This is a genomic window from Streptomyces sp. 2323.1 (genome assembly GCF_900221035.1).
Classification (GTDB): domain Bacteria; phylum Actinomycetota; class Actinomycetes; order Streptomycetales; family Streptomycetaceae; genus Streptomyces; species Streptomyces sioyaensis.
In genome coordinates this window covers 6,633,162-6,688,401 of sequence record NZ_LT907981.1, presented here as the reverse complement: position 1 = coordinate 6,688,401, position 55,240 = coordinate 6,633,162, and the positions used below count along the sequence as shown (strand labels likewise).

50 protein-coding genes and 8 tRNA genes (2 of these 58 only partly in view) are annotated in these 55,240 nt (G+C 71.8%); 17 read left to right on the top strand and 41 right to left on the bottom strand.

The features are described from left to right. From pdxS to pgsA, 5 genes are all read right to left on the bottom strand, one after another. Positions 1-861 carry the 5' portion of a pyridoxal 5'-phosphate synthase lyase subunit PdxS gene (gene pdxS / locus CPH93_RS28885; RefSeq protein ID WP_006607492.1) on the bottom strand. The gene continues 51 nt to the left of window position 1, outside the view, so 861 of the gene's 912 nt are visible here — the first part of the coding sequence; the start codon lies at positions 859-861; the stop codon falls past the left edge of the window. 135 nt (positions 862-996) lie between these two features. Further along, entirely contained in the window at positions 997-1,542 is a 546-nt protein-coding gene (locus CPH93_RS28880) for a hypothetical protein (RefSeq protein ID WP_093482243.1), read from the bottom strand. 528 nt (positions 1,543-2,070) lie between these two features. Next, positions 2,071-3,237, bottom strand: coding sequence for a glycosyltransferase family 4 protein (locus tag CPH93_RS28875; protein ID WP_096214494.1), 1,167 nt, complete (start codon positions 3,235-3,237; stop codon positions 2,071-2,073). Continuing rightward, complete coding sequence (locus tag CPH93_RS28870; protein ID WP_096214493.1) at positions 3,234-4,208, bottom strand: phosphatidylinositol mannoside acyltransferase; 975 nt, start codon at positions 4,206-4,208, stop codon at positions 3,234-3,236. Before CPH93_RS28870 ends, CPH93_RS28875 begins: the two co-directional genes overlap by 4 nt. Continuing rightward, entirely contained in the window at positions 4,205-4,864 is a 660-nt protein-coding gene (gene pgsA, locus CPH93_RS28865; RefSeq protein WP_093482246.1) for a phosphatidylinositol phosphate synthase, read from the bottom strand. Before pgsA ends, CPH93_RS28870 begins: the two co-directional genes overlap by 4 nt. Positions 4,865-5,130: 266 nt before the next feature. Here pgsA and CPH93_RS28860 point away from each other — a divergent pair, with 266 nt between their 5' ends. Both CPH93_RS28860 and CPH93_RS28855 read left to right on the top strand, forming a co-directional pair. Continuing rightward, positions 5,131-7,329: an elongation factor G-like protein EF-G2 gene (locus CPH93_RS28860; protein ID WP_093482247.1), complete on the top strand. Its 2,199-nt coding sequence runs from the start codon at positions 5,131-5,133 to the stop codon at positions 7,327-7,329. Between the two features lie 186 nt (positions 7,330-7,515). Beyond that, the gene (locus CPH93_RS28855) at positions 7,516-9,195 is read left to right on the top strand and encodes a hypothetical protein (RefSeq protein ID WP_173909903.1); all 1,680 of its coding nucleotides are present in this window, start codon (positions 7,516-7,518) and stop codon (positions 9,193-9,195) included. Between the two features lie 81 nt (positions 9,196-9,276). Here CPH93_RS28855 and CPH93_RS28850 read toward each other — a convergent pair whose 3' ends face one another. The 3 genes from CPH93_RS28850 to CPH93_RS28840 all read right to left on the bottom strand — a co-directional run bounded on the left by CPH93_RS28850 (position 9,277) and on the right by CPH93_RS28840 (position 11,941). Next, complete coding sequence (locus CPH93_RS28850; RefSeq protein WP_096214492.1) at positions 9,277-10,485, bottom strand: YncE family protein; 1,209 nt, start codon at positions 10,483-10,485, stop codon at positions 9,277-9,279. Beyond that, positions 10,485-11,258: a polysaccharide deacetylase family protein gene (locus CPH93_RS28845; protein ID WP_096214491.1), complete on the bottom strand. Its 774-nt coding sequence runs from the start codon at positions 11,256-11,258 to the stop codon at positions 10,485-10,487. The genes CPH93_RS28850 and CPH93_RS28845 overlap by 1 nt, the downstream gene beginning before the upstream one ends. Positions 11,259-11,383: 125 nt before the next feature. Further along, entirely contained in the window at positions 11,384-11,941 is a 558-nt protein-coding gene (locus tag CPH93_RS28840; protein ID WP_093482250.1) for an HIT family protein, read from the bottom strand. A gap of 61 nt (positions 11,942-12,002) precedes the next feature. Here CPH93_RS28840 and CPH93_RS28835 point away from each other — a divergent pair, with 61 nt between their 5' ends. Beyond that, positions 12,003-12,650, top strand: coding sequence for a potassium channel family protein (locus tag CPH93_RS28835; protein ID WP_173909902.1), 648 nt, complete (start codon positions 12,003-12,005; stop codon positions 12,648-12,650). A gap of 52 nt (positions 12,651-12,702) precedes the next feature. On the opposite strand, the gene thrS is transcribed toward CPH93_RS28835, so the two are convergent. The 3 genes from thrS to CPH93_RS28820 all read right to left on the bottom strand — a co-directional run bounded on the left by thrS (position 12,703) and on the right by CPH93_RS28820 (position 16,542). Then, positions 12,703-14,685: a threonine--tRNA ligase gene (thrS, locus tag CPH93_RS28830; RefSeq protein ID WP_096214490.1), complete on the bottom strand. Its 1,983-nt coding sequence runs from the start codon at positions 14,683-14,685 to the stop codon at positions 12,703-12,705. 112 nt (positions 14,686-14,797) lie between these two features. After that, the gene (locus tag CPH93_RS28825; protein ID WP_006607504.1) at positions 14,798-15,976 is read right to left on the bottom strand and encodes a hypothetical protein; all 1,179 of its coding nucleotides are present in this window, start codon (positions 15,974-15,976) and stop codon (positions 14,798-14,800) included. After that, positions 15,976-16,542, bottom strand: coding sequence for a DUF4365 domain-containing protein (locus CPH93_RS28820; RefSeq protein ID WP_093482253.1), 567 nt, complete (start codon positions 16,540-16,542; stop codon positions 15,976-15,978). The genes CPH93_RS28825 and CPH93_RS28820 overlap by 1 nt, the downstream gene beginning before the upstream one ends. Positions 16,543-16,742: 200 nt before the next feature. Between CPH93_RS28820 and CPH93_RS28815 the strand changes: the two genes are divergently transcribed. Next, positions 16,743-17,468, top strand: a complete 726-nt coding sequence (locus CPH93_RS28815) for an exonuclease domain-containing protein (protein WP_006607506.1) — start codon at positions 16,743-16,745, stop codon at positions 17,466-17,468. Positions 17,469-17,583: 115 nt separating this feature from the next. On the opposite strand, the gene CPH93_RS28810 is transcribed toward CPH93_RS28815, so the two are convergent. The 4 genes from CPH93_RS28810 to CPH93_RS28795 all read right to left on the bottom strand — a co-directional run bounded on the left by CPH93_RS28810 (position 17,584) and on the right by CPH93_RS28795 (position 18,874). Beyond that, positions 17,584-17,655, bottom strand: a tRNA-Val gene (locus tag CPH93_RS28810). A gap of 116 nt (positions 17,656-17,771) precedes the next feature. Further along, a complete protein-coding gene (locus tag CPH93_RS28805; RefSeq protein WP_093482254.1) occupies positions 17,772-18,233 on the bottom strand; it encodes an SRPBCC family protein in 462 nt (153 codons plus the stop codon). 86 nt (positions 18,234-18,319) lie between these two features. Next, a tRNA-Val gene (locus tag CPH93_RS28800) sits at positions 18,320-18,391 on the bottom strand. A gap of 54 nt (positions 18,392-18,445) precedes the next feature. Beyond that, complete coding sequence (locus CPH93_RS28795; protein WP_173909901.1) at positions 18,446-18,874, bottom strand: TIGR02611 family protein; 429 nt, start codon at positions 18,872-18,874, stop codon at positions 18,446-18,448. A 190-nt stretch (positions 18,875-19,064) separates the two neighbouring features. On the opposite strand from CPH93_RS28795, the gene CPH93_RS28790 reads away from it, so the two are divergent. Both CPH93_RS28790 and CPH93_RS28785 read left to right on the top strand, forming a co-directional pair. Then, a complete protein-coding gene (locus CPH93_RS28790; RefSeq protein ID WP_003959770.1) occupies positions 19,065-19,478 on the top strand; it encodes an SsgA family sporulation/cell division regulator in 414 nt (137 codons plus the stop codon). A gap of 227 nt (positions 19,479-19,705) precedes the next feature. After that, a complete protein-coding gene (locus CPH93_RS28785) occupies positions 19,706-20,272 on the top strand; it encodes a CGNR zinc finger domain-containing protein (RefSeq protein WP_093482256.1) in 567 nt (188 codons plus the stop codon). Between the two features lie 57 nt (positions 20,273-20,329). Here CPH93_RS28785 and CPH93_RS36295 read toward each other — a convergent pair whose 3' ends face one another. Beyond that, complete coding sequence (locus CPH93_RS36295) at positions 20,330-20,485, bottom strand: hypothetical protein (protein ID WP_006607510.1); 156 nt, start codon at positions 20,483-20,485, stop codon at positions 20,330-20,332. A 68-nt stretch (positions 20,486-20,553) separates the two neighbouring features. Further along, complete coding sequence (locus CPH93_RS28780; protein ID WP_093482257.1) at positions 20,554-21,015, bottom strand: hypothetical protein; 462 nt, start codon at positions 21,013-21,015, stop codon at positions 20,554-20,556. A 170-nt stretch (positions 21,016-21,185) separates the two neighbouring features. Between CPH93_RS28780 and CPH93_RS28775 the strand changes: the two genes are divergently transcribed. Then, entirely contained in the window at positions 21,186-21,716 is a 531-nt protein-coding gene (locus CPH93_RS28775) for a DsbA family protein (protein ID WP_096214489.1), read from the top strand. Between the two features lie 22 nt (positions 21,717-21,738). Here CPH93_RS28775 and CPH93_RS28770 read toward each other — a convergent pair whose 3' ends face one another. The 3 genes from CPH93_RS28770 to CPH93_RS28760 are packed head-to-tail and all read right to left on the bottom strand — an operon-like array spanning position 21,739 to position 24,475. Continuing rightward, the gene (locus CPH93_RS28770) at positions 21,739-22,569 is read right to left on the bottom strand and encodes a GNAT family N-acetyltransferase (RefSeq protein WP_096214488.1); all 831 of its coding nucleotides are present in this window, start codon (positions 22,567-22,569) and stop codon (positions 21,739-21,741) included. A gap of 35 nt (positions 22,570-22,604) precedes the next feature. Next, positions 22,605-23,429, bottom strand: a complete 825-nt coding sequence (locus CPH93_RS28765) for an aminotransferase class IV (RefSeq protein ID WP_093482260.1) — start codon at positions 23,427-23,429, stop codon at positions 22,605-22,607. Next, positions 23,426-24,475 carry a chorismate-binding protein gene (locus CPH93_RS28760; RefSeq protein WP_096214487.1) on the bottom strand — a complete coding sequence of 350 codons (1,050 nt, stop codon included), beginning with the start codon at positions 24,473-24,475 and terminating at the stop codon, positions 23,426-23,428. The genes CPH93_RS28765 and CPH93_RS28760 overlap by 4 nt, the downstream gene beginning before the upstream one ends. Positions 24,476-24,671: 196 nt before the next feature. Here CPH93_RS28760 and CPH93_RS28755 point away from each other — a divergent pair. From CPH93_RS28755 to CPH93_RS28735, 5 genes are all read left to right on the top strand, one after another. Next, positions 24,672-24,744 (top strand) — tRNA-Gly (locus tag CPH93_RS28755). A 35-nt stretch (positions 24,745-24,779) separates the two neighbouring features. Continuing rightward, a tRNA-Cys gene (locus CPH93_RS28750) sits at positions 24,780-24,853 on the top strand. A gap of 1 nt (position 24,854) precedes the next feature. Further along, positions 24,855-24,926 (top strand) — tRNA-Val (locus tag CPH93_RS28745). Positions 24,927-24,948: 22 nt separating this feature from the next. Then, a tRNA-Val gene (locus tag CPH93_RS28740) sits at positions 24,949-25,020 on the top strand. 34 nt (positions 25,021-25,054) lie between these two features. After that, positions 25,055-25,126, top strand: a tRNA-Val gene (locus CPH93_RS28735). Positions 25,127-25,205: 79 nt separating this feature from the next. Here the strand turns inward: CPH93_RS28735 and CPH93_RS28730 are convergent. The 3 genes from CPH93_RS28730 to CPH93_RS28720 form a co-directional block, all read right to left on the bottom strand. After that, on the bottom strand, positions 25,206-25,496 hold the full coding sequence (locus CPH93_RS28730; protein ID WP_006607516.1) for a TFIIB-type zinc ribbon-containing protein: 291 nt from the start codon (positions 25,494-25,496) through the stop codon (positions 25,206-25,208). Between the two features lie 74 nt (positions 25,497-25,570). Then, the gene (locus CPH93_RS28725; RefSeq protein WP_096214486.1) at positions 25,571-26,578 is read right to left on the bottom strand and encodes a phosphotransferase; all 1,008 of its coding nucleotides are present in this window, start codon (positions 26,576-26,578) and stop codon (positions 25,571-25,573) included. A 268-nt stretch (positions 26,579-26,846) separates the two neighbouring features. Then, entirely contained in the window at positions 26,847-27,056 is a 210-nt protein-coding gene (locus CPH93_RS28720; protein ID WP_093482263.1) for a hypothetical protein, read from the bottom strand. A 609-nt stretch (positions 27,057-27,665) separates the two neighbouring features. Here CPH93_RS28720 and CPH93_RS28715 point away from each other — a divergent pair. After that, positions 27,666-29,012, top strand: a complete 1,347-nt coding sequence (locus CPH93_RS28715) for a serine/threonine-protein kinase (RefSeq protein ID WP_096214485.1) — start codon at positions 27,666-27,668, stop codon at positions 29,010-29,012. Between the two features lie 200 nt (positions 29,013-29,212). On the opposite strand, the gene CPH93_RS28710 is transcribed toward CPH93_RS28715, so the two are convergent. From CPH93_RS28710 to CPH93_RS28670, 9 genes are all read right to left on the bottom strand, one after another. After that, positions 29,213-30,031, bottom strand: coding sequence for a TrmH family RNA methyltransferase (locus CPH93_RS28710; RefSeq protein ID WP_096214484.1), 819 nt, complete (start codon positions 30,029-30,031; stop codon positions 29,213-29,215). A 53-nt stretch (positions 30,032-30,084) separates the two neighbouring features. Next, positions 30,085-31,323, bottom strand: coding sequence for a uroporphyrinogen-III C-methyltransferase (cobA, locus tag CPH93_RS28705; protein WP_096214483.1), 1,239 nt, complete (start codon positions 31,321-31,323; stop codon positions 30,085-30,087). 170 nt (positions 31,324-31,493) lie between these two features. After that, entirely contained in the window at positions 31,494-35,669 is a 4,176-nt protein-coding gene (gene cobT / locus CPH93_RS28700) for a nicotinate-nucleotide--dimethylbenzimidazole phosphoribosyltransferase (RefSeq protein ID WP_096214482.1), read from the bottom strand. 236 nt (positions 35,670-35,905) lie between these two features. Continuing rightward, positions 35,906-37,126 carry a precorrin-6y C5,15-methyltransferase (decarboxylating) subunit CbiE gene (gene cbiE, locus CPH93_RS28695; protein ID WP_093482268.1) on the bottom strand — a complete coding sequence of 407 codons (1,221 nt, stop codon included), beginning with the start codon at positions 37,124-37,126 and terminating at the stop codon, positions 35,906-35,908. A 189-nt stretch (positions 37,127-37,315) separates the two neighbouring features. After that, positions 37,316-37,951, bottom strand: coding sequence for a GNAT family N-acetyltransferase (locus CPH93_RS28690; protein WP_093482269.1), 636 nt, complete (start codon positions 37,949-37,951; stop codon positions 37,316-37,318). A 475-nt stretch (positions 37,952-38,426) separates the two neighbouring features. Next, positions 38,427-39,308 carry a MetQ/NlpA family ABC transporter substrate-binding protein gene (locus tag CPH93_RS28685; protein ID WP_231976981.1) on the bottom strand — a complete coding sequence of 294 codons (882 nt, stop codon included), beginning with the start codon at positions 39,306-39,308 and terminating at the stop codon, positions 38,427-38,429. A gap of 72 nt (positions 39,309-39,380) precedes the next feature. Beyond that, entirely contained in the window at positions 39,381-40,115 is a 735-nt protein-coding gene (locus CPH93_RS28680) for a methionine ABC transporter permease (RefSeq protein WP_096214481.1), read from the bottom strand. Continuing rightward, positions 40,112-41,203, bottom strand: a complete 1,092-nt coding sequence (locus tag CPH93_RS28675) for a methionine ABC transporter ATP-binding protein (protein ID WP_093482271.1) — start codon at positions 41,201-41,203, stop codon at positions 40,112-40,114. The genes CPH93_RS28680 and CPH93_RS28675 overlap by 4 nt, the downstream gene beginning before the upstream one ends. A gap of 411 nt (positions 41,204-41,614) precedes the next feature. Continuing rightward, entirely contained in the window at positions 41,615-42,259 is a 645-nt protein-coding gene (locus CPH93_RS28670; protein ID WP_093482272.1) for an HAD family hydrolase, read from the bottom strand. A 117-nt stretch (positions 42,260-42,376) separates the two neighbouring features. Between CPH93_RS28670 and CPH93_RS28665 the strand changes: the two genes are divergently transcribed. Together CPH93_RS28665 and CPH93_RS28660 are read left to right on the top strand one after the other, a co-directional pair. Then, complete coding sequence (locus CPH93_RS28665) at positions 42,377-42,745, top strand: hypothetical protein (RefSeq protein ID WP_006607529.1); 369 nt, start codon at positions 42,377-42,379, stop codon at positions 42,743-42,745. Next, a complete protein-coding gene (locus CPH93_RS28660; RefSeq protein WP_093482274.1) occupies positions 42,738-43,208 on the top strand; it encodes a hypothetical protein in 471 nt (156 codons plus the stop codon). The genes CPH93_RS28665 and CPH93_RS28660 overlap by 8 nt, the downstream gene beginning before the upstream one ends. Before the next feature lie 47 nt (positions 43,209-43,255). On the opposite strand, the gene CPH93_RS28655 is transcribed toward CPH93_RS28660, so the two are convergent. Further along, complete coding sequence (locus tag CPH93_RS28655; protein WP_093482275.1) at positions 43,256-43,798, bottom strand: GNAT family N-acetyltransferase; 543 nt, start codon at positions 43,796-43,798, stop codon at positions 43,256-43,258. Positions 43,799-44,113: 315 nt separating this feature from the next. After that, the gene (locus tag CPH93_RS28650) at positions 44,114-45,250 is read right to left on the bottom strand and encodes a glycerophosphodiester phosphodiesterase (protein WP_006607532.1); all 1,137 of its coding nucleotides are present in this window, start codon (positions 45,248-45,250) and stop codon (positions 44,114-44,116) included. Positions 45,251-45,547: 297 nt separating this feature from the next. Here CPH93_RS28650 and CPH93_RS28645 point away from each other — a divergent pair, with 297 nt between their 5' ends. Next, positions 45,548-46,216 carry a lysophospholipid acyltransferase family protein gene (locus CPH93_RS28645; RefSeq protein WP_093482276.1) on the top strand — a complete coding sequence of 223 codons (669 nt, stop codon included), beginning with the start codon at positions 45,548-45,550 and terminating at the stop codon, positions 46,214-46,216. A 73-nt stretch (positions 46,217-46,289) separates the two neighbouring features. On the opposite strand, the gene CPH93_RS28640 is transcribed toward CPH93_RS28645, so the two are convergent. From CPH93_RS28640 to CPH93_RS36290, 6 genes are all read right to left on the bottom strand, one after another. Next, on the bottom strand, positions 46,290-48,260 hold the full coding sequence (locus CPH93_RS28640; protein WP_093482277.1) for a bifunctional metallophosphatase/5'-nucleotidase: 1,971 nt from the start codon (positions 48,258-48,260) through the stop codon (positions 46,290-46,292). A 232-nt stretch (positions 48,261-48,492) separates the two neighbouring features. After that, a complete protein-coding gene (locus CPH93_RS28635) occupies positions 48,493-50,130 on the bottom strand; it encodes an MFS transporter (RefSeq protein ID WP_096214480.1) in 1,638 nt (545 codons plus the stop codon). After that, positions 50,127-50,678: a TetR/AcrR family transcriptional regulator gene (locus CPH93_RS28630; RefSeq protein WP_096214479.1), complete on the bottom strand. Its 552-nt coding sequence runs from the start codon at positions 50,676-50,678 to the stop codon at positions 50,127-50,129. The genes CPH93_RS28635 and CPH93_RS28630 overlap by 4 nt, the downstream gene beginning before the upstream one ends. Before the next feature lie 115 nt (positions 50,679-50,793). Next, positions 50,794-52,236 carry an argininosuccinate lyase gene (argH, locus tag CPH93_RS28625; protein WP_093482280.1) on the bottom strand — a complete coding sequence of 481 codons (1,443 nt, stop codon included), beginning with the start codon at positions 52,234-52,236 and terminating at the stop codon, positions 50,794-50,796. 89 nt (positions 52,237-52,325) lie between these two features. Next, positions 52,326-53,519, bottom strand: a complete 1,194-nt coding sequence (locus CPH93_RS28620; protein ID WP_006607538.1) for an argininosuccinate synthase — start codon at positions 53,517-53,519, stop codon at positions 52,326-52,328. Positions 53,520-53,636: 117 nt separating this feature from the next. Then, a complete protein-coding gene (locus CPH93_RS36290) occupies positions 53,637-53,807 on the bottom strand; it encodes a hypothetical protein (protein WP_173909900.1) in 171 nt (56 codons plus the stop codon). Between the two features lie 151 nt (positions 53,808-53,958). Here CPH93_RS36290 and CPH93_RS28615 point away from each other — a divergent pair. After that, positions 53,959-54,032: transfer RNA gene (locus tag CPH93_RS28615), tRNA-Pro, on the top strand. Between the two features lie 190 nt (positions 54,033-54,222). Here the strand turns inward: CPH93_RS28615 and CPH93_RS28610 are convergent. Continuing rightward, positions 54,223-55,240: the 3' portion of a mechanosensitive ion channel family protein gene (locus CPH93_RS28610; protein ID WP_093482281.1), read on the bottom strand. It continues 77 nt past the right edge of the window; 1,018 of the gene's 1,095 nt are visible here — the last part of the coding sequence; the start codon falls outside the window, past its right edge; the stop codon is at positions 54,223-54,225.

The following is a 55,240-nucleotide window of genomic DNA, read 5'->3' as shown; positions in this document are numbered from 1 at the left end:
GATGCCGACCATGGCCTCGCCCAGGTTGCGGGAGGCGTCCGCGATGACCGCCGGGTCGTCGTAGAAGGTGGTGGCCTTCACGATCGCGGCGGCGCGCTTGGCGGGGTCGCCGGACTTGAAGATGCCGGAGCCGACGAACACGCCCTCGGCGCCGAGCTGGCGCATCAGCGCGGCGTCGGCCGGGGTGGCCACACCGCCGGCGGAGAACAGCACGACCGGCAGCTTGCCGAGCTCGGCGACCTCCTTGACCAGCTCGTACGGGGCGCGCAGCTCCTTGGCGGCGGCGAACAGCTCGTTGTTGTCGTAGCCGCGCAGCCGGGCGATCTCGCCCTTGATCTGACGCAGGTGGCGGACCGCCTCGACGACGTTGCCGGTGCCGGCCTCGCCCTTGGAACGGATCATCGCGGCGCCCTCGGCGATCCGGCGCAGCGCCTCACCCAGGTTGGTCGCACCACACACGAAGGGGGTGGTGAAGGCCCACTTGTCGGAGTGGTTGACCTCGTCGGCCGGGGTGAGGACCTCGGACTCGTCGATGTAGTCGACGCCGAGCGACTGCAGCACCTGGGCCTCGACGAAGTGGCCGATCCGGGACTTGGCCATGACCGGGATGGAGACGGCGTTGATGATGCCGTCGATCATGTCGGGGTCCGACATCCGGGCCACGCCGCCGTCCTTGCGGATGTCGGCGGGGACCCGCTCCAGGGCCATGACGGCGACGGCGCCCGCGTCCTCGGCGATCTTCGCCTCTTCCGGCGTGACGACGTCCATGATCACGCCGCCCTTGAGCTGCTCGGCCATGCCGCGCTTGACGCGCGCGGTTCCGGTCTCGGGGTTCTGGGGCGTGGTGGGCGTGCTGGACACGTGTGACCTCACTCAGTGCGGGTGAATGTACTGATGCGCACACACAACCGTTTGTGAGTGGCCCGGGAAAAGGGCCAATTAGAGGTCAGTGGCTCGTCACCGCCCGGCGTCGCGGCCTGCGACTCCTCCCCCGGCTCAGTTCCCGGCGGAGCGGTCGTCCAGTACGGCCGGTGGCTCGTCGTCCATTTCGAAGGCCAGCGGGAAGGGCGCATGGCCGGCGAGGCGGAGGTAGCGCACCAGCCGGTGGCGGCGGACGGCGCGGGCGGCACGGACCGCGTCGTTGTGGAAGCGGCGGGCCATCGGCACCCGGCGCACCGCGGCGGTGAGTTCGGTGACCGTCTGCTCGCCGCCGGGGGCTTCCCGTACGGCCTCCACCTGCGCCTCCTCGGCGAAGATCGCCCGCAGCGCCTGGCTCAGCTCGCTCTCGGCGACCTCGCGGTGATCCTCCTCGGCCTGCCGGGCCTGGTGCGCGGCCTGGTAGAGGACGATCGACGCGGCGGGGTCGAGGACACCCGCGGTACCCAGCTCCTGCGCGACGGACGCCCGCCGCAACAGCTGGGCGTCGAGAGCCGCCCGGGCCGCGTCGATACGGGCGTGCAGCCGGTCGAGCCGGCCCGCCGTCCAGCTCAGGTAGATGCCGATGAGGATGATCGCGGCGACGATCCAGATGAACGTGGTCACGACGGGTCACGTTACCGGTCCGCTGCGCTTGGGTTTCTTCCCACGTTGTCGGCTGGCCCGCCGTGGGTGTGCGGCGCGGCGCACGTTGTCGGCTGGCCCGCCGTGGGGCTTGCTCACCGTTGCGCCTGCGGCGGGCTGGGTGGGTGTCGGGTGCGGTGACGGACCTCCGGGGCCGGTGTGTGGGACTGCTTCGCTTTACGTCCCACACACCGACCCCTCCGGCCCGCCCCCTCCCGTTGGGGGAGAGAGTGACGGTGGGTGGGGGCGGGCCACTCGTAGCCAGTCCACTGCGACCGACAAAGGCGCACCGGACCACCTACAAACACCCCCACCGGCCTGATTCCTCCCCCACTCACGGGAGGGGCCGAGCCGCAGGACGAAGTCCGGAGGAGCGGCACCGCACCCAACAACCCACGCCCGCCGCAGGCGCAACGGCGAGACGACACCGCGGCGGGAAAGCCGACAACGTGCGCCGCGCCGCAAAGCGCAGCAACCCCCACGGCGGGACGGCAAAAAACGTGGGAGGCCTCAATCCTTCGCCAGGCGGCGACGCGCCCGCAGGCCCGCCCGTTCGTCCGTGGCCACCGAGGTGGCCCCCGCCCCGGTCATGACCGTCTCGTAGACGGCGAGGATGTCGGCGCCCACGGTGGACCAGTCGAATCGGCGAACATGGCGGCTGCCGCGCTCGCGGAGTTCCCCGAGGCGACCGGGGTCGCCGAGGAGCCGTACCGCGGACGCGGCAAGCGCGTCCGCGTCCTCGTTGGCGAACAACTCGCCGGCCTCGCCCTGGTCCAGGACCTGAGCGAAGGCGTCGAGGTCGCTGGCCAATACGGGGGCACCGGCCGACATCGCCTCGACGAGGATGATGCCGAAGGACTCGCCGCCCGTGTTGGGCGCGACGTAGACATCGACGCTGCGCAGCAGCCGGGCCTTGTCCTCGTCGCTGACCATGCCGAGGAATTCGACCCGGGAGCGCATCTCGGCGGGCAGTGCGGCGACGGCTTCCTCCTCGTCGCCGCGTCCGGCGACCAGCAGGCGGGCGTCGGGCACCTCGGCGAGGATCGCGGGCAGCGCCTTCATCAGGACCGGCAGGCCCTTGCGCGGTTCGTCGATCCGGCCGATGAAGCCGATCGTGCGGCCCTGCCACTCCGCCTTGGGCTCGGCCGTGGCGAAGAAGTCGACGTCGACGCCGTTGGGGATGACCACCGCATCGCCGCCGAGGTGTTCGACGAGGGTGCGGCGGGCGTACTCGCTGACCGCGATGCGGGCCCTGATCTTCTCCAGCGCGGGCTGCAGGATCGGGTAGGCCGCGATCATCGCCCGGGAGCGCGGGTTGGAGGTGTGGAAGGTCGCCACGATCGGGCCCTGGGCCGCCCAGCAGGTGAGCAGGCCCAGCGAGGGCGAGGCCGGCTCATGGATGTGGATGACGTCGAAGGCGCCGTGCTGGAGCCAGCGGCGCACCCGGGCCGCGGAGAGCAGACCGAAGTTGAGGCGGGCGACCGAGCCGTTGTACGGGACCGGCACGGCGCGGCCGGCCGAGACGACGTACGGCGGCAGCGGGGTGTCGTCGTCCGCCGGGGCGAGGACCGAGACCTCGTGGCCGAGCCGGATGAGGTGGTCGGCCAGGTCCCGGATGTGGAACTGGACGCCGCCGGGGACGTCCCAGGCGTACGGGCAGACGATGCCGATCTTCACGCCTGCTCCGTTCCGGGGGCACTGGCCCCGCCCGGTGTGCCGGGCCGCTCGCGCGGCTCCAGATCGGCGAGCCAGAGCCGCTGCAGCATGTGCCAGTCCTCGGGGTGGTCGGCGATGCCGGAGGCGAACGCATCGGCGAGCGTCTGGGTCATCTCGGCGGCCTTCTCGGTGCGGGTGCCGGTCTCCGGGACCTCGATCTCGGGGTGGACCCGGCCGCGCATGATCGGGGTCTCGTCGTACCAGAGGGTGACCGGCAGCAGCATGGCGCCGGTCTGTACGGCGAGCATCGCGGGGCCGACCGGCATCTTCGCCGCCTCGCCGAAGAACTTGACCTCCATCCCGGAGCTGGACAGATCGCGGTCGGCGACCAGGGCGACCAGCCCGCCGTTCCGCAGCCGGCGGGCGAGCGTGCCGAAGGCTTCGCCGCCGGTGTGCGGGAGGACCTCCATGCCCAGGCCCTCGCGGTAGGCGACGAAGCGGTCGTAGAGGGTCTCGGGCTTGAGGCGCTCGGCGACGGTGGTGAAGGGGGTGTTGAGCTTGGTGGTGACCCAGACACCCGCGAGGTCGTAGTTGCCCATGTGCGGCAGGGCGAGGATGACGCCGCGGCCGCTCTTGAGCCCGTCCTCCAGGAGGTGGATGTCCTCGGGCGTGAAACCGGCCTTTATCCGCTCCCTGCTCCAGGCAGGCAGCCGGAAGGACTCCATCCAGTAGCGCATGTACGAGCGCAGCCCGGCCCGGGAGAGCTCGGCGAGGCGCTGCGGTGAGGCGTCCGGGACCACCCGGGCGAGGTTCGCCTCCAGGCGCAGGACGCCCTTGCCCCGGCGCTTCCAGACCGTGTCGGCGATCCGCCGCCCGAGGCGTACGGCGACCCCTTCGGGAAGCTTCTTGACCGTGCTCCAGCCCAGGCCGTAGAGCGCGTCGGTGAGCTTGCCGGGGTCGAATCCCGGCAGCCCCTTCGTGCGTGGACTCATGCGCTGTTCCCCCCTTGTGCGACGGCGGCGTCGGCCTCGGCCGACTCCCGGCGTACCGTCACCACGCGCTGGCCCAGGGTGACGGCGCTGCCGATGCCGACGATCCACAGGGCGATCGGCAGCAGGACCTCGACTCCGGGTACCCCGAAGGCGTGCAGGCCCGACAGGCCGCAGGCGACCAGCGTGATGACCAGCCGCTCGGCGCGCTCCACCAGGCCGTTGACGGCCACCGGCAGCCCGATGGCCTCGCCCCGCGCCTTGGTGTACGAGACCACCTGGCCGCTGGCGAGGCAGAAGATCGCCATCGCGCAGAGCGCCAGGCTGTCGCCGCGCCCCGCGTACCACAGGGCGAGCCCGCCGAAGATCGCCGAGTCGGCGACCCGGTCGAGGGTGGAGTCGAGAAAGGCCCCCCAGCGGCTGGACCGGCCCAGCTGCCGCGCCATGTTGCCGTCGATCAGGTCGGAGAAGACGAACAGGGTGATGACGACCGTGCCCCAGAAGAACTCGCCCTGCGGGTAGAAGATCAGGGCGCCGGCCACCACGCCTCCGGTCCCGACGAGGGTGACCGCGTCCGGGCTGACGCCGATGCGGATGAGCAGGGCGGCGAACGGCGTGAGAACACGCGTGAAGAAAGCACGCGCGTACTTGTTCAGCATGGCCTTCCCGGAGGTCGATACGGGCCGCGAGGTCAAGGGGCCACCGGCTGGCCCATCGTAGCCAGGCGGCCACGGGGCACCGCGAACGCATCGCGGCGCGGGGTGCATACCAGGGCTCGGGGCCGGCGGCGCGCGCCGCCGGGCACGCCCTCGGGCCCCTGCCGGGGACCCTTGGGAGGGCTGGTTCCCTGCGCCATGTATGGACGCAGGATGACCTCGGTGGAAAGCTCGAATCACCGCAAAGTGTCGACCTGGAGGCGAGACACATGAGCGAGAAGACGAGTACACACCCGGGAGCCGCCCGCAGGGCATCAACGGCCGGCCAGCCCACGGACCTGCGGAATGTGGTGCTGGTCGGCCACTCCGGATCGGGAAAGACCACTCTGGTCGAGGCCCTCGCGCTGGCATCCGGCGCGGTCAATCGCGCGGGCCGCGTCGAGGACGGCGGCTGTCTTTCCGACTACGACGAGATCGAGCACCGCCAGCAACGCTCCGTACAGCTCTCACTGGTCCCGGTGGACTGGGGCGGAGTCAAGATCAATATCTTGGACACCCCCGGATACGCCGATTTCGTCGGGGAACTCAGGGCCGGTCTGCGCGCAGCGGACGCGGCCCTTTTCGTTGTCTCGGCGGCCGACGGGGTGGCCGGGGCGACCCGGATGGTCTGGGACGAGTGCGCGGCCGTCGGCATGCCGCGGGCGCTGGTCATCACGCACCTGGAGGCGTCCCGCGCCGACTTCGATGCGATGACCGAGCACTGCCGCGCCGCGTTCGGCGGCGACGACCCGGACGCCGTGCTCCCCCTCTACCTCCCGCTGTACGGGACACCGGGCGCCGACGGCCACGCCCCCGTACACGGCCTGATCGGGCTGCTCTCCCAGCGGGTCTACGACTACTCCTCCGGCGAGCGCACCGAACGCGCGCCGACGGCGGACGAGCTGCCCCGGATCGAGGCGGCCCGCGCCCGCCTGATCGAGGGCATCATCGCCGAGAGCGAGGACGAGTCCCTCATGGACCGCTATCTCGGCGGCGAGGAGATGGACATCAAGACCCTCACCCGGGATCTGGAGACCGCCGTCGCCCGCGGCACCTTCCACCCCGTGCTGGCCGCGGCCCCGGCCCCCGAGGGCGCCCGGCAGGGGCTGGGCACCATGGAGCTGCTGGAGCTGATCACCGGCGGCTTCCCGACCCCGGTAGAGCGCGAGGCACCCGCCGTGACCAGCCCGGACGGCGCCCCGCGGGAGGCGCTGAAGTGCGACCCCGACGGTCCGCTCGCGGCCGAGGTGGTCAAGACCTCCTCCGACCCGTACGTCGGCCGGATCTCGCTCGTACGGGTCTTCTCCGGCACCCTGCGCCCGGACGAGACGGTGCATGTCTCCGGTCACGGGCTGGAGGACCGGGGCCACGAGGACCACGACGTCGACGAGCGGGTCGGCGCGCTGTCCGCCCCGTTCGGCAAGCAGCAGCGCCCGATGTCGCAGGCCATCGCCGGCGATCTGGCGTGTGTGGCGAAGCTGACCCGGGCCGAGACCGGCGACACCCTGTCCGACAAGGACAGCCCGCTGCTGATGGAGCCCTGGACGATGCCCGACCCGCTGCTGCCGGTCGCCATCCAGGCCCACAGCAAGGCCGACGAGGACAAGCTCTCGCAGGGCCTGGCCCGGCTGGTCGCGGAGGATCCGACGATGCGCCTGGAGCACCATCAGGACACCCATCAGGTGGTCCTGTGGTGCCTGGGCGAGGCACATGTCGATGTGGCGCTGGAACGGCTGCGGACCCGCTACGGCGTGCAAGTGGACACCGTCCCCCACAAGGTGTCGCTGCGGGAGACCTTCGCCGCCCCCGCCGCGGGCCGCGGACGTCATGTGAAACAGTCCGGCGGGCACGGCCAGTTCGCGATCTGCGCGATCGAGGTGGAACCGCTGCCGGGCGGCTCCGGCATCGAGTTCGTGGACAAGGTCGTGGGCGGTGCGGTGCCCCGGCAGTTCATCCCGTCCGTGGAGAAGGGCGTACGCGCCCAGGCCGCGCGCGGGGTCGCCGCCGGGCATCCGCTCGTCGACATCCGCGTCACCCTGCTCGACGGCAAGGCGCACTCGGTCGACTCCTCGGACGCCGCCTTCCAGACGGCGGGCGCGCTCGCGCTGCGCGAGGCCGCCGGCGAGGTCCGGATCGATCTGCTCGAACCGGTGTCCGAGGTGAGCGTGATGGTTCCGGACGAATTCGTCGGCCAGGTGATGAGCGATCTGTCCGGGCGCCGCGGACGGGTCGTGGGGACCGAACAGTCGGGCGCGGGCCGCACGGTGGTCCGGGCCGAGGTGCCCGAGATCGAGATCGACCGGTACGCCATCGATCTGCGTTCCCTCTCGCACGGCACGGGGCGGTTCTCCCGCACCCACCTGCGGCATGAGCCGATGCCGCCGCAACTCGCCGACAAGTGGCGGGAACAGGCCGAGAACGGCGGATAGTCAACGGCCGGCCGGCCCTCACGGCAGCCGCCGTCCCGCTCAACTCCCTTGGGCCGGGCGGCGGCTGTACGCTGAGTTCCTGCCGTTGTACGCACCGTCCGACGGCGCAGGAAGAGGTCACGGGCTCGACGACAGGCTCTCAGCAGGTGTGCCGTCAGCGGAAGTCGGGAAGAGCCGCATCATCGGATGCGTGCGGTGTGGGGGGCGGTAGTGGCAGACGGCTTTGACTTCAGCCCGGGGGCGCAGGTCCCGCTCTCGGGGAGCGCCGGGCAGACGGCGGCGACCCAGGCGCTGGCCTCGGCCGCCTACCGGGACTGCCTGCTCACCAAGATCTCCGATGCGGACTCCGAATCCGGCAAGTCCGAGATCAAGAAGCCGAAACTGTCGCTGTTCGCGCCCAACCTCGGCGAGGCGTTCTCGCGGGCGGTGCAGGTGCGGATGCTGGGCGGCGACCGCAAGCCGCTCATCCAGTCCTTCGGGACCGAGCCGCAGACCATCGTCGAGCACTGTCTGTCCGCCACCCGCATCCGCAAGCAGCGCGACATGAAGCTGACGCTGCTGATGGTGCTGTTCGGGGTGGTGTTCCTGCCCGGTGTGCTGCTGTGGCTGGGCGCCTTCCAGCTGCGCAAGATGCTCTCCAAGGACGGCGCGGGCGCGGGCCTGTCCCTGATCGGCGGGCTGCTGCTGACGGTGCTGGCCGGCCTGGGCCTGTTCTTCATGATCAAGCTGCCGCTCAACGGCTTCTGGCCGATGTACGGCCGCGCCATGATCATCGCCCCGATGATCGGCTGGTGGTGGGCCAAGCAGATCTGCGAGAAGACCGCGGTGGCCATGCGGGAGGCCTGGAAGGGGCTGCTGGAGGGCGGCGGGGTGGCCGCGAAGATCCCCGAGGCGGTGCCGCAGGACCCGAACCAGATCGCCGCCGAGACCCTCCGCCAGAATCTCGCCAAAATCTCCGCCGAGCAGAAGAGCAATGTCGTCTTCTACGCCGGCCCCAAGGGGATACTCGGCATGGGAACGCGCTGGGGCAGCTGGCAGCTCGCCGAGGATCTGACGCCGGCGCCGGGAGCCGCCGAGATCCACCCGTTCCGCAGCTGGGACGTCATCCGGGCCATCCACGACCGGCTGCGGCTGCTGGAGCGCAGTCCGCTGCACACCGGCGGCTTCCCCGCGCCGTCCGTACGCCACTGGATCGTCTCCCCGGTCGGCGAGAAGGCCGCCGCCGTCAGCCGCCCCGAGGGCACGCACGTCGAGGCATTCCAGATCCGCGGGCACGAGATAGAGCGGATCTGCAACGAGCAGCAGTTCGGCAGCGGCAACCGCCACTACCTCGGCGTGCAGTTCGTCCTGTGGGACGGGCAGCTGGTGATCACCCTGATGATCACCGTCACCGTGCTCCACGAGACCCTGCGCATCGAGGTGACCGGCCATGCCCTCGGCCCGGTCAACGGTCTGTTCACGACCAAGCCGGAGCCCAAGACCAAGGACGTCGCCAAGGTCATCAAGTTCTGGGAGACCCGGACCCAGCACCTCCCGCTCATCGAGCCGCAGGAGGTGGTCCGGCTCACCGCCCGGGCCCCGCTGACGTGGTTCCCGCCGGTCCTGGACTTCCTCGGCGGCAAGCTGACCCTCCCCGAGCCGTTCGGCCTGCGCCATGTCTGGGCCGACAAGCCCTGGCGGCACCGCTTCATGGCCGATGACGCGCTGCGGGCCGCGACTCCGGTGCTGCGCACGGTCCATGCGGCCGCGATGAGCGTGCTGCAGGAGAACGGCGTGGACACCGAGCGCTTCACCAACCGCTCCCTGGTGCTCAGCGGCATGATCCAGGGCGTGGAGCCGTCGAAGGCGGACGAGTACAACGCCTAGTCGGAGACGGCCGGGCCCCGGGCGGGGTCCGGCCGTACGCACATGGGCCCGGCCGTACGCGCGGGGTCCGGCCGGGCGCCGCTAGCGGAAGATGCCGGTGTGTCCCAGGGAGTACCGTCCCGGCTGCGGATAGACGGCCAGACCGTGCGGGCCCTGGCCAACGGGGATCTTGGCGAGGGTCTTGCCGGTACGGGTGTCCAGCGCATAGACCTCGGAGTTGTAGCGGCCGGACAGCCACAGGACCTTGCCGTCGGTGGACAGACCGCCCATGTCGGGGCTGCCGCCGCCGCGGATGTGCCACTTGTCGACGAGTTCGCCGGTCTTGAAGTCCAGCAGGGAGATGGAGCCCTCGCCCCGGTTGGAGATGTACATGTACCGCGAGTCGCGGCTGACGTAGAGGCCGTGGGCGCCCTTGCCGGTCGGCATCAGCCGCGGCCGGTCGAACCTGTCGCCGTTCATGACCCAGATGCCGTCGGCCATCATGTCGGCGATATACCAGGTCCTGCCGTCCGGGGAGATCTTGACGTCCTGGGGCATCGCCCCCTCGAAGGGCAGCTTCTCCTGGCCGATGACCTTCATCTTCTCGGTGTCGACCTTGAGCAGTTCGCCGGAGAACTCACAGGAGACGATGAAGTACCGCCCGTCCGGCGAGAAGTCGGCGTGGTTGACGCCGCCGCAGGGCACCGGAAGCGCTTTGCGGACCTCCATGGTGTGCGGGTCGCGGAAGACCAGCTGACGGTCCATCGAGGCCATCACGATCGCGTACTTCCCGTTGGGCGTGAAGTAGAGGTTGTACGGATCGTGGACCCTGACGGGCTCGCCGGCCTTGCCGGTGGCGGGGTCGATCGGGATGAGGTCATGCCCCCGGTTGTTGTTGACCCAGAGGGTCTTCAGGTCCCAGGAGGGCACCACATGCTGCGGCTGGATGCCCACCGGAATGGTCTCGATGACCTTGTAGGTCTTCGGGTCGATGACGCTGACCGTGTCGGACCCGGTGTTGGGGACGTAGATCCGCGAGGGGAAGTCCTTGACCTGCGGGGACAACAGGCCCGGCCGGTCCGCCGCGTAGAGGTCGTGTGCGTCCAGCAGCGGCGGCATCCCCGGCAGGCCGTTCCTGGCGGCCTTGAGCGGCACCCGTTCGACCGGCCGCTGGCTGTGCGCGGAGGGGCCGGCCTTGTCACCGCCCCCGCAGCCCGCCGCCAGCAGCGCGGCGGCCACGGCGAGCAGGGCGGCGGCCCGGTGGCGCGCGCGCAGGATCCGGCGGTGGTGGGTACGGGTCCGGTCAGCCATCACGTCACTAGCTCCGTTGTCGTCACCGCGCGCAGACCGCGCCGGCGGAGGCCGTCGAGGATCGGGGGCAGCGCGGCCACCGTGCCGGCGTGCCCGAGGTGGAGGCTCACGACCGAGCCCGGTGCGACCGAGTCCAGGACCACGCGCTGGACGGCCGGGGCTCCGGGGTCGTCGGCATCGTGGGAGTCCACGTCGTAGGACAGGACATGCGGATAGCCGGCCTTGCGGGCCAGCCGGGTCACCAGATCCGTGGCCCGCTGGGCCTGTGAGGGGCGGAACCAGCTGCCGATGGTCCCGGTGAGCGCGCGCAGCCGGTCCGCGCACCGGCTGATCTCGGCGTACGCCTCGGCGGCCGGCAGGGCGCAGATGTTGCGGTGGTGCATGGTGTGATTGCCGAGCTCATGGCCGCCGTCGAGCACCCGGCGGGCCATCGCGGGCTGCTCGTCGAGCCAGTCCCCGACGGCGAGCACAGTGACCCGGGCACCGGCCCGCTCGGCCTCGCCCAGCAGCGCCCTGGCCAGCATGGGGTCGCCCCTGCCGTGGAAGGTCAGCGCGACCGCATGGCCGGTGCGCGGCCCGTGCGCGATCTCCACGGGCAGACCGGGCACCCGGGTCGGCGGCCGGGCGGCGTGCACCGGGGCGGGCACGGGGTGGCCCTCCCCGGACGGGCTCGCCCGGCGGGCGTGCCGGGCGCCGGGGTCCTCGTCCCGGACCGGGTCACAGCCCGCCACGAGCGCACCGGCGGCGGCCGCCGAGGCGGCCGCGCGCAGCACGGAGCGGCGATCTAGGGAAGTCACCACCCCATTAGAGGGGCAATTAATCGGAATTAGGGCGATCTATCCGATTCGCCCTGGTGCGTGTCGTCTCGGACGGCGGTCCCGGACGAGGCGACGCCGCCTTACGCGGGCCAGGCGTCGGCGAGCATCGCCCGTGTGTCGGCGAGGAGTTGGGGCAGCACCTTGGTGTGGCCGACCACCGGCATGAAGTTGGTGTCACCGCCCCAGCGCGGGACGACGTGCTGGTGGAGGTGGGCCGCGATCCCGGCGCCGGCGACCGTGCCCTGATTCATCCCGATGTTGAAGCCGTGCGCCCCGGACGCGGTACGCAGCGCGGTCATCGCCCGCTTGGTGAATTCGGCGAGCTCAGCGGTCTCCGGACCGTCCAGATCGAGGTAGTCGGCGACGTGCCGGAACGGGACGATCATGAGGTGGCCGCCGTTGTACGGGTACAGGTTCAGCACCGCGTAGACATGCTCACCGCGCGCGATCACGAGGCCGTCCTCGTCCGATTTCTCGGGGATCGTGCAGAACGGGCAGCCGTCGCCGGCGCCCGGGCCGGTCGGCTTGTTCTCCCCCTGGATGTAGGCCATCCGGTGGGGCGTCCACAGGCGCTGGAAGGCGTCCTGCGTCCCGACTCCGATCTGCTGCTCCGGCTCGCTTGTCATACGGGCCAGCATATGGCTTCGCCCATTGGCACCGTGTCGTTGGGGCGCCGGGCACCCCCCGCTCCGCGATGCTGTGCCGGTGGACAGGGAGCAGCGGCTGTGGGACTGGGAGCAGACCGCCCAGCCGTACCTCCTTGCCGCCTCGCTCCTCTTCCTCACCTCCTACACGGTCCGGGTGCTGGTCCCCGACCTCTCCCCCGGCTGGCAGACCTGGTGGGAGCTGGTCACCCTCGTCACCTGGGGCTTCTTCGTCGTCGAATATCTGGCGCGGCTGGCGCTCAGCAACGACCGCCGGCACTTTCTGCGCACCCGCTGGCTGGACCTGATCGTGACCGTGCTGCCCCTGCTGCGGCCGCTGCGGATCGTCGACATGCACGAGCGGATGCAGCGGCGCCGGGACCATCCGCGGCTCGCCCTCGAAGCCCGGGTGATGGCGTACACCGGGATCACCTCGCTGCTGCTGGGCTTCGCGGCCAGCCTGGCCGTCTACCACGACGAGCGCGCCGCTCCGGGCGCGAACATCCACACCTTCGGCGACGCGGTGTGGTGGGCCTCCTCGACCCTGACGACGACGGGGTACGGGGACGCCACCCCGGTCACCCCGCGCGGCCGGGTGGTCGCGGTGGCGCTGATGTTCGTCGGGGTGGCGCTGGTCGGCGCGGTGGTGGGCTCGTTCTCCTCCTGGCTGCTGCGCCGCTTCCGGCAGGACGGCGAAACGTGACGGGGCCCCGGGGAGCGGATCGCTCTCCGGGGCCCCGCGCACGCAGCGGGCGTCACACCTGGACGCGGCGCTCCACGACATCCAGGATCTCGGCGATCGCCGCGTCCCGCGGAATGCCGTTCTTCTGGAATCCGTCGCGGTAGCGGAAGGAGACCGCGCCGGCCTCCATGTCCTCGTCACCGGCGATGATCATGAAGGGTACCTTGGACTTCTGCGCGTTGCGGATCTTCTTCTGCATCCGGTCCGACGAGGAGTCCACCTCGATCCGCAGCCCCTTGGCCTTCGCCTCCGCGGCGAACTCCTGGAGATACGGCACATGCGCGTCGCCGATCGGGATGCAGGTCGCCTGGACCGGCGCCAGCCAGGCGGGGAACGCGCCCGCGTAGTGCTCCAGCAGGACGCCGAAGAAGCGCTCGATCGAGCCGAACAGCGCGCGGTGCAGCATGACCGGCTGCTGCTTGGAGCCGTCCGCCGCGGTGTACTCCAGGCCGAACCGCTTGGGCTGGTTGAAGTCGACCTGCAGAGTCGACATCTGCCAGGACCGCCCGATCGCGTCCTTCGCCTGCACCGAGATCTTCGGGCCGTAGTACGCGGCGCCGCCCGGGTCCGGGACCAGCGGCAGACCCTGCTTCTCGGCGGCCTGGCGCAGCGCCTCGGTGGCCTCCTCCCAGTCCTCGTCCGAGCCGATGAACTTGTCCGACTCCGGGTCGCGGGTGGACAGCTCCAGCTCGAATTCGTTCAGGCCGTAGTCGCGCAGCAGGTCGAGCACGAAGGTGAGGAGCGTGTCGAGCTCCTCCGGCATCTGCTCCTTGGTGCAGTAGATGTGCGAATCGTCCTGGGTGAAGCCGCGCGAGCGGGTCAGGCCGTGCACGACGCCCGACTTCTCGTAGCGGTAGACCGTCCCGAACTCGAAGAGGCGCAGCGGCAGTTCACGGTAGGAGCGGCCGCGCGACTTGAAGATCAGGTTGTGCATCGGGCAGTTCATCGCCTTGAGGCGGTAGTTCTGCTCGTCGAACTCGATGGCCGGGAACATCGACTCGCCGTAGTGCGGCAGATGCCCGGAGATCTCGAAGAGGCGCTCCTTCGAGAGGTGCGGGGTGTTCACGAACTCGTAGCCGGAGACCTCGTGCCGCTTGCGGGAGTAGTCCTCCATCACCTTGCGGACGACGCCGCCCTTGGGGTGGAAGACGGCGAGGCCCGGGCCGAGCTCCTCCGGGAAGGAGAACAGATCGAGCTCGGACCCCAGCTTGCGGTGATCGCGCTTCTCGGCCTCCGCGAGGAACTCCAGATGCGCCTTGAGCTCGTCCTTGGTCGGCCAGGCGGTGCCGTAGATCCGCTGCAGCTGCTTGTTCTTCTCGCTGCCGCGCCAGTACGCGGCGGCCGAGCGCATCAGCTTGAACGCCGGGATGGCGCGGGTGCTGGGCAGGTGCGGACCCCGGCAGAGGTCCTTCCAGCACAGGTCGCCGGTCTTGGCGTCGAGGTTGTCGTAGATGGTCAGCTCGCCGGCGCCGACCTCGGCGGAGGCGCCCTCGGCGGCGTCCGCGGCGGAGCCCTTGAGCCCGATCAGTTCGAGCTTGTACGGCTCGTCCGCCAGCTCCTCGCGCGCGGCGTCATCGCTGACCGCCCGGCGCGCGAACTTCTGCCCGCGCTTCTGGATCTCCTGCATCTTCTTCTCGATGCGCTTGAGATCGTCCGGGTGGAAGGGGGTCTCGACGTCGAAGTCGTAGTAGAAGCCGTCCTTGATGGGCGGCCCGATGCCGAGCTTCGCCTCCGGGAAGAGCTCCTGCACCGCCTGCGCCATCACATGCGCGGTGGAGTGCCGCAGGATGTTCAGACCGTCTTCAGAGGTGATCTCGACGGGCTCGACCGCGTCGCCGTCGGCGATCTCGTACGCCAGGTCCTTCAGCTGTCCGGCCACCCGCGCGGCGACGACGCTGCGCTCGCCCTGGAAGAGGTCGGCGGCCGTAGTCCCCGTGGTCACCACGCGTTCTTCCCGCTCGGAATCGCGTTGGACGGTCACACGGACGTCTGACACCGGTCTCTCCTGACTCATGTCTCTTTCGCGTCAGCGATTGCTGCGCAGCAGAATCGTACCGAGCCGCCGGACCGGACCGCGAAACGGTTTCACCACCCCGGCGCGCGGGCGCTCAGTCCTCCGCGCCGCAGGCCTCCTCGAAGAAGTCGAGATTCTCCTGGAGCGACTTCAGCAGCCGGTCCCGCTCGGCCTCGTCGACCTGTACGGGCGTGACGTCACGGCCGCCGGTGATGCGGCGGAATCCGCCCCGGCTCTCCAGCCGCCCGGTCACCCGGACCGGCAGCCCCACCAGATGTGCGTGCCCGGCGATGCGGTAGTCCTCCTCCCCCAGCGCGACCCGCACCTGCACCACGTCCGCCCCGGTGATCACCCGCAGCCGCACCGTGCCGGGACCGCCCGGCCGCTCCCTGCGCAGCCGTACCACCGCGCCGGTCACCCGCACCGGCAGCGACGGCTCCGCGCGCACGTAGCGCTGGGCGGCCTGCTGCAGCGCGGGCAGATCGCCGGGCGAGAACTCCACCGCTTCGGGGCGGGCCGGACAGCCGGCCGGGGCGCCGGCCCCCGGTGACCACTCGACCGAGATCCGCGCCCCCTCCGCATCCCGCACCAGCGCGATCAGCGCCTGGACCAGCTCATGGCAGACCCCCAGTTCGACGGCCGCGTCGAAGGCCTCCATCCCGCCGGTGGCCCGCTGGTAGTCGGTGGCGTCACGGGCCGCGTGCAGCGCCCGCTGCAGCCCGGCGACCGCGCCGCGCCCGCCGCGTACCGGGACGAACGCGGTCAGCCGGCGCCCGGCCACCGCCGGACCGACCAGCACGTCCCCCAGGAACCCCTCGGCCTGCAGGCGGTGCCGCGCGCCGTAGTAGCCGGCCCGGCCGTACGTCCCCAGCGCCCCGGCGACCAGCATCGAGCGGGCCGCCCCGCGCAGCTGCTCCTGCGCCACCCAGTGCGCGGCCCCGGAGCCCCCGTCGGGGACCTCCCGCTCCCAGCGCACCTCGTCACTGGGCACCGCGAGCCCCATCAGCACCTCGCGGGCCGAGGGCGCGGCGCTCTGCGCCAGCGCCGCCAGCGCCTCCGCGAGCAGCTCCCCACTGTCGGGGAAGCGGCGGTCGTGCGGCACCAGCAGGCTGGTGCCGGCCGCGCCGCCGGGCGGCGTCCACCGGGCGTAATGGCCGGCGGCCCCGCCCCGGCGCCGCCAGCCGTGCCGCGCCAGCAGCGCACCGAGCACCGCCGGGTCGAGCTGCGCGGGATCCAGCAGCCGCGCATCGTGATCGTCGGTCGGCCGGTACATCAAGGTCTCCCTCCCGCCCCGACCCGCGTCATGATCTCGCAGAGCGCTCGGTCGTCGAAGATCCGCGCGGTCGGAATCCGCACAGTGGTCCTGCGCCGGCCGGTCACCGGATGACCGGCCAGGTTGATCCAGTAGCAGCAGTGCCGCAGTTCGAGACGGTCGTGCGAGGCCCGCAGCCAGTCCTCCCGGGTCCGCGGGGCCAGCATCACGACCAGGATCTTGTGCACGGTGACGGGGGTGCGGGCCAGCTTCACCAGATGGTCGTTGTCGAGGGTGAAGGCGAAGGTCGGCCCCGGCGGGCGGGGTGCGGTCTGGTAGGTGCACTTGAGCTGCACCTTGATGGTGACCTCGTCGTCGACGGTGTGGCCGGGCGCGCCATGGCTGACGTGCCAGTCGATTCCGTTGTCCGGGAAGGGCTGCGCCAGCGAGCACCCGGAGGCGGCGGCGACCGCGTGCAGATACCCCACCTGAAGGGTCTCCATACAGGCAGTGGTGGCGAGTCCGCCGCGCTGCGGGGGGACCCGCGGGGGCAGCAGCCCGCCCGGTTCGGGCTGCGCGAGCGTCATCGCTCAAGGCCTTCCGGGCTGTGCCGATCGATGCGTGTGGATGACGGGGAGGGGGCAAAATCCGCGCCGGCCCGTCCCTCTGGTTGTCTCCCCGTCAAGTGGTCCGCAAACAAAGGCGGTTCGACGACCGGGCCGCTCGGGTATCACCAGCTCGGATGACGCGCACGTCATCCGCCGTACGAGCGCGAGGAGTTGGGATGATGCCGTGTTGGTATGACGGTCCGCTTGCCGCCTTCGACACCGAGACCACGGGCATCGACGTCGAGCGGGACCGCATCGTCTCCGCGGCCCTGGTGGTCCAGGAGACCCCGCGTTCCGCGCCCCGGGTCACCCGCTGGCTGATCAACCCGGGCGTGGAGATACCCGAGGCCGCGACGGCGGTGCACGGCCTGACGGCCGACCATCTCGCGCTGCACGGCCGCTGGCCGGCGCCGGTGCTGGAGGAGGTCGCGCGCGCCCTGGCCGCCCAGTCGGTGGCCGGCCGCCCGCTGGTCGTGATGAACGCCCCGTTCGATCTCACCCTCCTGCAGCGCGAGCTGAGGCGGCATCGCGCCAGCTCGCTCGACGCCTACCTGGGCGGCCATCCGCTGCGCGTCCTGGACCCCCGGGTCCTCGACAAGCACCTGGACCGCTACCGCAAGGGCCGCCGTACGCTCACCGACCTGTGTGCGCATTACGAGGTCGAGCTGACCGACGCCCATGAGGCGGCCGCCGACGCACTCGCCGCGCTACGGGTCGTCCGGGCCCTGGGCCACCGCTTCGCCGACCGCCTGGACGGGCTCCAGCCGGCGGAGCTGCACACCCGGCAGGCGGTCTGGCACGCGGCACAGGCGCGCGGGCTGGAGGCGTGGTTCGCTCGCAGCGGCAATCCCGAATCCGTCGATCCGCACTGGCCGCTGCGTCCCGACCTCCCCGCCGCGGCCTGATTGTTCATCAGCAATTTCCGGGGCCGGCCGGCAAAGGGCCGGGGGGAATTCCCGCGCGGCGTTCTCCAACAAAAAGAACCGGACCGCTTTTTGGCGGCCCGGTTCTTGATCCCGGTGGGCGATACTGGGTTCGAACCAGTGACCTCTTCGGTGTGAACGAAGCGCTCTCCCACTGAGCTAATCGCCCGGGTGTCGGCGGAGCTTCCCGCTCGAACGAGCAGAACAATACAGGCCGCCCGGGCCTGGCATCAAATTCCTGTTCACCGGCGCCCCGGGGCCGCCCTCCGGGGCGACCGGCGCCGCTCATCCACGGGCCAGCCAGGCGGCCAGGCCGCGCCGCCCGGCCCGCATCATCAGCGCATGATTAGCGAGGAACGCCGGCCGCCCCAGCAGCGCGAACCTGCGCAGCAGCGGCTTGCAGAGCTCGACGTCCTGCTCGAAGACGACGCGGGTGCCGCCCGCCCCGGGGACGACCGTCCAGCGCGCCCAGCCGGCCAGGTCCCCGCGCAGCACCGTCTCCAGCACGCCCCTGCCGGGGTCGCGCACCCGCTCGCTCGCCACCACCGTCAGGTCGTACGGCAGCAGCGACCGGAACCGGGCGATCCCGCTGCGGTCGTCGAGCGGGGTCACCGCGCGGACCTGCGGCCACCAGCAGGGGTAGGCCTCGGCACGTTCGAGGACCGCATAGACGACGGTGGGCGTCGCGGGCAGCAGCCAAACGGTGCGGAAGCGGTAGCGGTGCAGACGGCGTGACCAGTCGGACATGATCCCAGTGTGCGCCCCCGGGCGGCGCGCCCGTCCAACAACCGCGACGGCCCGGAGACTTGGAGTCTCCGGGCCGCCGTCCGGGGTGGGCGATACTGGGTTCGAACCAGTGACCTCTTCGGTGTGAACGAAGCGCTCTCCCACTGAGCTAATCGCCCGGGCGCATCGCCAACATTACCCCACGCCGGGGGGCACTTCTGACCATTTCCCGGTCACTCCGGAACGTGCCACGGCACCACGAAGCCGAACTGCCACACATAGGCCCCGAGCGCCACCGCAATGATCACCACGCCGGTGGCGGTCAGCGCGATGTTGCGCCGGCGCACCTTGGGGTCCAGCGCCTTCTGCGCCGCTTCGGTGACCTTGCGCTTGGTCCAGCGCAGCACCAGCTGGGCCCAGACGAACTCCGTCGCCCAGATCGCCAGACCGCCGAAGATCACCAACCAGCCCGGCCCCGGCAGCGGCAGCATGATCACGCCGGCCACGACGACCGCGAGCCCGACGACGAAAACTCCGACCTGCCAGCTCATGTGAAGCGGCCGGGAGCGCTTGATGAAGTGCGGCGCTCTCGAACCGAGCGGCTGCCCGGCCGGAGCGTCTTCCTCCACGATTCCCGACCCCCCGTTACTCTGCGTATTCATGGTCACAAACTTACCGGAAGGTGCGGGTTCGCCGGAATTACCGACGAGGACGATCTCGCAATCCGCCGGAAGAGGTACCTGAAGCCACCCAAAACCGTCAGAGGGGTTTACAACGGCACCGTAGGTGGCATGTCGATTTCGCCGACGTGCGAATCCCCGAGCGCACACTGAGCGAAAGGCCCTGGCGCTTATGAACACCACGGTCAGCTGCGAGCTGCACCTGCGCCTCGTTGTGTCGAGCGAGTCCTCACTGCCTGTACCCGCGGGCCTGCGGTATGACACGGCCGATCCCTACGCCGTGCATGCCACCTTCCACACCGGAGCCGAGGAGACCGTCGAATGGGTTTTCGCCCGCGACCTCCTCGCCGAGGGCCTGCACCGGCCCACGGGCACCGGAGACGTCCGCGTATGGCCGTCCCGGAGCCACGGACAGGGCGTCGTGTGCATCGCCCTGAGTTCCCCGGAGGGCGAGGCCCTGCTCGAGGCGCCCGCGCGGGCTCTCGAGTCGTTCCTCAAAAGGACCGATGCCGCCGTACCACCCGGTACGGAGCACCGGCATTTCGATCTCGACACCGAGCTCTCGCACATCCTCGCGGAGAGCTGAGACGCAGACCGGTTACCGAAAGCACTCACCCGCTCACACTTGCGCCCGTCCGACTCGGGGAGACGGCGCAGGACCGACAAGTTCATACGGCACACTTCGGCGTCGTCGCCGCGGACCCACCGCGGAGTCGGCGCTGAAGCTTGTTCGAAGCGCTAGAGTCGGCGACCATTCGGCCACCACACCAGGGGCGGTACCCGTCCGGCCCCACCCTGCCAGGGAGCGGAACCGTGATGATCACCCATGACACCCGGTGCGCACTGGACGCGGTCGTCGATCTGCTGAACACCGCTCCGGAGGGCGAAGCGCCCGGGGCGCCCGACAGCCTGGCCGATCTCGCGGCCCTCGGGGAGTTCGTCCGGCGCAACGACATCAGCGACGTGGGCACGCTCGGTACGGGCGATCTGAGCGCCGTACGGTCCCTGCGGGAGCGGTTCGCGCAGATCTTCGCGGCCGGGGACGACCGCACCGCGGCCGAGCAGCTGAACTCGCTGGTCGCCTCGGCGGGCACCACCCCGCGACTGACCGATCACGACGGGTACGACTGGCACATCCACTACTTCGCGCCGGGCGCCTCGGTCGCCGAGCATCTGGCCGCGGACGGCGGGATGGCGCTGGCGTTCATCGTCGTTGCCGGGGAGCGCGAGCGGCTGCGGCGCTGTGAGGCGCCGGACTGCCGGCATGCCTTCGTCGACCTCTCCCGCAACCGCTCCCGGCGCTACTGCGACAGCCGTACCTGCGGCAACCGGCTGCATGTCGCGGCCTACCGGGCACGGCGGCGGGAGGCCGCGGGCTGAGCCCCTGCCGCGCGGCCCCGGCCGGATCGGCCCTGGTCCGCGACGCACCGGACGGCCTCACAGGATGTAGAGGTCGTGTACGGCTCCGAGGAGGAGCAGAAAGCCGATGACGGCCAGGAAGAGCATCAGCGGCGGCTGGGACAGCGCGAACAGGCAACCGCGCGGTTCGGGGGACGGGGCGTCGTCTTGGGCGAGGGCGCACTCATCGTTCATCTCGCGCGCATCATGACGCAGATGATCGTCTGAGCGCGGCCGATCGGCGCCTCAGCAGCGGTAGTTCATCAGATCCCGTGCTTTTTCAGGATCGCTTCGATGTCCGAGAAGTCATCCTTGGGGGCACCGGCCTTGTCCGGCGCGGCCTTCCCCTTGGCGGCCGGCTGCGCGGCGGCCCGGCCCGCGCCGAGGGACGGGGCGGAGGCGGCCGGGGCCACCGCGTCGGGCCGGGAGCCTGCCGCGGCCTTGCGCTCCTTGCGGCTGCCGATCCCGCCCCTGCGGCGCTCCGCGGCCCGGCTGAGCATGAACAGCACGAACGAGAGCGCGAGCAGGCCGAAGCCGGCCCAGACCGTGGGCTTGAAGACGATGCCGGTGACCCAGTCGATGACGCCGGTCATCACCAGGCCGATGGGGATCAGGGAAAAGGCGGCGATGCGGGTCGCGGCCAGGAACCGCTTGCGGTATGCCGTGATCGCGGCGATGCCCAGGCCCGCTGCCGACACCGCGGCACAGACGGTCGAGGTCAGCATCCGGTCCTCCTGCCGATGGATGGGTGAGCAGGCAGTCTGCTCCCTTCCATCCTGCCTTGTCCGGGGCCGCACGGACCATGTTCCGGTACGGCCTCAGGGACATCTCGGGGTCGGGCTCCTTCGCAGGTCCCGGTTCGGGCACCGGCCGGAGGGCTGGAAGACTGACTCCCATGAACGACTCCACCAGCTCCGCCGCCGCGCCTCCCGTCCGCCCCGTTCTGGACGTGTGGTGCGAACTGCAGTGCCCCGACTGCCACGCCGCCCTGGAGGACCTGCGGGCGCTGCGGGCGCACTACGGCGACCGGCTGGACATCCGGCTGCGCCACTTCCCGCTGGCCAAGCACAAGCACGCCTACGTCGCCGCGCAGGCCGCCGAGGAGGCCATCGAGCAGGGGCAGGGCTGGCCGTACATCGAGGCGGTGCTGGCGCGCAGCGGGGAGCTCGCCGCGCGGGGCGAGAAGCTGCTGCTGGAGGTCGCCGGGGAGCTGGGGCTGGACGCCGAGGAGCTGGACACCGCGCTGATCGACGGGCGGCATCTGCTGATCGTCGACGCGGACCAGGCCGAGGGCAAGGCGATCGGGGTGACCGGGACCCCGACGTATGTGATCGGCGGCGAGCGGCTGGACGGCGGCACGAGCCAGGAGGGGCTGCGGGCCCGTATCGAGGAGATCGCCGACCGGCTGCTTGCCGAACAGGACTGAGCCTCAGCCCCGCCGGACTCCGTCACAGGATCGGCTTCCAGAGCAGATAGCCGGTGGGCCGGTAGCCCAGCGAGGTGTAGAGGCCGAGCGCGGGCGCGTTGTCCGCGTAGACGTTCAGCCCGAGGGTGGTGCGGCCGGCGGCGAGGCTCTCGCGCTCGGCGACCAGCATCAGGGTGCGGCCGTGCCCCTGCCCGCGGTGTCCGGGCGCGACCTGCACGTCGACCACATAGCCGCCCGGCTGTTCCGGCATCCGCAGGGCGACCCAGATGCTGCCGACGTCCGCGCCGCCGTGGGTCAGGATGCGCAGCACCTGGTAGGGCGTGGCGACGCCGTCGGGAAGCAGTGCGCGATGGCCGGCGGCCGAGGCCTCTTCGGCGCGGGCCCGGGGCATCCCCTGGGCCAGCTGCGTACGGAGGTGCTCGGCGAGCGCGGCCTCCCGCCAGGCCGGGTACTCCTCCTCGCTCAGCGCCCGGTCGCTGCTGCCGTCGGGCAGGGCGGGCGGGCCGGCGAGGGACTTGCTCATCGTGCGGCTGCGCTCGGTATAACCCAGCGTCGCGGCGAGCCGCCGGGCCGCCGCGGCGCCGGCCGGGACGGTCAGCTCGATCTGCCGGCAGCCCCAGCCGCGCAGCACTTCCTCGGCGGCGAGCGCGGCGACCGTGGCGCGGCCGCGGTGCCGGTCCGCTGCGTCGATGGCCAGGTCCGCGATCCGGCCGGCCGTCGGGCCGAACCGGGCGTCGGTCGTCAGCCGGATCCCGCCGACCCGGCGGCTGTTGACGCAGATGTCGTAGGGGCGGGCCCGGCCCCCGTCGTCGTGCCGTTCTTCCGGTCCCGCGGGGCGCAGCGTTGTGGTCACCAGGACTTTCTACTCGCCCGCGCGCGCTCCCGTCATCACCGCGGATCGAAGTCGGCGGCCGACTGCTCGTCGAAGATCCGCATGGCTTCCGCGGTCACCGGGCCCGGGCCGTCGGCGAGTTGGCGGCCGTCGATCCGGGTGACGGCCTGGACGTCGCGCAGGGTGGAGGTCAGGAAGATCTCCTCGGCCCGCTCCAGGGCGTCCAGCGGCAGATCGGTCTCCTTGGCGCCGGCCCAGCTGATGGTCAGGGCCCGGGTGATGCCCGCCAGACAGCCGGAGTGCAATGGCGGGGTGTGCAGTTCGCCGTCCAGGACGACGAAGACGTTGGAGCCGGTGCCCTCGCAGAGCGCGCCCACGGTGTTGGCGAACAGCGCCTCGGAGGCGCCCTGTTCCCGTGCGCGGGCCAGGGCGACGACGTTCTCGCCGTACGAGGTGGTCTTCAGGCCGGTGAGGGCGCCGCGTTCGTTGCGGGTCCACGGGACGGTGACGGCGGCCGTGCCGTCGGGGCGGCGTGCGGTCTCGGACAGCGCGATGACCAGCGTCGGACCGGCGTCGCCGCGGTCCGAGCCGAGCGGGGAGACGCCGCCGGTGTAGGTGAGCCGCAGCCGGCCGAGGGCCATCGGGTTGGCGTCGAGGACCGCCGCGCAGCCGCGCCGTACCTCGTCGAGATCGGGATCGGGCAGGCCGAGTCCGCGGGCGGAGGTGGTCAGCCGCTCCAGATGGCGGGTGAGGGCGAAGGCGCGGCCGTGCTCGGCCTTGATGGTCTCGAAGACTCCGTCGCCGACCGTCAGCCCGTGGTCGAAGACCGAGACCCGGGCGCCGGCGGCCTCCTGCAGTGCTCCGTCGAGCCAGATCTTCATCGCGTACCTCCAGTCGCCTCGTGCGCGCCCGACGCTACCGCGAGCAGCCTGCGCGCCTTCAACTCCGTCTCCGCCCACTCCCGCTCCGGATCGGAGTCCCAGATGATCCCCGCGCCGGCCCCGAAGCGCAGCACCGGTCCGCCGGGCGGGGTGCGGTCGATCCAGAACGTACGGATGCCGACCGCGAGCTCACCGGTGCGGCGGTCCGCATCGACCCAGCCGATGCCTCCGCAGTACGGGCCGCGGGGCGCGGTCTCCAGCTCGTCGATGATCCGCAGCGCGCTGGACTTGGGGGCGCCGGTGACCGACCCGGGCGGGAAGGTGGCGTCCAGCAGATCCGCCCAGGCGGTCTTCTCGTTCTCCTCGGCCAGTTCACCGCGCACCGTGGAGACGAGGTGGACGAGGCCGGGGTGCTCCTCGACGGCGCACAGTGCCGGGACGGTGACGGTCCCGGTGGCGCAGACCCGGCCGAGATCGTTGCGGACCAGGTCCACGATCATCACGTTCTCCGCCCGGTCCTTCTCCGAGAGATCGGCCGCGGTCCGGCCGGTGCCCTTGATCGGCCCGGAAGCGACGGTGCGGCCGTCGCGCCGCAGATACAGCTCCGGGGAGGCACTGGCGATCTCGACGCCGTGCCGGGGCAGCCGGATCGTGCCCGCGTACGGGGCCGGGTTCCCGCGGGCCAGCACGGCGGACAGCGCATCGACGTCGGCGCGGCCGGGATCGGGCAGCGGCGCGGTCAGGACCCGGCAGAGATTCACCTGGTAGACATCGCCGGCCGCGATGTGTTCACGGATGCGCCGTACGCCGCCGGTATAGGCGTCCCGGTCCAGCGAACTGGTCCAGGCGCCGGGTACGGGGCCGCGCCAGCCGCCGGGGGCGGGCTCGTCCGCTGCGGTGGCCGGTCGTACGTCGCCGAAGCGGGCGCAGACCACGGCGCCCTCGAAGTCGGCGGCCACCGCCCACCAGCCCGAGGAGTCCAGCGCCGCGGGATCACTGGTCACATCGCGCAGGTCGGTGGCTATCAGGCCGCCGAAGCGGGCCATGGGAGCGAAGTCGTGCACGTCAGCGAGTCTATGGCGGCGGCCCGGACCCCGCCTGTGCCGGGCGGCCCGGCGCAGCACGCTGCACAAACGCGTTTTTGTACTGGCCCCGGAATCCGCTAGAGTTCAACACGTCGCCGGGACGCGGAAGCGCCCCGGAGGCCGAGTAGCTCCCGGACGTAGTCTGGGAGAGACACCTGCGGACGTAGCTCAGTTGGTAGAGCACCACCTTGCCAAGGTGGATGTCGCGAGTTCGAGTCTCGTCGTCCGCTCGATGTGGGGGATCTTCCCGAACCCCCTCACTCCTGGTGGAGTGGCCGAGAGGCGAGGCAACGGCCTGCAAAGCCGTCTACACGGGTTCAAATCCCGTCTCCACCTCCAAGGACGATTAGCTCAGCGGGAGAGCGCTTCCCTGACACGGAAGAGGTCACTGGTTCAATCCCAGTATCGTCCACTGCCCGGCTTCACCGGGCCCCGCGCGATTAGCTCAGCGGGAGAGCGCTTCCCTGACACGGAAGAGGTCACTGGTTCAATCCCAGTATCGCGCACGCAGCTGCGGATCTTCGTGATCTGCGGTCCCGAGGACGATTAGCTCAGCGGGAGAGCGCTTCCCTGACACGGAAGAGGTCACTGGTTCAATCCCAGTATCGTCCACACCTGATCCCGAGGGCCGGAGCACATCGCTCCGGCCCTCGGGCGTTTTTCAGAACAAGAGCGATCGGAACAAGAGCGCTCAGGACGAGAAGAGCATGTGGCCGAAGCTGCGGTGGTGATGACCGTGGTGGCCCTGGTGTCCGTGGTGGCCATGGTGGCTCTGGTGCGGGGCTCCCCAGGCAGGGGCGGGCGGGTAGGCCTGCGGGGCGGGCGGCGGCGGGGGCTGCTGGATCCACTGCGCTTCGAGCCGGCTCAGCGCCTCCAGCTCGCCGTAGTCCAGGAAGATCCCCCGGCAGCCGGCGCACTGCTCGATCTGGACGCCATTGCGCTGGTATGTGTGCATCGGTGCATGGCACTTGGGGCACTGCATCGTCGGCTTCACTCCTTCTCATCCGGCACTGCTCGCTGCGGCGCCTCCGGAACGGCCTCCCGGCGGCGCGGGGTTCACCCTACGACGGGCCCGGCAGGCGCCAAGTGCTGCGGCAGCGGCGTCATCCGGGCACAGGCATCGACCAGCGCGGTCTCCGCCTCGTCCAGCCGGCGGGCGGCGTCGGCGGCCTTGGCGACGGCGCGGGCGGCGGTCTGCACGGTCAGGGCGCGGGCGGGAATCTCCAGGTCGGGCCAGGGGTCACCGGCGGGGCGGACGGCGCGGCCGCCGGCGGCGCGGTAGGCGGCCAGGAAGCGCGTCCAGATGTCGGGGGCGAGCAGGCCGGTGGCGAACCAGGCGGCGGGGCGGGCCAGGTCCCAGGCGCCGTCGCCCAGGCCCAGGTCGTCGATGTCGATGAGGAGCCAGGGGCCGTCGGGGGCCGGGTAGCGGACCAGCTGGCCCAGGTGCAGATCGCCGTGGCACAGGGTGCCGGTGCGCGGCGGAGAGGGCGCGCACCGGGCCCAGGGCGGCAGCAGCTCCCCGGCGCGCGCAATGGCCGCGGCGGCCGCGGGCAGCGGTCCGGCGCCGGGGGCGGACGGCGGGCCGCCGGCGGGGGCCAGGGCGGTACGCAGCCGGGCCAGGGCGCGGGCGGCCTTGGCGGGGCCGCGCATCGGCGGCACGGGGCCGGGGAGTTGGCGCGGGTCGACGGAGTGCAGACGGGCCAGCAGGCGGGCGGCGTCCTCCCAGGGCGCGGCGTCGGGGTCGTCCGGCGCGACCGGGCTGCCGTAGGGCCAGCGGGTGAGGGCCCGGCCGTCGTCGGTGCGGGTGAGGAGGCCGTCGGGGGCGGTGACCGGGAGCGGGGGCAGCAGGATGCCGTGCAGCAGGGGGTGGGCGGCGATCCGCAGCCGGGTGGCCAGGTCGTGCGGGTCGTCGTCGGGGGCGTGGGCCTTGGCGACCGTGCGGCCGCTGCGGACGACGGTGCCGTCGGGGCGGTCGGCCAGCACCTCGGGGGCGGTGTCCGGGGTGCCGCCCGGGGCGTCTGCCGCGGTGAGGGCGGCCAGGCGGGCGAGCAGTGGTGCGGTCATCGTTCCCCCGAGTCCCGTGCGGGCCGGATGTGCCGTGGGTGGCGTATGGGCCAGATGCGCCGTGGGTGGCTGTACGGGCCGTGCGGCCCGGCCTGGGATCGTACGCGGGCCACGGGCGGCCGGTACGGGCCGTGGCCGGAAAACCCGATGGCCGGGCATCTCCCCAGATGCCCGGCCGTCGTGCCGTCCGCCGTACCCCCCGTCCCCACGGGGTGATTCAGCCGGAGGTCCCCGTCCCGGGCCGCTCTCCCGGGTCCTGGGGCGCCGTTCAGCGCCCCAGCATTCCGACCACGGACGACGCCTGTGTCATGACGGCTTCCCAGCCGCCGAAGACGACGGCGAGAAGGAACGCCAGCGGCAGCGCCATGGCCACCGCGACGAGGGGGTGGCGAGTGCCGGAGGACTGCCGGCCGTCGAACGCCGCGGCGGCCCGGCGCCCCTGCGCCCGAAGGGCCGTCCGTCCTGAGGTCTCTGCCATCGCCCCGCTCCCGTCGTTTCTGGGGCGGCGGGCGTCTGACCTCGGGGGACGAGTGCTGCGCCCGCCGCTTGAACACCACAGTAGGCAGCCGGCCGGCGGCAGGCGTCATGCCGTCGTACCGATTCGTCGGCCTCCGGGAGGATGACGAAACCGGACTGCACGTACTCCCCTGGGTGGAGAGACACGTCCAGGACCTGGGGGGCATCCCCGAGGGGTACCGTCGAAATGCGGCGGCGCACGCACTCCTGAGGGTGACCTCGCTCACGCCGGCCGCTCCCCCGCACCCGGCGGCTCTGCCCCGTCCCGCTGCCCCGCCCGCCGCCGTTTTCCGGCCGGGACCGTATCCCCGGCATCCCTCACCAACCGGGCCCGATCACCCTTCATCGTGTCAATCCCCCTGCTGTGAGGGATCTTTGGGAGGCCCGGCACGAAGCCGGGCGGGGCCGGGCCCGATTCCGCCCCTGTGCTGCGGAATCGGCACCGGCCACGGACAATCCGGCGGCCGACGCATGCGCGGCCTCTGCGCACAGCGAGCCGTCAATCCGTAAGCTGTGCCACGTCAGACGGTTGGCAGCGGAGGGGGCTCCCCACCGCAGGTAGGGGACGGACATGGCGATGATGCGGCTCCGACGCGAGGACCCGCGTGTCGTCGGGACGTTCCGGCTGCACCGTCGGCTGGGCGCGGGCGGGATGGGCGTGGTCTATCTCGGCTCGGACAAGCGCGGGCAGCGGGTGGCGCTCAAGGTGATCCGGCCGGATCTGGCGGAGGATCAGGAGTTCCGTTCGCGGTTCGCGCGCGAGGTGTCGGCCGCCCGGCGGATCCGCGGCGGCTGTACGGCGCGGCTGGTGGCGGCCGATCTCGACGCGGACCGGCCGTGGTTCGCCACGCAGTACGTCCCGGGCCCCTCGCTGCACGACAAGGTCAACGAGGAGGGGCCGCTGTCCCCCGCGCAGGTCGCCTCCGTCGGCGCCGCGCTCTCCGAGGGGCTGCTGGCCGTCCATGACGCGGGCGTGGTGCACCGCGATCTGAAGCCGTCCAACATTCTGCTGTCGCCCAAGGGCCCGCGGATCATCGACTTCGGTATCGCCTGGGCGACCGGCGCCAGCACGCTGACGCATGTGGGCACGGCCGTCGGCTCGCCGGGCTTTCTGGCGCCGGAGCAGGTGCGCGGGGCCGCCGTGACCCCGGCGACGGACATCTTCGCGCTGGGCGCCACCCTCGCCTACGCCTGCACCGCGGACTCCCCCTTCGGGCAGGGAAGTTCGGAGGTCATGCTCTACCGCGTGGTCCACGAGGAGGCGCAGCTGGCCGGGGTGCCGGATGCCCTGGCGCCGCTGCTGGCCTCGTGTCTGGCCAAGGATCCGGCGGACCGCCCCAGCACCCTGTCGCTGTCGCTGCGGCTCAAGGAGATCGCCGCCCGTGAGGCGCACGGGCTGTCGGGCGGCCCCCTGGAGAGCGGGACGGGGGCCGGGGCCGGCTGGGAACGCCGTCTGTCGGAGCGGCCGACCGGCCGGCGGGCCGAGGAGTACGCGCGGCAGCGCACCGAGCGGCGGACCGGGGGGAGCACTCCGCGGCCGCATTCCCCCCGTCCCGCGGCGCCGCGTGACGCGGCCGCCCGGCCGTCCGGTCCGGCCTCGGCCGCGGGGAAGGGTCCGCGGACCGGCGGGCGCGCCGCTCGGGGTGCCCCGGCCGCCCGTCCGCCGGGGCGAAACGGTTCACGTACTCCGGTGCGGACGACCTCGGGCGGGCGCCGGCCCGGTCCCGACCGCCGGCTGCTGCGTCAGCGCATCATCGTGTTCGTGGTGGTGACGCTGCTGGTGGCGCTGGGTATCGCGGCCGCGCAGGGGTGTCAGGGGCCGACCAGCGGGCTGGGGGTGGAACGGCCGGCGCCGGTCGCCTCGTACGGGGGCGTAGGCGCGGGCGGGCCCTGGGGGGCGGGGGAACAGATCCCCTAGGGGATGCGGGCGCCCCCTGTGGGGCCACAACTCGGCGGGGCCAGGGAGATATTCCCAGGGAGTGGTTCCCAGGGAGTGATTCCCAGGGAGATGTTCCCGTCGAGAGATATCCCCCTCCGCACCATTCCGTCAGGGCACTATTCCGTCAGGCCGACTCCGTCAGGCCGACTCCGGCTGACCGGCCGCCGGTGGCCGGCGGGTCAGGACTCCGGGCGGCCCGTCGCCACCGCGTAGAACGCCACCGCGGCGGCCGCTCCGACGTTGAGCGAGTCCACGCCGTGCGCCATCGGGATGCGGACCCATTCGTCGGCGGCCCGCAGCGCGCCGGTGCTCAGGCCGCCGCCCTCCGCGCCCAGCATCAGGGCGGCGCGCTCCAGGGTGTGCGGGGCGGCCTCGTCGAGGGCGGTGGCCTTTTCGGCCGGGGTCAGTGCGAGCAGCTTGAAGCCCGCTTCCCGTACGGCGGCGAGGTCCCTGGGCCAGCTCTCCAGACGGGCATAGGGCACGGAGAACACCGCGCCCATGGAGACCTTCACCGAGCGGCGGTAGAGCGGATCGGCGCAGTCCGGGGAGAGCAGCACCGCGTCCATGCCCAGGGCCGCCGCGCTGCGGAAGATCGCACCGATGTTGGTGTGGTCGTTGACCGCCTCCATCACCACGATGCGCCGGGCCCCGGCCAGGATGTCCCCGGCCGGGGGCAGTGGCTTGCGCTGCATGGAGGCCAGGGCGCCGCGGTGGACGTGATAACCCGTCACCCGCTCGGCCAGGTCCGGGCTGACGGCGTAGACCGGTGCCGGGATCTCGTCGATGACATCGCGCATGACGTCGACCCACTTCGCCGAGAGCAGCATCGAGCGCATCCGGTAGCCGGCGTGCCGGGCGCGCCGGATGACCTTCTCGCCCTCGGCGATGAAGAGCCCTTCGGCGGGCTCGCGCCGGCGCCGCAGCTCGACGTCGGTCAGGCCGGTGTAGTCGGCCAGCCGGGGGTCGTCCGGGTCGTCGACGGTGATGATTTCTGCCACGGGGAGAGTGCCTTCGTCGGTGTCGGGGGTCCCGTGCCGCGTACGGGACCGGTTTACCTGCGGGTGGGGGCGGGGGCGACGGTGACGACCTCGCCGATCACGATGACCGCAGGGGGGCGTACGCCCTCGGCCCGTACGGTCTCGCCGAGCGTGGCGAGGGTGGCGTCGACCCGGCGCTGGGCGGCGGTGGTGCCCTCCTGGATGACGGCGGCCGGGGTGTCGGCGGCGCGGCCGTGCTCGATGAGCTTGGCGGCGATGGCGCCGCTGTTCTCGACGCCCATCAGGACGACGAGGGTGCCGCGCAGGCTGGCGAGCGAGGGCCAGTCCACGAGGGAGCGCTCGTCGTCGGGGGCGACATGGCCGCTGACGACGGTGAACTCGTGGGCGACGCCGCGGTGGGTGACGGGGATACCGGCGGCAGCGGGCACCGAGATGGTGCTGGAGATCCCGGGGACGACCGTGCAGGGGATACCGGCGTCGGCGAGCGCCTGGGCCTCTTCCATGCCGCGGCCGAAGACGAACGGGTCGCCGCCCTTGAGCCGGACCACGGCCTTGCCCGCCTTGGCGTGCTCGATCAGCGCCTGGTTGATCGCCTCCTGCGCCATGAAGCGGCCGTAGGGGATCTTTGCGGCGTCGATGACCTGGACATGCGGCGGGAGTTCGGCGAGCAGGTCGCGGGGGCCGAGCCGGTCGGCGATCACCACGTCCGCCTCGGCGAGCAGCCGGCGGCCGCGGACGGTGATCAGATCGGGGTCGCCGGGGCCGCCGCCGACCAGCGCCACGCCCGGGGTGTGCGGGCGACGGTGGTGCGGAGCGGCGATGCTGCCCTCCCGCAGGCCCTCGACGATCGCATCGCGTACGGCAGCGGAGCGGCGCGGGTCGCGGCCGGTGAGCACGGCGACCGTGACGCCCTCGCTGCGGCCGGTGGCCGGGGTCCAGGCGGTGGCCGCTTCGGCGTCGTCGGAGCGTACGCACCACACCCGGCGGTCCTCGGCCTCCTGGGACGCGGCGGCGTTGGCCTGGGGGTCGTCGGTGGAGATCAGCGCGTACCAGGCGTCGGCGAGGTCGCCGTCCTGGTAGCGGCGGCGCTCCCAGCGGATCTCGCCGGCGTCGGCCATCGCCTCGACGGACGGGGTGGCGGACGGGGAGATCAGCAGGACATCGGCGCCCGCGGCGAGAAGCGACGGCAGCCGGCGCTGGGCGACCTGCCCGGCCCCGAGGACGACCACCCGACGGCCGGAGAGCCGCAGTCCGACGGGGTAGGCGGCGTGTTCGGCGGCATGCTCAGCCATGGCGGTACGGCTCCTTGTACGGATGAGGCGAGTTCGACGGCCGGCCAAGCCGCTGCGGCGCTGAAGCGGCTGGTGAAGAGGTGGTACGGCCGGGGTGGCGGGTAAGGCCCCGGCCCACAGCCTATGGGGCTGCGGGCCGGGGGTCATGCGGGGGCGGGCGGCTGCTCCGCTCAGATCTTCTCGGTGACTCCGGCGGAGTCGAAGGTCGCGACCTCGTGCATGGCGCGGGCGGCGCTCTGCACCACGGGGAGCGCCAGCAGGGCGCCGGTGCCCTCGCCGAGGCGCAGATCGAGGTCGACCAGCGGACGCAGGCCCAGCTTGTTCAGGGCCGCGACATGGCCCGGCTCGGCGCTGCGGTGGCCGGCGATGCAGGCGGCCAGCGCCTCGGGGGCGATGGCGCGGGCCACGAGTGCGGCGGCGCCGGCGCTCACCCCGTCGAGGATCACCGGCGTACGCAGCGAGGCGCCGCCGAGGATCAGGCCGACCATGGCCGCGTGCTCCAGGCCGCCGATCGCGGCGAGGACGCCGATCGGGTCGGCCGGGTCGGGCTGGTGCAGCTCCAGGGCGCGGCGGACCACCTCGACCTTGCGGGCGTGCGTCTCGTCGTTGATGCCGGTGCCGCGGCCGGTGACCTCGGCCGCATCGACGCCGGTGTAGACGGCGATCAGCGCGGCGGAGGTGGTGGTGTTGGCGATGCCCATCTCGCCGGTGAGCAGCGCCTTGTTGCCGGCCGCGACGAGATCGCGGGCGGTGTCGATACCGACCTCGATCGCCTTGAGCACGTCCTCCTGGGTCATCGCCGGGCCCGCCGTGAAGTCGGCGGTGCCGGGGCGGACCTTGCGCGGCAGCAGCCCCGGGGTGGCGGGGAGGTCGCTCGCCACGCCGACGTCCACGACGCAGACCTCGGCGCCGACCTGGTGGGCGAAGGCGTTGCAGACCGCGCCGCCGCCCAGGAAGTTGGCGACCATCTGGCCGGTGACCTCCTGGGGCCAGGGGGTCACGCCCTGGGCGTGCACGCCGTGGTCACCGGCGAAGATCGCGACGGCGGCCGGCTCCGGGATCGGCGGCGGGCACTTGCGGGACAGTCCGCACAGCTGCGCGGAGATGATCTCCAGCATGCCCAGCGCCCCGGCGGGCTTGGTCATCCGCTTCTGCCGCTCCCAGGCCTCGCCGAGCGCCTTGGCGTCCAGCGGGCGGATGCCCTGCAAGGTCTCCTGGAGGAGGTCGTGCGGGCTCTCGCCGGGCAGCGCACGGCGGCCGTAGGTCTCCTCGTGGACGACCCAGGACAGCGGACGGCGCTTGGACCAGCCGGCCTGCAGCAGCTCGGGCTCTTCCGGGAACTCGTCGACGTAACCGACGCACAGGTAGGCGACGACTTCGAGGTGCTCGGGCAGGTCCAGTTCGCGGACCATCTCCCGCTCGTCGAAGAAGCTGACCCAGCCGACGCCCAGGCCCTCGGCGCGGGCGGCGAGCCAGAGGTTCTCGACGGCGAGCGCGGAGGAGTACGGGGCCATCTGCGGCTGGGTGTGCCGGCCGAGGGTGTGCCGGCCGCCACGGGTCGAGTCGGCGGTGACGACGATGTTGACCGGCGTCTCCAGGATCGCCTCGATCTTCAGCTCGCGGAACTGCTTGGCGCGCGCCTTGGGCAGCGACTTGGCGTACGCCTCGCGCTGCTGCATGGCGAGCTGGTGCATCTTCTCGCGGGTCTCGGCCGAGCGGATGACGACGAAGTCCCAGGGCTGGGAGTGGCCGACGCTGGGAGCGGTGTGGGCCGCCTCCAGGACGCGCAGCAGCACATCGTTGGGGATCGGGTCGCTGCGGAAACCGTTGCGGATGTCGCGGCGTTCGCGCATCACGCGGTGTACGGCGGCGCGCTCGGAGTCGTCGTAGCCGGCGGCGGGGGACGCGTCGGCCGGGGCGTCGGCAGCGTCGCCGTCGGGCGCCGTTGCGGACTGCTGTGCTCCGGTCGGCTGCGGCTGGTCGCCGTCCTGGTCGTCGTCCTCGCCGAGCTGGACGAGGGCGGTGGCGTCCTGCTGCTGGGGCATGTCGTCGGGGGCGGCGGCCGGGGCGTCGGGGGCGGGTGCGGGTACGGCCGTCGCGGGCTGCTCGCCGGACGCCTGGGCGGGGATGTGGACTACGACGGGTGGGGGCTCGGGGAGCGGGGCGGCGGGGCCGGCGTGCTCAGCGGGCTCGTCGGTCGTGGGGGTCACGGGCGTCTCGTCCGTGGTGGCGCTCGCTTCGGGCCCGGCGGTCTCGTCCGTCCCGGCGGTCCCGTCGGGTGCAGGGGCCGGGGCGGGTGCGGCGGGGGCAGTGTCCGGGGCCGCATCGGCCGTGGGGGTGGCCGGTTCGGCGGGGCTCTCGGCACCGTCCGCTGCGGGCTGCTGCCCGGCAACGGTGTCCGGGCCCTGCGGCGCGGCGGCCGGGGCGGGGGCCTCGGCGGTCTGCTGCCCTGCGGCATCGGCGGGGGCACCGGGCTGCGGCTGCCCGGCGGCCGGCTGCTGCGTCTCGGGCGGCTCTATGACGGCCTGTTCCGGGGGCGCGGCCTCCTCGGATACGGGGAGGGCAACGGAATCCTCGGGCACGGCGGCCGGCTCCGGGGTGGCTACGGGCCCGGCCACGGGGAGATCGCCGGCGGCCTCGGCCGCGGGAGCCTCGCCCGGGGCGGCCTCCGTCCCGGGCTCCGGCTGGGTCGCCTCGACGGCGGGGGCCGGTTCGACGGGCTGCGGCTGGTCGGCGGGCTGCTGCGGCTGGTCGGTGGTCACAGGCACGTGGGCGGCCTCGGGTACGTCGGTGGCCTCGGGCACGGCGCCGGCCGGACCGTCGTCGGCGGGCTGTACGGGCTGCGGTGCCGGTGTCACGTCGACAGGGGCGGCCGGTGCCTCGGCGGCCGGCTGGTCCGCTTCGGGTTCGGCGGGCTCAGCGGGCTCAGCGGACTGCACGACCTCGTCGGCCGCGGCGGGGGCGGGGCTCCCGACGGACTGTGCCTGCGCCTCGGGCTCGGCTCCGGCCTCGGCGCTCCCATCCTGGTCCACGGCCTGCTGCGGGACGTCCGTGGCCAAGGCCTCGGGCTGCTGGACCACCGCGGCGGCGTCCTGAGCGGGCTCGTCCTGAGCAGGGGCGTCCGGCGCAACGGCATCGGCACCGGGGGCCTCCGCTACGGCGGCAACCGGTGCCGTGGCTTCCGCTACGGCGCCTTCCGCCCCGGCCGTTCCGTCCTGCCCCGGCGCCGCCGCATCCGGCTGCGCCTCCACCGTCACATCCTGCGGCTGCGCGGGCGCATCGGCCTGTTCACCCGGCACGGCCCCGGGGACGTCCGCAACGACGGACGCGGCATCGGCGGGCTGCGCGGCGGTCTCGGCGGGCAGCGGCTGCGGCTGCTCGGTGGGCAGTGCTGCGTCCTGCGGAACGGGCTGCGCGGCCTCGGGTGCGGTGGGCATCTCGGGGGCGACCGTTTCTGCAACCCCGTCCGACGCAGCCTGGGCCGAGGGCTCGCTCAACGGCGTCACCTGCGACGGGATCTCGCCGAGCTGCGGACCGGGCAACGGGCCCTGGCCCGCTGCCCCGTAGGTCTGCTCGGCGGACAACTGGCCCTCGTAGGGCTGCCCGCCGTACGACGGCGCCGCGAAGCCCTGCGCCGCCGCGTCCCCGAACTGCTGCCCGGGATGGGCTCCGCCGGCCGGCGGGCCCGCCATGGCCTCGGGGCCCCCGGCCGGGGCGTCGAAGTACTCCGGGCCGCCGGTGGGCGGTTCCACCTGCGGCGCGACGGACTGCGCGGGCGCTTCCGCCGGTCCGCGGTCGGCCAGCGAACGGACCACGCCGCCGGTCGCGTCGGGCACCGGCGGGCCCATGTGCAGCGGACGGCGCGGGGGCGTGGCGGGGGCGGCCGCACGGGCCCGGTCCTGCTGCTGGGGTGCCGCGGGCTGCGGAATGCGGACGGCGCCGAGGTCGACGGAACCGGAATCCCGGCCGCCGCTCTCATGGTCACCGGCCTGGGCGGGCAACGGCTCGAAGCCGGTGGCCCCCTGGGCGGCCGCGTCATACGGGGCGCCCTGCGGAAGCTGCTGGTCCGGGCCCTGGTGGGTCTCCTGGGGCTGCGGGAGCGGCTGGGGTGCCGGCTGCTCGCTCCAGGCGCCCTGGGCGCCCGGCATCAGCAGCAGATCGTCGTCCTCGACGGCGCCGTCGGGCTGGTCGACATAGGGGTATTCGCCCGGAGGAGGCACCATGCCCGGCTGCGGGGCCGGTCCGGCATCGGCAGGAGAGGGAGCGGCCGCCGGCTGCGGCTGCCCGGGATGTCCGCCTGCGTTCTCCGGCTGACCCTCGCCCGGGACCTGGCCGGTGTCGGTCATGCGTACCCCTCGCCCATTGGTAGTGCTCCTTCCAACCGCTCGTGCGACGCGCTCGACCGGGGCGCGCCGACGCCCCGATAGCTAGAACGAGCGAGCGCGCCTCTCGGCACGTCCGCTCTCCAGAGCTTCATATTCCGCCAAAACCACGGCATTTTCCGGATATTGACGTACGAAGCCGAACGCGGAACGGCGGCGCAACGATCCGCCAGCCTACCTCGCGCGGGTTGCCGTGCTGGTCATGGGTGAGAAACGCGATAGCCGCTCAGCAAAAACACCACGGACCGCTCGCGTTCGACCCAGGCGGAAGTGTCCAGGTCGACGGATTGCAGCAAGGCGCACTCGACGTCGTAGCCGCCGTTCGCCAGCGCCCGGCCGAGCGTTTCGGCCTCGTCGCGGGTGGCCGCGTGGGTGACGATGCGTTCGGGACGGCGGGCCGCGCACGCGGTGACGACCTCCGCTCCCCCGCCGCCGACCCGGATGACATCGGGTTCCGGCAGGTCCTCCAGGATCTGCGGCGCCCGGCCGTGCACGACCTGGAGTTGGACGCCGTGCCGGCGGGCGAGGGCGGCGGTGCGCCCGCAGGCGTCCGCGTCGGCGTCCACCGCGATGACCGCGGCACCGAAACGCGCGGCCTCCACCGCGGCGGCCCCGACGCCCGCCCCGATGTCCCAGACCAGGTCGCCCACCTGCGGCCCGAGGCGCGCGAGTTGTGCGGTGCGCAACTGGACGGACTCCCCCTCGCCGAGGACACCGCCGTACGCACCGGCCGGAAGTCCCCAGCCGCGCGGGCCCGTCGGATGACCCACCTCGCGGCCGGCGATCCAGCCGGTCCCCTGAGCCGCCGCGCCGCCGGGCGAACCGCCCACCACAATCACGACATTGGGGTCACGCCAGACATGGTCGGCGACCTTGTCCGATGTGAGTACCGTCACCCGCTCCCGGTCGGTGCCCAGGTCCTCACAGATGACGAAGGTGCGGTGGACGCCGCCGAGCAGCAGGGCGAGTTCGGCCGGCCCGGCGCCGGGCGAGGTGAGAACCGCCACCTTGGTGTGGGCGCGGCAGACGTTCACCGCGCGGCGCAGATCGCGGCTGTGCGCGACCACGACCTGGGCGTCGTCCCAGGGCATTCCCGCCCGGGCGAAGGCGGCCGCGACGGAGGAGACGGCCGGTACGACCTCCACCTCCAGACCGTGCTCGGGTGCCCGCAGGGTGCGTACGACGCCGAAGAAGCCGGGGTCACCGTCGGCGAGCACGACGGCGGTGCCGCGGTGCTGGGCGATCCGGCGGGCGGCCAGGGTCACGCTGCCGAGCCGGATCCGCTCGGCGTGCGGCGGGACTTCGGGCAGTGCGAGGTGGTGGGCGGCGCCGGCCACGAGGGTGGCGGCGCCGAGGGCGGAGCGGGCGGCGGCGGTCAGCGGAGAGCCGTCCCATCCGATCACCGTGACCCGGTCGGCCATGCTCGTCAGTCTCCTGGGGCTGCTGTGGTTACGCGGGCAGCGGCGGCTGCGGGGCGGCCGCAGGCTGGTGGCACTGCCGCCGTGGTCCGCTGATCCGCGCTGGTCGCGCAGGTGCGCGGCAGGCCGAGGGTACCCCGAGAGGTACGGACCTGCGTGCGGGTGTGGGCCGGTTGCCCGCGGGACAGCGGGTCAGTTCCACTCGGGGTAGGTGAATCCGTTCGCGTCCGCGAGCCGGCCGGGGACCCCGTCGAGGTCCTCGGGCAGCAGGCTCCACACGATCAGGTCGGTGCGGATGTCCGCCCAGCCGCCGTCCTCCGTGCGGCTACGGGCTATCCAGGCATTGCGCAGCACGCCCTCGCTGATACAGCCGATCTTCTGGGCGACCTGCTGGGACGCGGTGTTGCCCGCCGCGGTACGCAGCTCCAGACGCTCGAACTTCTGGTCGTGGAAGACCCACTGGGCGGTGGCGAGCGCCGCCTCGGACGCATAGCCCTCGCCGCGGGCCCAGGAAGCGACGATGTAGGAGAGCTCGGTGGAGCGCAGCCGCCAGTCGGTGTTGGTCAGCTGGACCACGCCGACCAGGCGCTGGGTGAGGAACTCGGTGACGGCGAAGTCGACTCCGCGGCCGGCGGTGCGTTCGGCGGGCGCGTACTCGGCGACCCAGGTGCGGGCGGCGGCCCGGGTGTACGGCTGGGGGGCCACGGTCCAGGCCGCGACGAGTTCATCGTTCATCATGTCGGCCAGCGACGGCACATCGGCCTCTTCGAGAGGGCGCAGCACCAACCGGTCCGTGCTGATGGAGATGTCCGGAAAGGTGGATGTCATGCCGCTGCTCCAACGCCGTTGACCGTGGGGTTCCGGGACGTCGCGGGCTGTTTCCGCGCGAGGTCACGGGCCGTCTTGACCGTCTTGAATGCACCAGCATGCAGCATGGGCCGTGGGCTGTGCCACGCGCGTGGGCCCCGGCCGCGCGCTCGGCGGTCCGGGGTCCGGGGGGTGTCCGTGCGGCCGGCCATCCTTCGGTGACCTGCGGAGACGTGAGGGTGGTGGGGGCTGGCGGCCCGGGGAAGCGGGGGCTGCCGCTCAGGGGATGGGGGGCGGCAGCCGTACGTCTGTAGCTGCTCGGCTCCGAAGGGGCGGTAGGTCTGGACCCGCCCACCCCGGAAGCGGCCGCACGTCTACAGCTGCCAACTCCCGAAGGGGCCGTACGTCTGCACCCGCCCCCGCAGCAACCGCACCTCTACACCCGCCCACCCCCCGAAGGGGGGTGGGCGGCGGGGAAAAATACGGAGGCCGAAGCTCAGCCCTTGGCAGGCCCGAAAGCCGGAATGACCGACCCGTCCTTGTACTTGTCCTCGATGAACTTCTTGACCTCGGGGGAGTTCAGCAGCTTGGCCAGCTTCTTGATCCGCGGGTCGTTCTCGTTGCCCTTCTTGACGGCGAGGAAGTTGGCGTAGGGGTTGTCCTTCGCCTTCTCCAGGGCCAGCGCGTCCTTGGAGGGCTTGAGCTGCGCGCCGATGGCGAAGTTGCCGTTGATGACCGCGGCGTCGACGTCGTCGATGCGCGGCGCGGTCTGCGCGGCCTCCAGCTCGGTGATTTTGACGCCCTTGTCGTCCTTGACGTCGGTCAGCTTGGCGTCGGAGCCGACGCCGGGCTTGAGGGTGATCACCCCGTTGTCGGCGAGCAGCTTGAGCGCACGGCCCTCGTTGGAGGGGTCGTTGGGGACCGAGACGGTGCTGCCGGACTTGAGGTCCGAGAGCTTGTGGATCTTCTTGGAGTAGACGCCCAGCGGCTCGATGAGGACGTTCTGGACGGGCACGATGTGCGTGCCGTTCTCCTTGTTGAAGGTGTCCAGGAACGGCTTGTGCTGGAAGAAGTTGGCGTCTACCTGGCCGTCGTCGGTGACCTTGTTGGGGATCTTGTAGTCGTTGAACGGCTTGACGACCAGCTTGAGGCCTACCTTGGCCGCCAGCTTGTTCTTGACGAAGTCGAGGATGGCGCCGTGGGGGGTGGGGCTCGCGGCGACGACCAGGGGCGCGTTCTTGTCACCCTTGTCGCTGCTGGCGGTGGTGTCGGAGGGGGCCGAGCAGGCGCTCGCGCCGAGGGCGACGGCGGAGGCGGCCGCGACGGCCACGGTGATCTTGATGGTGTTGCGCACGAAGAGTGCCTCTTTCTTGTTCACACACGGGGGTTCGTGTGCGGTGTCCGCCCGGCAAAGGGTCCGGGCTCTTGGGCGGAGCGGGTGGCTCCGGGATCAGGCGGCTTCCGTGACGGCAACCGGCTCCTCGGCGCGGGTGCGGCGCAGGCCGACGCGCAGGGAGGAGGCACGGCCGCCGCGCTGGGCGAGCCGGCGGACGACGACGTCGCCGAGTATCTGAACGAGGGTGACCAGGAGGATCAGCTCCACCACGGTGGCGATCATCAGCGAGGTCTCGTACTGCTGGTAGCCATAGGTGTAGGCGAGGTTGCCCAGACCGCCGCCGCCGACCGCACCGGCGATCGCGGAGTAGCCGATCAGCTGGATGACCAGGGTGGTGACGCCCGCGATCAGCGCGGGCAGCGCCTGCGGGAGCAGCACCTTGAAGACGATGGTCCAGGTGCCGCCGCCCATGGCGTGGGCGGCCTCGACCAGTCCGTGGTCGACCTCACGCAGCGCGGCCTCCACCAGCCGGGCGAAGAACGGGATGGCGGCGAGGGCGAGCGGGACCACCGCGCCGGTGGGGCCGATGGAGACGCCGACGAGGAGCCGGGTGAAGGGGATCAGCACGACGATCAGGATCAGGAACGGGAAGGACCGCCCGATGTTCACGATCGCGCCGAGCACCTTGTTCACCACGACGTTCTGCAGGACGGCGCCGCGCTGGGTCAGATGCAGCAGCACCCCGACCGGGATGCCGATGAGCACCGCGTAGAACGTCGACCACCACACCATGAAGAGGGTGTCGAGCGTGTTGTCGTACAACAGCGGCTGCATCTCGTTCCAGGTCACTTGGCACCTTCCTTCTGCAGCGCGCCGGCGGCCGCCGGGGTCACCGCGTCGTCGACGGCTTCGGCGGTCCCGCCGGTGGCACCGGCCACGTCGGCAACATCAACCTGCAGCCCCTGCTCCCGCAGGAACCCGATGGGGACCACGTTCTCCTCGAAGCGGCCGGGGAGCTCGATGCGCATCCGGCCGACCTGCTTGCCGCCGACGGTGTCCATGGCGGCGCCGAGGATCGAGATGTCGACGTTGTAGGTGCGCGACAGCTCGGAGATCACCGGGCGGGTGGCGGCCGCGCCGTGGAAGGTGATGTCGACGACGGTGCGGTCGTCGGCCGAGGGCTCGCCGCCGACCGGGAACAGCTCCCGGGCCAGCTCGGAGCCGGGGGTGGCCAGCAGTTCGGCGACGGTGCCCTGCTCGACGACGCGGCCGTTCTTCATCAGCGCGGCCGAGTCGCAGATCGTCTTGACGACGTCCATCTCGTGCGTGATGAGCACGATGGTCAGGCCCAGCTTGCGGTTGAGGTCGCGCAGCAGCTGGAGGATGGAGCGGGTGGTCTCCGGGTCCAGGGCGCTGGTGGCCTCGTCGGAGAGCAGCACCTTGGGGTCGCCGGCCAGCGCGCGGGCGATGCCGACGCGCTGCTTCTGGCCGCCGGAGAGCTGGGCGGGGTAGGCCTTGGCCTTGTCGGCGAGGCCGACCAGGTCCAGCAGCTCCAGCGCCTTGCGGGAGCGCTCCCGGCGGTCGACCTTGAGGATCTCCAGCGGCAGTTCGACGTTGTCCTGGACGGTGCGCGAGGACAGCAGGTTGAAGTGCTGGAAGACCATCCCGATGTGGCTGCGGGCGGCGCGCAGCGGTGCGCTCGCGCGCTGGCCGCGGCCGGCGAGGGAGGTCAGCTCCTGGCCGGCGACGGTGACCGTGCCGGAGGTGGGGCGCTCCAGGAGGTTGAGGCAGCGGATGAGGGTGGATTTACCGGCGCCGCTCTGGCCGATGACGCCGTACACCTCGCCCTCGCGGACGTGCAGATCGACGCCGTCCAGGGCGGTGACTTCGCGGTCTCCTGAACGGTAGACCTTGGTCAGGCCCGTAGTGGTGATCACAGGGGAATTCCGTCACTGTCGAGTGCTCGGCGGCTCGGCCGCCGGGGCACGGGGCATTCTTGCGAGTGCGGCAGGGGGGAACGGGCGCGGTGGCGGGCGCGGGGCCCGGCTGCGGGTTCCGGTGACGCGGGGCGGCCGGATTCCGTCGGCGACGGAGGCACGGCGCGGTGGGGGTCCACCCTGCTCATCAAGAGCTCGAGGGAGGGTCTCACTTCGGGGCGCGAGCTTAGGCGGGGGCCCTCAGCGGTCACACATTCGACACATGCAACGAGCACCGGACGTCGGATACGTCTCGGTCGCAGGGGTGCGGTAGCTCGTCGTGGTCATGGCGGCAAGTAAACCAGACAGGCGTGCGGGCCGATCAAGCCAGTCCGTATAGCGGACATGCCTGACCGACCCGTGGACAAGGCGCTAGCGCGCGATGGTGATCTCCACCGATCCGTCCGTGGCCTGCGCGGATACCGCCGAGAGGTCGGGGACCACGATGTCCGCCGACAGCTCCTCGGCGCGGTGCGTTGTGGCCAACGCCACGGTCACCATTCCGGCCGCGCGGCCCGCCGCCAGCCCGACGGGGGCGTCCTCGAAGACCACACAGCGGGCCGGGTCCGCCCCCAGCCGCGCGGCGGCCAGCAGGAACGGCTCCGGGTCCGGCTTGCCCCGGCTGATGTCATCGGCGGCGATCAGGTTCTTGGGCCGGATCCCGGCCTGGCCCAGCCGGGCCTCGGCCAGCCGCTGCGTGGCCGAGGTGACCACGGCCCACCGCTCGGCGGGCAGGCTCTCCAGCAGGGCGAGGGTGCCGGGCAGCGCCACCACTCCCCCGGCGTCCTCGACCTCCAGCTGCTCGATCCGGGCCACCGCCGCCGGTACGAGGTCCGCAGGCAGCAGATCGGCGACTATCTCCGCGGCCGGACGGCCGTGCAGCGCGACCCGGGCGAAGTCCTCCTCGGTGACGCCGTACTCCTTCGCCCACCGGGACCAGCAGCGGTACACGGACTCCAGGGAGGAGATGAGGGTGCCGTCATTGTCGAAAAGGAGCGCATCAGCGGTGATCTTCATACTTCAGGAGCGTACGTGCCACGGTGGGGCCGGACGCGGCCGCCCGCCCCCGGGCGATTAGCATCACCCCATGCTCCACAACCCCACGGCGCACCGGTATGCCGCCCGGAGGCCCCGGTGATCGACGCGCTGACGATCGCGGTCGCGGTGGCCGCTCTCGCCCTCGCCTCCTGGTGCGGCTTCGCCGCGTTCCGTGACCAGCCCACCAAGGACTGGCACTTCATCGGCATGGCCCTGGTGTCGCTGCTCGGCATCGTCCAACTGGTCATCGCCGTCGTGCAGTTGGCGGGCGGACACTCGCCGGACAAGGGCACCGCGCTCTTCGTGGCGTATCTGCTCGGGGCGGCCGCCTGTGTCCCCGCGACCGGGTTCATGTCGCTCTCGGAGCGCACCCGCTGGGGTTCGGCCACCGCTGCCGCGGGCGCCGTGGTGCTGGCCGTACTGGAAGTGCGGCTGTTCGACATCTGGGGAGGCGGCAGTGCCTGAGACCACGGCAGCTACAGCGGCGGACGGCACCACGGGCGCCGCCCCGGCGAAGCGTTCCCTGGGCACCGGCCCCGGACGGCTGCTGGTCGCGCTCTACGGCGTCTTCACCGTCGCGGCCGCGTCCCGCTCGCTCTACCAGCTCCTCGCCCAGTTCGACCGGGCCCCGCTCGCGTACGGCCTCTCGGCCCTCTCCGCGATCGTCTACGGGTTCATCCTCTTCTCGCTGGTGCGCGGCGGTGAGGGCGCCCGCCGGGCCGCGCTGGCCTGCTGTGCGCTGGAGCTGCTCGGGGTGCTCGGCATCGGCACCTGGACGCTGCTCGACCCCTCCGCGTTCCCCGACGCCACCGTCTGGTCGGACTTCGGCATGGGCTATCTGTTCATCCCGGTCATCCTGCCCGTCACCGGGCTGCTGTGGCTGCGCCGGGCCCGTACGGAGCAGCCGGCCGACCGGGTACAGGACTGAAGGACGGGCCCGCCGCCGGGCCCGTCCCCCTGTCGTCCGCGTGTCCGCTACGCCTGCGCGGCGAGCTCGCCCACGCCGGGTCCGGAAGGCGCCGCCACCGGGGCGACGTCCGGACGGAACTCCTTCTCCAGCGTCACCACGCCCATCCGGGGGCCGATCTGCTCGGTGCTCACGGGCACATAGCCGTGGCTGCGGTAGAGCCGCAGATTGCCGTCGCTGCGGTGCCCGGTGAACAGCCGGAAGCGCAGGGCCGAGTGCTCCTCCGCGAGCCGCCGCTCCAGCGCGTCGAGCAGCCGTCCGCCCAGGCCGTGCCGCTGCATCCGCGGGTGCACGATGAGCTTTGCTATCCGCGCGGTGCCGTCCTCGTCGACCGTGCCGCGCACGGACCCGACCACCTCCTCGCCGAGCCTGGCGACGACGACGCAGCCCGCGCCCAGCTCGGCGCGCAGCGCCTCCAGCGTCTGGGTGAGCGGCTCGATGCCGTAGTCGTCGTACAGCGCGGCTTCCTGCTGGTAGCAGAGGTACTGGAGTTTGAGGATCTGCTCGGCGTCCTGGTCGGTCGCCGCAGAGATGGTCACACTCGTGCCCATGCGCCTATGCCTCCCCTATTCGGTTCGCTGGCCCGGGCGCGCTGAGGGTGGAAGGGGTGCGCCCGGAACGATGTGCCCTGACAGACGGCTCCGCGGGGTACCCGTCGCCGTCATGGCGTGGCTGACACTGCTCCTTCCGGACTCCCCGGAATGTGGCAGCGGCAATCTCCGCCGCGAGCATTCTGCGCAGGCGCATGGGGCAAACGGAACGTCGCCGAGCTCTCCTGTGACATTCCCAACTCAGATGAGAGTGGGGTGAGCTGGTGCCGGTCCGGGTGGCCGGGCCGCCGGCGCGGCGGCGGCCCGGCGCCCGGCTCAGTGCGTGCGGAACTCCGCGGCGGCCAGCAGCGCGGTGTCGCAGTTGTCGGAGAACAGACCGTCGAGACCGGTGCCCAGGAGCGCCTTGAAGTAGGCGAGGGAGTCGCCGTAGGCGTTCGGGTCGGAGCCGCGGCGGAAGTTCGTCGGCAGGAAGGTGTTCTCGTTGCGGACCGTGTACGGGTGCAGCACCAGTCCGGCGGCGTGGGCGTCCTTGACGACGGAGGTGGGCGTGCCGAGCTTGCCGTCCTTGTCCCGCGGGATGATCACCGTGAGGTCCGGACCGATGCCCTGGGCGAAGCCGGCGATCCACTTCAGGCCCTCGGGCTTGATCAGATCGGCGACCGTGCGCGGGTCGCCCGCCTCGACGAAGTCCCAGGGCCGGGTGTCGGGCGTGCCCAGCAGGACGATCTTCGGGCAGCCGACGAGCTTGCCCAGGCGCTGGAGGCTGCTGGGCTCGAAGGACTGCAGGAAGTTCGGGGAGTTCGTGCGGTGCCGGCCGTGCGCGCGCAGCGCCTTGGCCACCCGCTCCTCCAGCGGCAGGCCGAGCTTGCGGAAGTAGGTGGGGTGCTTGGTCTCGATGTGCAGCCAGACCCGGCGGCCCCGCTTGCGGCCCTCGCGTTCGGCCCACTGCAGGACCTCCTCGAAGGACGGCACCTCCCACCGGCCGTCATAGAGGGTGTTGTGCTGCCGGGTGCCCGGTATGCGCTCCTTGGCGCGCAGTGTCTTGAGCTCGGCGAGTGTGAAGTCCTCGGTGAACCAGCCGGTGAGCTTCACCCCGTCGACGGTCTTGGTGGTCTTGCGGTCCGCGAACTCGGGGTGCGCGGAGACATCGGTGGTGGCGGTGATGTCGTTCTCGTGACGGCAGACCAGGTGACCGTCCTTGGTGGGGACGAGGTCCTGTTCGATGACGTCCGCGCCCATGTCGAGGGCGAGTTGGTAGGAGCCGAAGGTGTGCTCGGGGCGGTAGCCGCTGGCACCGCGGTGGCCGATGATCAGCGGAACCGGCAGTTCCCGGGGCGCTCCGTCACGCCCGGCGGCGCTCGCCTGGCCGGCCCCGCCGAAGACCGCCGCCCCCGCACCGAGGGCCGCCGCCCCCAGTACCGTCCGCCGTCCCGGCTGCTCCCGCTTGTGCATACGCGCGCTCCTTGAAATGAGATGGTCTGTCGTCCTGCACGTGCTTCCGGGTGTTTTCCGGCGTGCGGTGAGGCGTGTTGCCCGCCGGCCCACGGAACCAGGCCGATCGTAAGCACGGACGGGTGACGCCGGGGAGACGGACGCGGACTTCGGGGGGAACATGGGCGGTAACACACGTCAACTGTGCGTATCGACCTTGTAAACCCGATGTGCGCGCGGGAGTGACCCGCGAGTATCGTCCTGGGCTGCAGAGTTCTGCGCCTGCTCGACGTTGACCACCACGACCCGGAGGGCCCGTTGTCCCGCATTGTGCTGAAGGCGATTCTCGGATTCGTCATGCGTGTCCTGTACCGCCCGGAGGTGGAGGGCATGGAGCGCATTCCGGCGACCGGACCGGTGATCCTGGCCGGGAACCACGTCACGTTCATCGACTCGCTGTTCCTGAGCCTGGTGGTCAAGCGCCCGGTGTACTTCATCGGCAAGGACGAGTACGTCACCGGCAAGGGCCTCAAGGGACGGGCGATGGCCTGGTTCTTCACCAGCGCCGGCATGATCCCGGTGGACAGGGACGGCGGGCACGGCGGGGTCGCCGCGCTGATGACCGGCCGCCGGATCCTGGAGGAGGGCAGCGTCTTCGGCATCTACCCCGAGGGCACCCGCTCCCCCGACGGCCGGCTCTACCGCGGCCGTACGGGCATCGCCCGCCTGACCCTGATGACCGGCGCGCCCGTCGTGCCGTTCGCGATGATCGGCACGGACAAGGTGCAGCCCGGCGGCAAGGGCCGCCCGCGCATCGCGCCGGTGACGGTGCGCTTCGGTGCACCGCTGGACTTCTCCCGCTACGACGGCATGGACCGCGACCGCTATGTGCTGCGGGCCGTCACCGACGAGGTGATGAGCGAGGTCATGGAGCTGTCCGGCCAGGAGTACGTCGACATCTACGCCACCAAGGCCAGGGCCGCCTGATCTCTCGGCGGTGCACCGGGCCCCTTCCGTTCCGCGGAGGGGGCCCGTTCGTGTGCGTGCCGGTCCGTGGAGATCAGCAGGGCACCCGGAAGCCGTCGGGGCCGCGCCGGCCCTCGGCACCGCCGGGCCGCGCCGTACGCAGCGCCGCCTCGGCCCGCGGGACCGGGCTGCCGTCGGCCTGGAGCAGCTGCTGGCGACGGACGACGGTGCCGGTGCGGGCGCCGGGCACCCCCGCGTTCTTGACCGACACCCGGTTCAACGGGGCGGGCGCCAGCTGCTTCTTGGTGCGGACGAAGGAGACGAAGCTCTCGAAGTCGCGGGTGTGCCGGACCGGTGCGGTGAATCCGGTGAAGGCGCTGAAGCCGTCCATGTTGATGAGGGTGTAGGAGGGGGCGGCGAGGCGGTAGCGGCGGGTGAGGTCGAGGGCGGTGCCGTCGATGAAGACGTCGGCCGGGTCGATCCGCCGGCCGACCGGCGCCGCGGCGTCGAAGGTGTAGCGGACGTTGGCGGAGACGGCCAGCGGCGAGTAGCCGAGGCCGCCGCCGGCGGTCGGCGCCCACTGCTCCTCCAGGGCGTCGTGGATCTGCCGGCCGGTGACGGTGACGGTCATGATCGGGTCGCCGAAGCCGACGGAGTTCCAGGCCTGCGCGAAGGTGACGGTGCCGTCGGACTCCTCGTCACGGATCAGATCGCCGGCGATCAGGGCCTGGCCGACGCGCGGTGCGACCGCGATGACGGCGAGGTCGGCGGGGGTGTTGGGGTACTGCGCGGGGTCGTCCATCGGGCCGTGCTCCTGCCGGCCCGCCCACAGGGCCCAGTCGGCCACGAGGTTGCCCATGGTGCTCTCCCCCGCGGCGTTGCGCCGCCGGGTGAAGGAGGCCGTCTGGGTGCCGAGGCGGCTGCGGGCGCGCCGGCTGCCGTAGTCCGCCCAGTAGCCGGCGATCGAGCGCAGCTCGGGGTCCGGCGTCACGTCGTGGGTGTTGGGGTGGTTGACGGAGGTGGTCAGCTCCCGGATCACCGAGCCGGTGTCGGGGTCGAGCCGCAGATTGATCTCGTTGATGAGCTGGCCGTAGCAGCCGGCCTCGACGAAGGGCCGGGGGTCGCCGTTGGGGTCGGGCAGCATCATCGTGAAGGCGCAGTGCCAGTGGCCGGTGACGATGGCGTCGATGTCCGGGGAAGCGCGCAGCGCCAGTTCGTAAGCGGGCCCCGAGGGGTTCTTGCCGCTGGAGAAGTCGCTGCCGGCCACGGCTCCGTCGTGCATGCTGAGCACGATCGCGTGGACGCCGCGTGACTTGAGCTCCGCGGCGCAGCGGTTGGCGGTCTCCAGCTCGTCCAGGGTGCGCAGTCCCGGCTGGTAGGAGCCGGGGAAGGACTCGGTGCCGATAGCGGTCAGATGGATGAAGCCGACCGGCAGCCGGCGGCCGCCGCCGGCGTCCACGTGCACGATGTTGTACGGCGGCAGCACCAGTTCGCCGTTGGAGCGCCACACCATGTTGGCGCTGTAGTAGGGGAACTCGGCGCCACGGAAGCGGCGGCCGGTGGAGTCCGTGAAGTCGTCGTCGCGGCCGACCGTCGGGTAGCCGTCGCCGTCCTCCATGTGCGCGGTGAGGAAGGTCGCGGACTTGTCGAACTCGTGGTTGCCGGCCGAGGCGAAGTCCAGGCCCATGGCGTTGAGCGCCTCGATGGTGGGCTCGTCGGCGAAGGCGGCGGCGTCGAACTCCCAGCCGGAGAAGAGGTCACCGGGGGCGAAGAAGACGGAGTTGCGGCGGCCGTCGCGCAGCCGCTCCAGGTGGGCGCCCATGGAGGCGACGCCGCCGACGGTGTAGGTCTTCCCGCCGGCTCCGGTGATGATCGAGTGGGCGCCGGGCGCGCCCTGCAGATAGCCGTGCAGGTCGGTGATGTTGAGGAGTTGGACGTCGACGTATTCGTCGGCGGTGGCCGCGTCGCGGGCGTGGCCGGTGGCGTAGGCGTTGCTGCCGATGGCGCTCGCCGTGGCGAGAGCCCCCGCGGCGGTGAAGAAGGAGCGTCGTCCGATGTCGCGCACTGCGTCACTCTCCTGAGCGGGCCGTCCGTGAGGGGACGACGGGAGAGTCAAGCAAGCCGCTCGGGACGACCGGTCACCACGACAGGTACCGGGCGTGAACGGGCGGGGGACAGTCGCCCCCAGGGCGTGTCCCGTGGATCATGGCGGGTGCGTGGCACCTGATCCACAGGACACGCCCTGGGGCGCGAGGGGGCCCGCCGTCCGGCGGATCGGCCGTTCGGCGAGACGGGTGTTACAGGCGTTCCACCGGGTCGCCGGCCGCCGGGCCGGACCCGGGCTCCGGCTGCCGCCCGGCCGTGGCGAAGGCCGCGTTCCCGGCCCGGCCCGGGCCGCTGCCCAGCTGCTGGCCGCGGAGCAGGAACCAGGCGGCTCCCGCGGCGGCCAGCAGGACCACCGCACCCACCCCGGCCGCGACGTCCACCCCGTCCACGAAGGAGTGCTGAGCGGCCTTCACCAGCGCCGCGCCCTGGTCGGCGGGGAGTTGGCCGGCCGTCTCGACGGCGCCGCCGAGCGATTCCCGGGCGGCGTCGGCGGCGGGCTCGGACACCCCGGTGGGCGTCGGGAAGCCCCGGTAGATGCTGGTGACGATGGAGCCGAGGAGGGCGATGCCGAGGGCCGCGCCGAGTTCGTAGGCCGTCTCGGAGACCGCGGAGGCCGCCCCCGCCTCCTCCTTGGGCACATTGGAGAGGATCACATCGGCGGTGACGGTGAACGAGAAACCGGCACCGACACCGACGATGAAGAGGATGAAGCACAGCGCCGCGGTGCCGGTGTCGGCGTGCAGGGTGGTGCAGCCGACCAGCGACAGCCCGACCACGGCGAGACCGCCGGCCACCACGATCCGTACGGACAGCTTCCGGGCGACCCAGCCGGCCGCCAGGCCGGCGCCCACCGCGCCGACCGCGGCCGGGAGTTCGACGAGCCCGGCGTTCAGCGGCGAGCGCTGCTGCACCATCTGGAGGAACTGGGAGAGGAAGAAGACCAGCCCGGACAGCCCGAGGATGGTCAGCAGGTCCGCCAGCACCGCCCCGGAGAAGCCGCGGTGCGCGAAGAGCTTCATGTTCAGCAGCGGCGAGGGCAGGGTGAGCTGGCGGCGGACGAACCAGACCAGGGCGAGCACCCCGATGGCGGCCGCCAGGGCGATGTCCCAGCGGTAGCCCTCGACCGCCGCTTCCTTGACGGCGTAGACGACCGCGACGATGCCGACGAGGGAGAGCAGGACGCTGGGGATGTCCCAGGGCCCGGGATCCGGATTGCGTGACTCCGGGATGACCTTGGCGCCGACGGCGACCAGCAGCGCCATCACCGGCAGGTTGATCAGGAAGACCGAGCCCCACCAGAAGTGCCCCAGCAGAAAGCCGCCGAGGACCGGCCCGACGGCCATCCCGGCCGAGGCCATCGCGCCCCAGATGCCGATGGCGAGGCTGCGTTCCCTGGGGTCGTGGAAGAGGTTGCGGATCAGCGCCAGGGTGGCGGGCATCAGGGTCGCACCGGCCACGCCCTGCAGGGCCCGCGCGGCGATCATCATCTCCGCGCTGGAGGCGTACGCGGCGAGCACCGACATCGCGCCGAAGCCGACCGAGCCGATCAGCAGCAGCTTCTTCCGGCCGATGCGGTCGCCGAGGCTGCCCATGGACACCAGCAGACCGGCGATGACGAAGGAGTAGATGTCGCCGATCCACAGCAGCTGGGCGCCGGAGGGGCGCAGGTCTTCGCTCAGGAAGGGGGTGGCGAGGCCGAGGACCGTGGCGTCGACGCCGACCAGCAGGACGGCGAGGACGAGGACGGCGAGCGCGAGCCAGCGACCCGGGCGGGGCTGGTCGTCCACATGGGCCGAACCGGCCGGTCCTGACGCTATGGTCTCGGTCATTTCTCCATGCTCCGTCGGATGCCGCCGAGCAGCAGCTCGGCGATCGAGTGGGTGAGGTCGTTGCGGGCCACCCGTCCTTCGTGGACGGCGTAGGCGCCCGCGCCGATCAGGCCGTAGAAGGCCTCGGTGAGCCAGGCGGCGCTCAGGTCGATCCGGAAGTCGCCCTCTTCCTGGCCGCGGCGGAAGAGGGCGGAGATACGGGCGTCCAGCTCCGCCCAGCCGGCGTTGATCTCGCCGTCCTCGAAGAGCTGGTTCTCGGTGAAGAGGAAGGCCAGTACGGCGGCGACCGGTTCGGCCTCGGCGATCAGCCGGCGCAGCGCCTCCGCCGCGTCCCCCTCCTCCAGCCGCGCCGCGTCCATCGCCTGCACGAACTGTGCGATCCCGTGCTCCTCCAGCGCCCGGATCAGGGCGTCCCGTCCGGCGAAGTGCCGGTGCAGGGTCGCGCGGCTGATGCCCGCGGCGCGGGCGATCTCGTCCATCGGTGTCGACGCCCGACGCGTGAGCAACGCGGCGGCTTCTTTGAGTACCCGTTCACGATCCACTGCCATGAGACAGACGATACCCTAATGAGACGTCAATGTCTCACATGCTTCTCGCACCGCGCACGACGGCGGCCCGCCCCGGGTCTCTCCGGGGCAGGCCGCCGTCGTACGTCTCAGCCGGCTAGGGCTGCTGCAGGGGCTGCTTGGCCGCCGCCCACTCCTGCTGCTTGACCAGGTCCGTCCGCACCTCGGCGAGCTGGACCGCCACCGCCGAGGGAGCGGTGCCACCGCGGCCGCTGCGCGAGGCGAGGGCACCGGGCACGTTGAGCACGCCCCGCACCTCCGGGGTCAGATGCGGCGAGATCTTCGCGAACTGCTCATCGGTGAGCTGGTCGAGCTCGATGCCGTGCGCCTCGCACTCCTTGACGCACTCCCCCGCGACCTCATGCGCCACCCGGAACGGCACGCCCTGCTTGACCAGCCACTCCGCGATGTCGGTGGCCAGCGAGAAGCCGGCCGGCGCCAGCTCTTCCATGCGCTCACGGTTGACGGTCAGGGTCGCCATCATCCCGGTGAACGCCGGGAGCAGCACCTCCAGTTGGTCGCAGGAGTCGAAGACCGGCTCCTTGTCCTCCTGGAGGTCTCGGTTGTACGCGAGCGGCAGCGCCTTGAGCGTGGCCATCAGCCCGGTCAGATTGCCGAGGAGCCGGCCCGACTTACCGCGCGCCAGCTCCGCGATGTCCGGGTTCTTCTTCTGCGGCATGATCGACGAGCCGGTGGAGAAGGCGTCGTGGAGGGTGACGAAGGAGAACTCCTTCGTGTTCCAGAGGATGATCTCCTCCGCGATCCGCGAGAGGTTGACCCCGATCATCGCCGTGATGAAGGCGAATTCGGCGGCGAAGTCACGCGAGGCCGTGCCGTCGATGGAGTTGCCGGCCGAGCCGTGCTCGAAGCCGAGGTCGGCGGCGACCGCCTCCGGGTCGAGGCCGAGCGAGGAGCCGGCCAGCGCGCCCGAGCCGTACGGGGAGACGGCGGTCCGGTCGTCCCACTGCCGCAGCCGCTCCGCGTCCCGGGACAGCGACTGCACATGGGCCAGGACGTGGTGGGCGAAGAGCACCGGCTGGGCGTGCTGGAGGTGGGTGCGGCCCGGCATCGCGACGTCCGGGTGGGCCTCGGCGAGGCCGACCAGCGCCTCCTGGAGGTCGGCGATCAGCCCGCCGATGATCCGGGCGTGGTCACGCAGGTACATCCGGAAGAGCGTGGCGACCTGGTCGTTACGGGACCGGCCGGCCCGCAGCTTGCCGCCGAGGTCCGGGCCGAGCCGCTCCAGCAGGCCCCGCTCCAGGGCGGTGTGGACGTCCTCGTCGGCGACGGTGCCGGTGAACGAGCCGTCCGCGACATCGGCTTCGAGCTGGTCGAGCCCGGCGAGCATCCGGCTCAGCTCGTCCTCGGTGAGCAGGCCCGCCTTGTGGAGCACGCGGGCGTGCGCGCGGGAGCCGGCGATGTCGTACGGGGCCAGCCGCCAGTCGAAGTGGACCGACGCCGACAGCTGGGCCAGCGCCTCGGCGGGGCCGGCGGCGAAACGGCCGCCCCAGAGCCGGACGTCACCGCTGTTGCTGCTCACTGCTGCTCCTCAAGGCTGCGATAGATGCTGCTGCCTCCCCACCGCGAGGGCAGGGAGGCGGCTTGCTGTACGGAGGTAACGAGCCGGGCTCAGGCCAGGTCGCGCTTGGCCGCGATCTTGCTCGACATGCCGAAGAGCTCGATGAAGCCCTTCGACAGCGACTGGTCGAAGGTGTCGCCGGTGTCGTACGTCGCCAGGTTGAAGTCGTAGAGCGACTGGTCGGACTTCCGGCCGGTGACGACCGCGCGGCCGCCGTGCAGGGTCATCCGGATGTCGCCGCTGACCTGCTGGTTGGCCTCGTTGATGAAGCCCTCCAGGGCGCGCTTGAGCGGGGAGAACCACAGGCCGTCGTAGACCAGCTCGCCCCAGCGCTGCTCGACCTGCCGCTTGTAGCGGGCCAGTTCGCGCTCGACGGTGACGTTCTCCAGCTCCTGGTGCGCGGTGATCAGCGCGATCGCGCCGGGCGCCTCGTACACCTCGCGGGACTTGATGCCGACCAGCCGGTCCTCGACCATGTCGATCCGGCCGATGCCCTGGGCGCCGGCCCGCACGTTGAGCTGCTGGATGGCCTGGAGGACGGTCACGGGCTTGCCGTCGATGGCGACCGGGACACCCTCCTTGAAGGAGATGATGACCTCGTCGGCCTCCCGCTGGGTGGCCGGGTTCTCCGTGTACTCGTACACGTCCTCGATCGGCGCGTTCCAGATGTCCTCCAGGAAGCCGGTCTCCACGGCCCGCCCGAAGACGTTCTGGTCGATGGAGTACGGCGACTTCTTGGTGGTCGCGATCGGGAGGTTCTTCTCCTCGCAGAAGGCGATCGCCTTGTCCCGGGTCATCGCGTAGTCACGGACCGGGGCGATGCACTTCAGGTCGGGGGCGAGGGAGGAGATGCCGGCCTCGAAGCGGACCTGGTCGTTGCCCTTGCCGGTGCAGCCGTGGGCGACGGTGCTGGCGCCGTGCTTCTTGGCGGCGGCGACCAGGTGCTTGACGATGGTCGGCCGGGAGAGCGCGGAGACCAGCGGATAGCGGTCCATGTACAGCGCATTGGCCTTGATGGCCGGGAGGCAGTACTCGTCGGCGAATTCGTCCTTGGCGTCCGCGACCTCGGCCTCGACCGCGCCGCAGGCAAGCGCACGCTTGCGGATGACGTCCAGGTCCTCGCCGCCCTGGCCGACGTCCACGGCAACGGCGATGACCTCGGCGCCCGTCTCCTCGGCGATCCAGCCGATACAGACGGAGGTGTCCAGGCCGCCCGAGTAGGCGAGTACGACGCGCTCGGTCACGGGTTTCTCCTTACGGTGCATTCGCTGATGGGTATAAGTATGCACTCCACCGTATGTTTCGTCAACGTGTCGATGAATATGCAGGTCAGCGGCGGGTCGACGGCGTGGCGCGAGGCCTCAGGAGCCCTCCTGGAGCACCTCGGCCAGCACGGCCGCATGACTGGAGGGCACATCCTTCGTGGCCGTCAGCAGCGTCAGCGGCTCCTCGTCGACCAGCACCCGCGCCCCGTCCGCCGGCTCCGGCGCTTCGTACACCCGGCACACCCGGAGACCATCCGGCGGGGACATTTCACCCATACCTCATCGAACCACGCGCCAGGAGCCCGCGCGGGGAGGCCGGGACGCACCGCCTTGGGGCCCCGCTTTGGATTCATGGCCCGGGACAGGGTATTTTTCTTCTGCACACCCCGGCCGGGCATCTTCCGGCCGGTACCAGCACCGGGACGTGGCGCAGCTTGGTAGCGCACTTGACTGGGGGTCAAGGGGTCGCAGGTTCAAATCCTGTCGTCCCGACGGTGTTTTTGCAGGTCAGAGGCCGCTTCCGTACATCGGAGGCGGCCTTTGCCGTTGCGGTGGCGCCGGAGGCCCGTACGCGGGAGCCTTCCCGGGGCTGCGACGGGCCCGGGAAGGCGGGCTCCGGCCGGGGCGGCAGCGGCCCGGCGGCTGTGGCAGCCGCGGGGTGGCCGGCCCCGGCCGGCGTCCCCTACGGCGCGGTCTCCGAGAGGTCGCGCTGGTGCGGAATCACCATCTCCTCCGGCTTCTGCGGCTCCTCCGGCTTCTGGAGGGCCACGGTCCGGGCCGGGGAGGGTATCCGGATGCCCTCGTCGCGGTAGCGCCGGTGCAGGCGCTTGATGAACTCGTGCTTGATCCGGTACTGGTCGCTGAACTCGCCGACGCCCAGGATCACCGTGAAGCCGATCCTGGAGTCGCCGAAGGTGTGGAAGCGGACGGCCGGTTCATGGTCGGGGTCGCCCCCGTTGACGTCCTTCATCACGCTCTCGACGACCTCGGTGGTGACCCGCTCGACGTGGTCGAGGTCGCTGTCGTAACCGACGCCCACCTGCACCAGGATCGTCAACTTCTGTTCCGGGCGGGTGAAGTTGGTCATGTTGGTGCCGGACAGCTGGGCGTTGGAGATGATCACCAGGTTGTTGGAGAGCTGACGCACCACGGTGTTACGCCAGTTGACGTCGACGATATAGCCCTCCTCGCCGCTGCTGAGCCGGATGTAGTCGCCGGGCTGCACCGTCTTGGAGGCGAGGATGTGCACGCCCGCGAAGAGGTTGGCGAGGGTGTCCTGGAGGGCCAGGGCGACCGCGAGGCCGCCCACGCCCAGCGCCGTCAGGAGCGGGGCGATGGAGATGCCCAGGGTCTGCAGGACGACGAGGAAACCCATCGCCAGCACGATGATGCGGGTGATGTTGGCGAAGATGGTCGCCGAGCCGGCCACCCCGGACCGGGACTGGGCAAGGGACCTCACCAGCCCGGTGATCACCCGGGCCGCGGTGAGCGTGGCGACCAGGATGAGCAGCACCATCAGCGCCTGGTCGACGGTGTGTCCGACCGTCTCCGTCAGCGGCAGCGCTGCGGTCGCCGCCGCCAGCCCGCCGGCGATCGCCGCCCAGGGCACCACGGCCCGCAACGCGTCGACGATGACGTCGTCCCCGCTCCACCGGGTGCGGAGCGCGTGTTTGCCCAGCCACCGCAGGGCCACCCGCAAC

What these genes read in the sequence shown, in the direction of transcription:
- CPH93_RS28870 (WP_096214493.1), bottom strand. Translation starts at nt 4,208, where the DNA reads ATGAGTCCACGCACGAAGGGGCTGCCGGGATTCGACCCCGGCAAGCTC.
- pgsA (WP_093482246.1), bottom strand. Translation starts at nt 4,864, where the DNA reads ATGCTGAACAAGTACGCGCGTGCTTTCTTCACGCGTGTTCTCACGCCG.
- CPH93_RS28860 (WP_093482247.1), top strand. Translation starts at nt 5,131, where the DNA reads ATGAGCGAGAAGACGAGTACACACCCGGGAGCCGCCCGCAGGGCATCA.
- CPH93_RS28855 (WP_173909903.1), top strand. Translation starts at nt 7,516, where the DNA reads ATGCGTGCGGTGTGGGGGGCGGTAGTGGCAGACGGCTTTGACTTCAGC.
- CPH93_RS28850 (WP_096214492.1), bottom strand. Translation starts at nt 10,485, where the DNA reads ATGGCTGACCGGACCCGTACCCACCACCGCCGGATCCTGCGCGCGCGC.
- CPH93_RS28840 (WP_093482250.1), bottom strand. Translation starts at nt 11,941, where the DNA reads ATGCTGGCCCGTATGACAAGCGAGCCGGAGCAGCAGATCGGAGTCGGG.
- CPH93_RS28825 (WP_006607504.1), bottom strand. Translation starts at nt 15,976, where the DNA reads ATGTACCGGCCGACCGACGATCACGATGCGCGGCTGCTGGATCCCGCG.
- CPH93_RS28820 (WP_093482253.1), bottom strand. Translation starts at nt 16,542, where the DNA reads ATGACGCTCGCGCAGCCCGAACCGGGCGGGCTGCTGCCCCCGCGGGTC.
- CPH93_RS28815 (WP_006607506.1), top strand. Translation starts at nt 16,743, where the DNA reads ATGCCGTGTTGGTATGACGGTCCGCTTGCCGCCTTCGACACCGAGACC.
- CPH93_RS28805 (WP_093482254.1), bottom strand. Translation starts at nt 18,233, where the DNA reads ATGTCCGACTGGTCACGCCGTCTGCACCGCTACCGCTTCCGCACCGTT.
- CPH93_RS28795 (WP_173909901.1), bottom strand. Translation starts at nt 18,874, where the DNA reads ATGAATACGCAGAGTAACGGGGGGTCGGGAATCGTGGAGGAAGACGCT.
- CPH93_RS28790 (WP_003959770.1), top strand. Translation starts at nt 19,065, where the DNA reads ATGAACACCACGGTCAGCTGCGAGCTGCACCTGCGCCTCGTTGTGTCG.
- CPH93_RS36295 (WP_006607510.1), bottom strand. Translation starts at nt 20,485, where the DNA reads ATGAACGATGAGTGCGCCCTCGCCCAAGACGACGCCCCGTCCCCCGAA.
- CPH93_RS28780 (WP_093482257.1), bottom strand. Translation starts at nt 21,015, where the DNA reads ATGCTGACCTCGACCGTCTGTGCCGCGGTGTCGGCAGCGGGCCTGGGC.
- CPH93_RS28775 (WP_096214489.1), top strand. Translation starts at nt 21,186, where the DNA reads ATGAACGACTCCACCAGCTCCGCCGCCGCGCCTCCCGTCCGCCCCGTT.
- CPH93_RS28765 (WP_093482260.1), bottom strand. Translation starts at nt 23,429, where the DNA reads ATGAAGATCTGGCTCGACGGAGCACTGCAGGAGGCCGCCGGCGCCCGG.
- CPH93_RS28760 (WP_096214487.1), bottom strand. Translation starts at nt 24,475, where the DNA reads ATGGCCCGCTTCGGCGGCCTGATAGCCACCGACCTGCGCGATGTGACC.
- CPH93_RS28730 (WP_006607516.1), bottom strand. Translation starts at nt 25,496, where the DNA reads ATGCAGTGCCCCAAGTGCCATGCACCGATGCACACATACCAGCGCAAT.
- CPH93_RS28725 (WP_096214486.1), bottom strand. Translation starts at nt 26,578, where the DNA reads ATGACCGCACCACTGCTCGCCCGCCTGGCCGCCCTCACCGCGGCAGAC.
- CPH93_RS28720 (WP_093482263.1), bottom strand. Translation starts at nt 27,056, where the DNA reads ATGGCAGAGACCTCAGGACGGACGGCCCTTCGGGCGCAGGGGCGCCGG.
- CPH93_RS28715 (WP_096214485.1), top strand. Translation starts at nt 27,666, where the DNA reads ATGGCGATGATGCGGCTCCGACGCGAGGACCCGCGTGTCGTCGGGACG.
- cobA (WP_096214483.1), bottom strand. Translation starts at nt 31,323, where the DNA reads ATGGCTGAGCATGCCGCCGAACACGCCGCCTACCCCGTCGGACTGCGG.
- cobT (WP_096214482.1), bottom strand. Translation starts at nt 35,669, where the DNA reads ATGACCGACACCGGCCAGGTCCCGGGCGAGGGTCAGCCGGAGAACGCA.
- cbiE (WP_093482268.1), bottom strand. Translation starts at nt 37,126, where the DNA reads ATGGCCGACCGGGTCACGGTGATCGGATGGGACGGCTCTCCGCTGACC.
- CPH93_RS28690 (WP_093482269.1), bottom strand. Translation starts at nt 37,951, where the DNA reads ATGACATCCACCTTTCCGGACATCTCCATCAGCACGGACCGGTTGGTG.
- CPH93_RS28670 (WP_093482272.1), bottom strand. Translation starts at nt 42,259, where the DNA reads ATGAAGATCACCGCTGATGCGCTCCTTTTCGACAATGACGGCACCCTC.
- CPH93_RS28655 (WP_093482275.1), bottom strand. Translation starts at nt 43,798, where the DNA reads ATGGGCACGAGTGTGACCATCTCTGCGGCGACCGACCAGGACGCCGAG.
- CPH93_RS28650 (WP_006607532.1), bottom strand. Translation starts at nt 45,250, where the DNA reads ATGCACAAGCGGGAGCAGCCGGGACGGCGGACGGTACTGGGGGCGGCG.
- CPH93_RS28635 (WP_096214480.1), bottom strand. Translation starts at nt 50,130, where the DNA reads ATGACCGAGACCATAGCGTCAGGACCGGCCGGTTCGGCCCATGTGGAC.
- CPH93_RS28630 (WP_096214479.1), bottom strand. Translation starts at nt 50,678, where the DNA reads ATGGCAGTGGATCGTGAACGGGTACTCAAAGAAGCCGCCGCGTTGCTC.
- CPH93_RS36290 (WP_173909900.1), bottom strand. Translation starts at nt 53,807, where the DNA reads ATGTCCCCGCCGGATGGTCTCCGGGTGTGCCGGGTGTACGAAGCGCCG.